The sequence below is a fragment of the Acinetobacter sp. NCu2D-2 genome, assembly GCF_001647675.1.
Classification (GTDB): domain Bacteria; phylum Pseudomonadota; class Gammaproteobacteria; order Pseudomonadales; family Moraxellaceae; genus Acinetobacter.
Window position 1 is genome coordinate 1 of the sequence record NZ_CP015595.1, and the last position, 57671, is coordinate 57671.

At 36.9% G+C, this 57671-nt stretch carries 40 protein-coding genes (1 of these 40 running past the window's edge); 27 read left to right on the top strand and 13 right to left on the bottom strand.

The window, feature by feature from the left end:
* Together tynA and A3K93_RS13205 are read left to right on the top strand one after the other, a co-directional pair.
* On the top strand, positions 1-2301 hold the full coding sequence (tynA, locus tag A3K93_RS13200; protein ID WP_067731758.1) for a primary-amine oxidase: 2301 nt from the start codon (positions 1-3) through the stop codon (positions 2299-2301).
* Between the two features lie 62 nt (positions 2302-2363).
* Positions 2364-3632 (top strand): hypothetical protein, encoded by a 1269-nt coding sequence (locus tag A3K93_RS13205; RefSeq protein WP_081408556.1) that lies wholly within the window; start codon positions 2364-2366, stop codon positions 3630-3632.
* A gap of 78 nt (positions 3633-3710) precedes the next feature.
* Here the strand turns inward: A3K93_RS13205 and A3K93_RS13210 are convergent, their stop codons facing one another.
* The 7 genes from A3K93_RS13210 to fahA form a co-directional block, all read right to left on the bottom strand.
* On the bottom strand, positions 3711-4094 hold the full coding sequence (locus A3K93_RS13210) for a carboxymuconolactone decarboxylase family protein (RefSeq protein WP_067731759.1): 384 nt from the start codon (positions 4092-4094) through the stop codon (positions 3711-3713).
* A 67-nt stretch (positions 4095-4161) separates the two neighbouring features.
* Positions 4162-5340, bottom strand: a complete 1179-nt coding sequence (locus tag A3K93_RS13215) for a thiolase family protein (RefSeq protein WP_067731760.1) — start codon at positions 5338-5340, stop codon at positions 4162-4164.
* A gap of 84 nt (positions 5341-5424) precedes the next feature.
* Positions 5425-6069 (bottom strand): 3-oxoacid CoA-transferase subunit B, encoded by a 645-nt coding sequence (locus tag A3K93_RS13220; RefSeq protein WP_067731761.1) that lies wholly within the window; start codon positions 6067-6069, stop codon positions 5425-5427.
* A 3-nt stretch (positions 6070-6072) separates the two neighbouring features.
* On the bottom strand, positions 6073-6774 hold the full coding sequence (locus A3K93_RS13225) for a CoA transferase subunit A (protein ID WP_067731762.1): 702 nt from the start codon (positions 6772-6774) through the stop codon (positions 6073-6075).
* A gap of 18 nt (positions 6775-6792) precedes the next feature.
* Entirely contained in the window at positions 6793-7368 is a 576-nt protein-coding gene (locus A3K93_RS13230) for a VOC family protein (protein WP_067731763.1), read from the bottom strand.
* Positions 7369-7388: 20 nt separating this feature from the next.
* Complete coding sequence (gene maiA / locus A3K93_RS13235; protein ID WP_067731764.1) at positions 7389-8027, bottom strand: maleylacetoacetate isomerase; 639 nt, start codon at positions 8025-8027, stop codon at positions 7389-7391.
* A gap of 12 nt (positions 8028-8039) precedes the next feature.
* Entirely contained in the window at positions 8040-9323 is a 1284-nt protein-coding gene (gene fahA / locus A3K93_RS13240) for a fumarylacetoacetase (protein ID WP_067731765.1), read from the bottom strand.
* Positions 9324-9675: 352 nt separating this feature from the next.
* On the opposite strand from fahA, the gene A3K93_RS13245 reads away from it, so the two are divergent.
* The 3 genes from A3K93_RS13245 to A3K93_RS13255 all read left to right on the top strand — a co-directional run bounded on the left by A3K93_RS13245 (position 9676) and on the right by A3K93_RS13255 (position 12506).
* Positions 9676-10488, top strand: coding sequence for an IclR family transcriptional regulator (locus A3K93_RS13245; protein WP_067731766.1), 813 nt, complete (start codon positions 9676-9678; stop codon positions 10486-10488).
* A 126-nt stretch (positions 10489-10614) separates the two neighbouring features.
* Positions 10615-12324 carry an FAD-dependent monooxygenase gene (locus A3K93_RS13250; protein WP_067731767.1) on the top strand — a complete coding sequence of 570 codons (1710 nt, stop codon included), beginning with the start codon at positions 10615-10617 and terminating at the stop codon, positions 12322-12324.
* Positions 12321-12506, top strand: a complete 186-nt coding sequence (locus tag A3K93_RS13255; RefSeq protein ID WP_067731768.1) for a hypothetical protein — start codon at positions 12321-12323, stop codon at positions 12504-12506. The genes A3K93_RS13250 and A3K93_RS13255 overlap by 4 nt, the downstream gene beginning before the upstream one ends.
* A gap of 679 nt (positions 12507-13185) precedes the next feature.
* On the opposite strand, the gene A3K93_RS13260 is transcribed toward A3K93_RS13255, so the two are convergent.
* Entirely contained in the window at positions 13186-14121 is a 936-nt protein-coding gene (locus A3K93_RS13260; RefSeq protein WP_067731769.1) for an AEC family transporter, read from the bottom strand.
* 423 nt (positions 14122-14544) lie between these two features.
* On the opposite strand from A3K93_RS13260, the gene A3K93_RS13265 reads away from it, so the two are divergent.
* The 18 genes from A3K93_RS13265 (at position 14545) to A3K93_RS13350 (ending at position 45365) form a co-directional block, all read left to right on the top strand.
* Positions 14545-16149 (top strand): ABC transporter permease, encoded by a 1605-nt coding sequence (locus A3K93_RS13265; RefSeq protein ID WP_067731770.1) that lies wholly within the window; start codon positions 14545-14547, stop codon positions 16147-16149.
* A 70-nt stretch (positions 16150-16219) separates the two neighbouring features.
* Positions 16220-16966: an ABC transporter ATP-binding protein gene (locus A3K93_RS13270; protein WP_067732173.1), complete on the top strand. Its 747-nt coding sequence runs from the start codon at positions 16220-16222 to the stop codon at positions 16964-16966.
* A 315-nt stretch (positions 16967-17281) separates the two neighbouring features.
* Entirely contained in the window at positions 17282-18082 is an 801-nt protein-coding gene (locus tag A3K93_RS13275) for a Crp/Fnr family transcriptional regulator (protein ID WP_067731771.1), read from the top strand.
* 117 nt (positions 18083-18199) lie between these two features.
* Entirely contained in the window at positions 18200-19261 is a 1062-nt protein-coding gene (locus tag A3K93_RS13280; RefSeq protein ID WP_067731772.1) for an ABC transporter substrate-binding protein, read from the top strand.
* Between the two features lie 38 nt (positions 19262-19299).
* On the top strand, positions 19300-21558 hold the full coding sequence (locus A3K93_RS13285) for a TonB-dependent receptor (protein ID WP_067731773.1): 2259 nt from the start codon (positions 19300-19302) through the stop codon (positions 21556-21558).
* A gap of 58 nt (positions 21559-21616) precedes the next feature.
* On the top strand, positions 21617-22969 hold the full coding sequence (locus tag A3K93_RS13290) for an LLM class flavin-dependent oxidoreductase (protein WP_067731774.1): 1353 nt from the start codon (positions 21617-21619) through the stop codon (positions 22967-22969).
* A 20-nt stretch (positions 22970-22989) separates the two neighbouring features.
* On the top strand, positions 22990-23988 hold the full coding sequence (locus A3K93_RS13295; protein ID WP_067731775.1) for an aldo/keto reductase: 999 nt from the start codon (positions 22990-22992) through the stop codon (positions 23986-23988).
* Between the two features lie 364 nt (positions 23989-24352).
* Positions 24353-24829, top strand: coding sequence for a hypothetical protein (locus A3K93_RS13300; RefSeq protein ID WP_157883283.1), 477 nt, complete (start codon positions 24353-24355; stop codon positions 24827-24829).
* On the top strand, positions 24820-26577 hold the full coding sequence (locus tag A3K93_RS13305) for a hypothetical protein (RefSeq protein ID WP_067731777.1): 1758 nt from the start codon (positions 24820-24822) through the stop codon (positions 26575-26577). Before A3K93_RS13300 ends, A3K93_RS13305 begins: the two co-directional genes overlap by 10 nt.
* On the top strand, positions 26574-30029 hold the full coding sequence (locus tag A3K93_RS13310; RefSeq protein WP_067731778.1) for a site-specific integrase: 3456 nt from the start codon (positions 26574-26576) through the stop codon (positions 30027-30029). Before A3K93_RS13305 ends, A3K93_RS13310 begins: the two co-directional genes overlap by 4 nt.
* Before the next feature lie 81 nt (positions 30030-30110).
* Positions 30111-30692 (top strand): class I SAM-dependent methyltransferase, encoded by a 582-nt coding sequence (locus A3K93_RS13315; RefSeq protein WP_067731779.1) that lies wholly within the window; start codon positions 30111-30113, stop codon positions 30690-30692.
* A 22-nt stretch (positions 30693-30714) separates the two neighbouring features.
* Complete coding sequence (locus A3K93_RS13320; RefSeq protein ID WP_067731780.1) at positions 30715-31740, top strand: HNH endonuclease domain-containing protein; 1026 nt, start codon at positions 30715-30717, stop codon at positions 31738-31740.
* Positions 31741-31880: 140 nt separating this feature from the next.
* Positions 31881-35159: a helicase-related protein gene (locus A3K93_RS13325; protein ID WP_067731781.1), complete on the top strand. Its 3279-nt coding sequence runs from the start codon at positions 31881-31883 to the stop codon at positions 35157-35159.
* Positions 35156-35830: a DUF4391 domain-containing protein gene (locus tag A3K93_RS13330; RefSeq protein WP_067731782.1), complete on the top strand. Its 675-nt coding sequence runs from the start codon at positions 35156-35158 to the stop codon at positions 35828-35830. Before A3K93_RS13325 ends, A3K93_RS13330 begins: the two co-directional genes overlap by 4 nt.
* 142 nt (positions 35831-35972) lie before the next feature.
* A complete protein-coding gene (locus A3K93_RS13335) occupies positions 35973-37850 on the top strand; it encodes a site-specific DNA-methyltransferase (protein ID WP_227509906.1) in 1878 nt (625 codons plus the stop codon).
* Between the two features lie 15 nt (positions 37851-37865).
* Entirely contained in the window at positions 37866-41057 is a 3192-nt protein-coding gene (locus A3K93_RS13340) for a type III restriction-modification system endonuclease (RefSeq protein WP_067731783.1), read from the top strand.
* Between the two features lie 99 nt (positions 41058-41156).
* Positions 41157-44069, top strand: a complete 2913-nt coding sequence (locus A3K93_RS13345; RefSeq protein WP_067731784.1) for an McrB family protein — start codon at positions 41157-41159, stop codon at positions 44067-44069.
* 12 nt (positions 44070-44081) lie between these two features.
* On the top strand, positions 44082-45365 hold the full coding sequence (locus A3K93_RS13350; protein WP_067731785.1) for an McrC family protein: 1284 nt from the start codon (positions 44082-44084) through the stop codon (positions 45363-45365).
* Between the two features lie 83 nt (positions 45366-45448).
* Here the strand turns inward: A3K93_RS13350 and A3K93_RS13355 are convergent, their stop codons facing one another.
* On the bottom strand, positions 45449-46321 hold the full coding sequence (locus A3K93_RS13355; protein WP_067731786.1) for a competence protein CoiA family protein: 873 nt from the start codon (positions 46319-46321) through the stop codon (positions 45449-45451).
* Positions 46322-46423: 102 nt separating this feature from the next.
* Here A3K93_RS13355 and A3K93_RS13360 point away from each other — a divergent pair, with 102 nt between their 5' ends.
* Positions 46424-47404 carry a hypothetical protein gene (locus A3K93_RS13360; RefSeq protein ID WP_067731787.1) on the top strand — a complete coding sequence of 327 codons (981 nt, stop codon included), beginning with the start codon at positions 46424-46426 and terminating at the stop codon, positions 47402-47404.
* Positions 47405-47963: 559 nt separating this feature from the next.
* A complete protein-coding gene (locus A3K93_RS13365) occupies positions 47964-48347 on the top strand; it encodes a TauD/TfdA dioxygenase family protein (RefSeq protein ID WP_067731788.1) in 384 nt (127 codons plus the stop codon).
* Between the two features lie 21 nt (positions 48348-48368).
* Here A3K93_RS13365 and istB read toward each other — a convergent pair whose 3' ends face one another.
* The 4 genes from istB to A3K93_RS13385 form a co-directional block, all read right to left on the bottom strand.
* Entirely contained in the window at positions 48369-49118 is a 750-nt protein-coding gene (gene istB, locus A3K93_RS13370) for an IS21-like element helper ATPase IstB (protein WP_067732182.1), read from the bottom strand.
* Entirely contained in the window at positions 49111-50670 is a 1560-nt protein-coding gene (gene istA / locus A3K93_RS13375; protein ID WP_067731789.1) for an IS21 family transposase, read from the bottom strand. The genes istB and istA overlap by 8 nt, the downstream gene beginning before the upstream one ends.
* A 174-nt stretch (positions 50671-50844) precedes the next feature.
* On the bottom strand, positions 50845-51039 hold the full coding sequence (locus A3K93_RS13380; protein ID WP_067731790.1) for a DNA-binding protein: 195 nt from the start codon (positions 51037-51039) through the stop codon (positions 50845-50847).
* Between the two features lie 108 nt (positions 51040-51147).
* The gene (locus A3K93_RS13385; protein WP_067731791.1) at positions 51148-51636 is read right to left on the bottom strand and encodes a hypothetical protein; all 489 of its coding nucleotides are present in this window, start codon (positions 51634-51636) and stop codon (positions 51148-51150) included.
* 90 nt (positions 51637-51726) lie between these two features.
* Between A3K93_RS13385 and A3K93_RS13390 the strand changes: the two genes are divergently transcribed.
* Entirely contained in the window at positions 51727-51933 is a 207-nt protein-coding gene (locus tag A3K93_RS13390; protein WP_067732184.1) for a helix-turn-helix domain-containing protein, read from the top strand.
* 98 nt (positions 51934-52031) lie between these two features.
* Positions 52032-57671, top strand: the 5' portion of a protein-coding gene (locus tag A3K93_RS13395) for a hypothetical protein (protein WP_067731792.1). It continues 600 nt past the right edge of the window; only the first 5640 of its 6240 coding nucleotides appear in the window; its start codon is at positions 52032-52034; its stop codon lies beyond the right edge, outside the window.

Genomic DNA, 57671 nt, shown 5'->3' on the forward strand with positions numbered 1-57671 from the left:
ATGAAACATAATCAAATCACTCAATCTTTAAAAAAATTGGCGGGACTTAACTTCTTTGCTGCAGCTGCAATTATGGGCTTCAGCCAGCAAGTGCTAGCTCATGGTCAAGCTGCAGAAATGGTTCCGTTGTATCAAAATATGAGTGATTTTGGTGCTGAAGTTAAGAAAGACGACTTCACCAACACATATACAATTAGCAAAGGTTCAGTTGTTGTTCGTGCTAAACCAAACTCTGACACAGTGTTAGTAAACGGAAAGCCTTTAAAAGTTAGTGTTCCACTCGTTGAAAAAAATGGAAAAGTCGAAGTTAGCAAAGAATTTGCGGCTGAAATTTTCCAATCAGGTCTAGATCAAACATTTAAAGTAGAGGCGACTGCGCATCCATTAAATGGCTTGAACACTCAAGAAATTACAAAAACCTATGAAGCGATCAGCCAATCTGAGCATGCTTATTCAAATATGCGTTTCTCAGAAATTAAATTGCGTGATCCTGCTAAAGAGAAGGTTTGGGACGCATTTATTAATCACAAAGCTTTAAATGAAGACCGTATTGCTGAATTTACCTTACTTAAAGGTAAATCAGTGATTGAAGGTGCTGTCAATTTAAAAACTGGCAAAGTCATTCAGTGGAATGTCCTTGAAAATACACATGGCATGGTACTTTACGATGACATGATGGCTGTACAAGACATTGTTACTAAAGATAAAAATTATATTAAAGCACTTGCTAAACGTGGTGTGAAAGACCCGTCTAAAATTGTGACTACGCCACTGACTGTTGGATATTTCGGCGGTAAAGATGGCTTGAGTCAAGAATTAAATGTGCTGAAAGTGGTTTCTTATGTGAATGTCGGTGATGGTAACCATTGGGCGCATCCGATTGAAAACCTCGTAGCTGTAGTTGATTTAGATAGCAAAAAAGTCATTAAAATTGAGGAAGGTTCAATCATTCCTGTACCAATGACACCGCGTCCAATTGATACAAAAAGTGCATTCGAGCATAAGCCATTAAATATCGTAGAACCAGAAGGTAAGAATTTCTCGATCACGGGTCAAACGGTGCATTGGGGGCCTTGGTGCTTCCATGTCGGTTTAGACTCACGTGTTGGGGTTAAATTATCTACAGTTACCTATAAAGACAAAGGCGTTAAACGTAAAGTCATGTATGAAGGTAACCTAGGCGGTATGGTTGTCCCTTATGGTGACCCTGATATCGGTTGGTACTTTAAGTCTTACCTAGATTCTGGTGAGTATGGTATGGGTACATTGACTTCCCCAATCGAAAAAGGTATCGATGCACCTGACAATGCAGTTCTGTTGGATGCTGTACTTGCTGATTACACCGGTCAACCACGTATTATTCCAAATGCAATTGCCATTTTTGAACGTTATGCGGGTCCTGAATACAAACATCAAGAAATGGATCAAGCCAATGTAAGTGCTGAACGACGTGAACTTGTTGTGCGTTGGATCAGTACTGTTGGTAACTATGACTACATGTTTGACTGGGTATTTAACAGCAACGGTATTGTAGCAATTAATGCGGGTGCAACTGGTATTGAGGCTGTTAAGGGCGTTAAAGCACGTACGATGCATGATGCTACAGCGAAAGAAGATACGCGTTATGGTACGTTGATTGATCACAACATCGTGGGTACAACGCATCAGCACATCTATAACTTCCGTTTAGATATGGATATTGATGGTGAAGAAAATAGTTTCATCGAAATTGATCCAGTCATTGCGAAGAATACACGTAGTGGTCCGCGTACAAGTACCATGGAAGTAGAAGAGCGTACTGTTAAAACTGAACAAGATGCGGCACAAAAATTTGACCCATCAACAATACGTTTATTAAGCAATACAAATAAAGAAAACCGCATGGGTAATCCGGTTTCTTATCAGATTATTCCTTATGCAGGTGGTACACATCCGATAGCAAAAGGTGCGAATTTCTCGCCTGATGAATGGTTATTCAAACGTCTAAACTTCATGGATAAGCAAATTTGGGTGACAAAGCGTGATGCCAATGAGTTATTCCCTGAAGGCAAATACACAAATCGTTCAAAAGAAGATACGGGTCTTGGTCAATTTGTCGCAAACAATGACAATATTGAAAATAAAGATTTAGTTGTGTGGATGACGACAGGTACAACACACGTAGCGCGTGCTGAAGAGTGGCCAATTATGCCAACAGAGTGGGTTTACACCATGTTGAAACCTTGGAACTACTTCGACAGCACACCGACCTTACAAGCGGATGAGCTAAAACAAGACAAGAAATCAAAGTCTAAAAAATAATTTTTAGCGAAGAGGACTAACATAAGTTAGTCCTCTTTTTTTTATAAAAAAGAAGGAAAGTTATGAAAAAGAATATTTTTTCAATCGCTGTACTCACAGCAATGGGGTCTACAGCAGTTAATGCTCAAGCATTACCAGAACAACTCACTGTTAAACCTGTGATCGATTTAACTGCAGCTACCTTCTATAGCGATAAGAGCTATGATGGGATGACGACTGACAGTAAATCATGGCAGGAAGTCGTTGCTAAATATGGCGTAGAAGCTGAATATAAGCTTGATCAAGGTACACTTTACAGTAGCCTTATCGCAGTCAGTTCTGCAACTTTTGGCGATGGAGATGCTGCCGGTATTACTACAGGTGATGAGCGTAAAACGTCTTTGGAGCAGTGGAATTTAGGTTGGCGCAATGGTTCTGTTGAAGATGCTACAATTGATGCAAGTATAGGTCGTCAGAAAGTCCAAATCGCGGATGGCTTCTTGGTTGCTGGTGATGCACTTAACTTTGGTAAAGGCTATGGTGATGAGCTTGATCGTGGTGGTGCTTATTACTTAGCAGCACGTCAAAGCTTCGATATGACAGCGGTATTACATTATCAAATTAATGATGCATTAAAGACGCATTGGTACTATTTAGAATCAAGCAATAAAGCACAAAATGAAGCGAAACTGTGGTCAGCAGATTTTGAATATCAGTATGCGAACAGTGATTTTGGTTTAACTTATTTACAAATCACAGATGTAGCAGATAAAGAAACCCAACGTGATGATCTAAAAGATATTGCTGTTCGTGCAAAAAAACAAGTCAATGAACAACTTGCTTTGGCTGCTGAATATGTCCATCAAGATCAAAAGCAAGGCAATGAAAACGCTTGGTATGCATCTGCACAATATACATTTGATCAAGTGAAGTATCAGCCGACGTTAGGCTACCGTTTCTCATCATTCTCAGAACAATATGATGGCTTGTTCTATGGCAATACGGATGCAGGCTTCGGAACCTGGTTCCAAGGTGAGGTTGCTGCGAACTATTCAGGTCCTTACAGTACCAATGCACGTATTCATCAACTATCTTTACAGGGATCTGTACAAGAGAATTTACATCTAGGTGTGTTGGGCTACAAGTTTGATACCATTGATAAATCATCTGGGGAGAATCTTGATGGAGCAGAAGTAGATTTATTTGCAGTATGGTCACCGACACAAAATGTTAATGTCATTCCATTGATCGGTTTCTACAAACCGAAAAAAGATGTAAATAATGGTGGGGCTCAAATGGGTGACAAAGACACCAATACTTATGCTCAACTGATTCTTCAATATGTGTACTAAGATGGTATTTTATAGTTTTTAACTATATTTAATGTATAAAAAAGCACTGATTTTTCAGTGCTTTTTTATATTTAATCTTTAATGTTTTTCATACTCTTGAATGACTTCTAAGGCAGCACGAAAAGCTTCTTGAGTCGCTGGTGCACCGCAATATGGCAAGCTATGCAGTAGAACTTCCTGAATCTCTTCGACTGTTGCGCCATTATTTAAAGCGCCACGTACATGGCCTTTAAGCTCAGTCGGACTTTTTTGTGCTGTTAGAAAAGCGATCGTGATGAGGGAGCGATATTTACGTGGCAGTACACCTTCACGTTGCCATGTTGAACCCCAAGCATGCTCATTGATCCAATTTTGTAAAGGTTCAGTAAAAGGGACTGTATTATCCTGCGCGCGTTTTACAAAAGCTTCACCCATGACTTCTTTACGAACCTTTAGTCCATTTTCAAAATCTTGTTGAGACATCTTATTTACCCTCTGAATTTTATAAATATGGTGTCTCAGGTTGAGCCCACCATATTAATTATAAGTTTTATGCTTTTACTTCAATTGCAATTGCTGTCGCTTCACCACCACCGATACAAAGTGCAGCAATCCCTTTACGCTTACCTAAACGTTTTAAAGCGTAGGCGAGTGTCACAATAATGCGTGAACCTGAAGAACCTAAAGGATGACCCAATGCACATGCGCCACCTGAAATATTTACTTTTTCGCTATCTAAATTAAAGGCATCAATTGCAGCCATTGTGACCATGGCAAACGCTTCATTGATTTCCCATAAATCGACTTCTTCAGCAGCCCAACCAGTTTTTTTCAGTACTTTCTCAATCGCACCAACTGGTGCAATCGTAAATTCTGAAGGATGTTGAGAATGGCTTGCATAAGCTTTGATTTCTGCAAGGACAGGGAGACCTTTCGCTGTGGCATATTCTTCTGAAGTGACTGCTATTGCAGATGCACCATCGGAAATTGAGCTTGCATTGGCAGCAGTAATCGTCCCATCTTTGGCAAAAGCAGGACGTAAGGTCGGGATCTTCTCAAGTTTTGCTGTAAAAGGATTTTCATCCTGAATTACGACAGTTTCACCCTTACGACTGGTAACTGTCACTGGTGCAATTTCGTCAGTAAGATAACCATTTTGAATTGCAGATTGGGCACGAGTTAATGAGCGAATCGCAAACTCATCTTGTTGTTCGCGTGTATAGCCTTTTTTATTGGCCATGTCTTGAGCAAGAACACCCATTGAATAGCCAGTTTCAGCATCTTCCAAACCTTCTTGGAACATATGGTCTGTGACTTTTCCATGCCCCATACGGAAACCAGCACGAGCTTTATCCATAAGATAAGGCGCGTTACTCATTGATTCCATACCACCAGCAATGATCAAATCAGCACTTTCTGCTTTGATTGCATCAGCAGCTTGCATGACAGCCTTCATACCCGAACCACAGATTTTATTAATAGTGGTCGCACCGACATGATCAGGAATACCAGCTAAGCGCATTGCTTGACGAGCAGGTCCTTGTTTTAAGCCTGCGGGTAGGACACAACCCATGATAACTTCATCAATACTTGAACTATCGATATTTGCGCGCTTGATCGTTTCTTGAATTGCAGCAGCACCCAGCTGTGGTGCTGTTAAGTTAGATAAGCCACCCTGAAAGCTACCCATTGCTGTGCGGCTAGCTGCACTGATAATAATTTTTTTCATCCGTTGATATTTCTCATATTTAAGTTGTTTAAATACAATCAAAGCAGCCGAAGCTGCTTTGAATTAGTGGATCATGATCATCAATTATGCTGCGATTGCATCAGTGATCAGCTCAACACCTGTTGCAGCTTGGATCTGTTCCAATGACACATCCTTTGCAAGTTCTACTAATACCACACCTTTTTCTGTAATATCCATTACACCAAGGTCCGTAATAACACGATTTACTACACCTTTTCCGGTTAAAGGAAGGGCACAGTTTTTAACGATTTTAGCACTGCCGTCTTTTGCGTTATGTTCCATCAACACAACTACTTTTTGAACGCCAGCAACTAAGTCCATCGCACCGCCCATACCTTTAACCTTTTTACCTGGAATCATCCAGTTAGCAAGGTCACCTTGTTCAGATACCTCCATCGCACCTAAAATGGCAATGTTGACATGTCCGCCACGGATCATTGCGAAAGACTCAGAACTTGAGAAAAATGCCGCGCCTTTACGTGCAGTCACGGTTTGTTTACCCGCATTGATTAAATCCGCATCTACAGTTTCAGCTGTAGGGAATTCATCAATACCGAGTAAACCATTTTCAGATTGAAGCCAAACATTAATATCTTCAGGAATATAATTGGCGACAAGGGTAGGTAAACCAATACCTAAATTGACGTAGAAGCCATCTTCAAGCTCAAGTGCGGCACGTTGTGCCATTTCATTACGTGTCCAAGCCATGATTTAAGCCTCTGCCTTTAAAGTCATTTGTTCGATACGTTTTTCAGGTGTTGCATTTAGAACGATACGATTGACATAAATTCCAGGTAAGTGGATATCATCAGGATCAATTTCACCGATTTCTACAATTTGCTCAACTTCAACAATAGTGAACTTACCAGCAACAGCACATTCTGGATTAAAGTTTCGAGCCGTTTTACGGAATACCAGGTTACCCGCTTTATCGGCCTTATATGCTTTAACAAGCGCAACGTCGGCAGTTAATGTTGGTTCTAAAATGTATTCTTTACCATCAAAAATACGACTTTCTTTACCTTCAGCGATCAGTGTTCCAACACCAGTTTGAGTATAGAACGCAGGAATACCCGCACCACCTGAACGTAACTTTTCAGCCAAGGTCCCTTGAGGCGTTAACTCAACTTCAAGTTCACCACTTAAATATTGACGTTCAAATTCTTTGTTTTCACCCACATAAGATGAAATCATTTTTTTAATTTGTTTGGTCTGAAGAAGCTTTCCTAAACCAAAATCATCGACACCCGCATTATTGGAGATACAGGTTAGATTCTTAACCCCCGTTTCTTTAAGCGCTTCGATTAACGCTTCCGGAATACCGCATAAACCAAATCCGCCGACAGCCAAGGTTTGACCATCTGCAACAATACCATCAAGTGCTTCGCGTGCACTTGCAACCAACTTATTCACGTATTTAATCCTTTTAAATCAGTGATCAACTTTTGCATCAGCTGAGTTATTTTCTAATTCATCTGCATGTAAGAAATGAGTGTGGTGTGGAGCACGTTTGGTTTTTGACCATTCTTCCAGCATTTCGTGTTTCATTTCTTCGGTGATAAGCGCAATTTTTTCAGGTGCTTTCTCATCATCATAAGCAAGTTCTAAACGGTGACCATTTGGATCGAAGAAGTAAATTGAATGGAAAATACCGTGATTGGTAATACCTAAAACATCGACACCATTGGCTTCTAAGTGCTCTTTTGCTTCAATTAAAGCAGCACGATCTTTGACTTTAAGTGCAATATGCTGAACCCATTTTGGTGTGTTTTCATCACGACCCATTTCAGGTTGTGTCGGAAGTTCAAAGAATGCCAAAACGTTGCCATTACCAGCATCAAGAAATAAATGCATGTAAGGGTCAAAAGCTTTAGTTGATGGCACGTGATCTTCAGCGAATGCCAAAATAAAGTCCATGTTGAGATTTTTTTTGTACCATTCCACCGTTTCTTTGGCATCTTTACAACGGTAAGCAACGTGGTGAATTTTTTCGATTTGTATCGCCATATGAATGTCCTTATTTAAAATTATCCAGCGTCTTGCTGTGCTTCAGGAGCTGCATTTTTAAATGCATCTAATTGATTGCAATGTTGATAGATGGCTTGAATTTTTGGATAAGCCGATAAATCGATGTTGAAACGCAATGCGTTATACACTTGAGGAATCAAGCAGCAATCGGCAAGCGTCGGTTGATCACCGAAACAGAATTGACCATTTGATTCAGACAGTTGAGCTTCAAGTGTATTAAATCCAGTCAGTACCCAATGTGTGTACCATTGATTTTTCTGTTCTTCAGAAACTTCTAAAGTGCCAGTTAAATATTGCAGTACTCGTAGGTTATTCAACGGGTGAATATCACAAGCGATGGCAAGACTAAACGCACGTACCAATGCACGTTGTTTAGGGTCATGAGGTAGCAATGCGACTTCAGGGTGTTGATCTTCTAAATATTCTAAAATACTTAGAGATTGGCTTAGTTTTAATTCATCATCGACCAATGTTGGAACCAATTTAGATGGATTGATCGCCTTATATGCTTCACCATGCTGTTCACCGCCATTTTTCACTAAATGGACGGGGATTTGATCAGCATTCAAATTTTTTAAATTCAACGCGATACGTACACGGTATGCGGCTGAACTTCGAAAATAGGTATACAGTTGCATGATTTAATTTCCTTAAGCTTGGAAATTAAATTGAAGTGCTGGCAAAACTTTACCTGTCACTTCACCAAAGCCGATACGTAGACCATCTTTTTCACAGAAACCTTTCATAATGACTGTATCGCCATCCTGAATAAAAGTACGTTGCTCACCATTGGCAAGTGTCAGTGGTTTGGTTGCATTCCATGTGATTTCTAATAATGAACCATATGAGTTTGGTGTAGGACCTGAAATTGTGCCTGAACCCATTAAGTCACCGACTTGAACATTACAACCCGCGATCGTGTGATGTGTCAGTTGCTGTGCCATTGACCAATACATGTATTTGAAGTTGGTTTCACAAATGACATCTGCTTGTGCTGCATTTTCTGCTTGGATTTCAACAGATAAGTTGATGTCATAGCTGTTTGCTGAATGATCTTCGCGAAGGTATGCAAGTGGTTGTGGTTCTTGAACAGGTGAGCTTGTTTTAAATGGCTCTAAGGCTTCAAGTGTCACAATCCATGGTGAAATTGATGATGCAAAAGTTTTGGCATTGAATGGACCAAGTGGTACATATTCCCATTGTTGTAAGTCACGTGCAGACCAGTCATTGAATAGCACCATACCAAAAATATGATCCCACGCATTTTCAATTGAAATTGGTTCACCGAGTTTATTTGGTTTACCAACAATGAAACCTGTCTCTAGTTCGAAATCAAGTTTACGGCATGCTGAGAATTGTGGACGGTCTTCATTCGGAAGTTTGATCTGACCTGATGGACGAACCACATCTGTACCACTCACAATCACAGAGCTTGCACGACCGTTATAACCTACTGGCAGTTCAGACCAGTTCGCAAGAAGTGCGTTCTTAGGATCACGGAACATACAACCTACGTTTGTTGCGTGTTCTTTTGAAGAATAAAAATCTGTATAGCCAGGAACATGGACAGGAAGATGCATGATGACATCAGCTTGTTTATGGAAAACTTTGCCACGTAATTCACTATTGTCACGTAGCTCTGGATTGTCCGCTGAAAGTAGGTTTTGTAATTCAGCACGAATTTTTGACCAATTTTCTTTTCCAGAATCAATAAATTTATTCAGTGTTGCCTGATTGAAAAAGGTTTCGCCTGATTGGATCGATAAATAGCCATTTGCTTCAAGAGCAGCAAGATCTACCACCCACTCACCCAATGCCACACCTACACGACGTTCACCTTCTTGTGAATTACTAAATACGCCATAAGGTAAGTTTTGAATGGGAAAATCTGAATTTTGAGCAACGTCAATAAACGATTTTAATTGGCTAGTCATTTCCATGTTCCTTATGTAAACCAAGGGTTTTTAGATAAAACCCATCTTAAAATTGCATCAAATTGATCTTAAAACGCCTATTGATATTTAAATAAAAATAATTAAATCAATAATTTAAATATTTTTTACTAAATTCATCAGCCTTGAGTCTAAGACCTATTGATTTTTGGGATTAATCTCATCATACTGATTTTCATAAATTACGCAATACATAAATTAATTACGTAATACGTAAATTAGACGTATGCGAAGTTTAGTTTTAAGTTTCTCGATGCCCTCATTCTGTTTGATTCTTGGTAATCAACCCGCTTCGAGTAGAATACGAGTTAATAGAAATGAGAGTTGTCGGTTAATGACTGAAGATAAAGTACAGGGTGGGGTTCAGTCCCTTGAAGTGGGTCTAGGTGTATTGGATGCGTTGATTACACATAGAACACCGATGATGTTAAAAGAGTTGGCGGAAGCGTTGTCTATGCATCCTGCAAAAGTCCATCGTTATGTTGTGAGTTTGGTTCGCATGAATTATGCAAAACAACTTGAAGATGGACGTTATGCATTGGGTGACCAAGCTTGGCGATTAGGTTTGCAATGCATCCAACGTACGGATGTCATTCAAGCAGCTCAACCGCATATTCAAGCATTACATCGTGAAATACATTGCGGTCTGCAAATTAGTCGTTGGACGTCCCAAGGACCGTTGATCGTACAGTTTATTGAACCTGACCAGCCTGTTTCAGTCATTACACGTGTTGGCTCAATTATGCCGTTGTTAAATTCAGCGACCGGGCGTGCGTTTGCAAGTTTTCTTCCAGAAAATGTGGTGAAACCTTTACTTGAGCGTGAGTGGATTGAGAAGCAAAAACAAGATTTGTCGGTCTATCCGGCAAATTGGGAAGAATTTTTAGAACTGAAACAGGATATTGTCGCTAAAGGCGCAGCAACTGTTTCAGGGGATATGCTTGTAGGTGTGAATTCATTTTGTGTCCCTGTATTTAATGTACATGGTGATATTGAATTTTGCATCGCAGCTTTAGGTAGTGAAGCTTACTTACCGATGGACTTTGAAAATGAGAAAGTTCGAGTATTAAAAGCCACCGCCAAAGCACTAACTGAATTTGTGACAAAAGGACAGTCGTCACCTGTTTTGCAAGTCCCAAATAATTAGTACAGGCATTTAAAAGTGTAAGTTTTAAAAGAACAGGTATCTCATTTGGCGTCATTCTAATGGGGTACTGAGTTTGCAATTAGAACGTTTAATACCGTTTAGCATAATGAGGACAAGGAGTTCGAAATGCATTTTCCAGCAACGCAGCCACGACAATCTCTTTATTATGACTATCAAGTGTTTCCACACTTCCATAGTCAAGAAGCGATTCATACAGATGAAAAAACTGTAACAGTTGTGGGTGCTGGTCCAATTGGTATGACCACTGCACTTTTACTCGCTAAGCAAGGTGTAAAAGTAATTCTATTGTCGTCTGAGCTTCAGTTATCTGAGGGAAGTCGTGCTTTGGTATATACAAAGCGCTCGATGGAAATTTTACAAGCTGCTGGTGCCGCTGAAAAAATTATGTCAAAAGCATTGCCATGGACACATGGTAATTCGATCTACAAAGGAAAAGTTGCATTTCGTATGGAGTCTCCAACCAACGAAAATGATCAATTTGAACCTTTGAATAACCTTCAACAAAATTGGTTAGAGCATTTCTTATTAGAAACTATTAAAGAAAATGACAATATCGAAGTACGTTGGGGCAATAAAGTCGTCGATCACGTTCAACAAAATGACGAAGTGACTTTAACTATTCAGACGCCAGAAGGTGAGTACACGCATACATCTAAGTGGGTCGTTGCTGCTGATGGTGGTCGTTCTCCAATTCGTGAACGTATGAAACTTTGGATGGAAGGTGCAAGCTACGAAGGTCGCTTTGTCATTGCAGATATCCGCATTAAATTGGATTATCCAACAGAGCGTCTTGCTTACTTTTCACCAGATTGGAACCCAGGCAATACCATCTTAATGCACCGTGAACCAGATAGTATTTGGCGTTTCGATTACCAGCTTGACACGTCGGTTACCCCTGAAGAAGCATTAAAACCTGAGAATCTTCATAAAGCTGTACAAGATCAATTAAAAATGATTGGTCAAGATCATCTTGAATGGGAAATGGACTGGAGTACGGTTTACTCTGCACGTGCTTTGACATTAGATAACTACGTCCATAACCGTATTATCTTTGTGGGCGATGCTGCACACTTATTACCAATTTTTGGTGTGCGTGGTGCAAATACTGGTTTCCAAGATGCACAAGATTTAGCTTGGAAACTAGCAGGTGTGGTCAATGGTTGGGCACCAGAGAAATTACTTGAAAGCTATACTTACGATCGCGTAGGTGCAGCTCGTGAAATTATTGCTGAAGCTGGTAAGTCAACTCGCTTCATGGCGCCGCCTACAGATGGCTTTAAGCTACTTCGTGATGCGGTACTGTCGCTGTCTTTAGAACATGAATTTGTGCGCCCACTCTATCATTGGCGTACTTCACGTCCACACGCTTACACACATTCTCCATTAAATAGTCAATTTGACGATAATTCAAAAATGGCAGAGCAAACTGAAAATGGAGCATTGATTCCGAATGTGAAGTTTGCTGATGGTTCGTACTTGTATGATTCAATCTCAGGGAAGTTCACTGTACTTGCTTTGACTGAAAATGGACAAATTTCAGCTCAATTGGTTGCTGAAGTTGCCCAGTTAAAAGCAGACAAAGTACCTGTACAGCTTGTTGCATTAGCCATCGATGGACAACAGGTATCTGGAGCTGATCTGACATTAACAATCAGTCCTGATTTAGCTGAAAATCGCTTCTTTGCAAGTGCTGGTACAGTGTATTTGGTTCGTCCTGGTCATCATATTAATGGTCGTTGGTTGAGCTACAGTGAAAATGCATTAACCAAAACTTTCCAACAATTTGCTAATGTAGAAAACGGAGTTGCAGCATGAGCTTAATTTCAATTGATGATCTTGAAAAAGTATATGATCATTTAGCAGAAAGCCTAGATTCGATCCCTGCTGAGAAACGCGAATTATTTTTGGTAAAACTTGCGTTATTAAGTGCGAATCAAATCCAAGATGGTTCTGTTTTCTTGCAGTTAGTCAATCAAGCGAAAGTATTTGAAGATTAATTCAATTATATTTCAAAAAAACCCAAACCTCGTGTTTGGGTTTTTTTATAACTATAAAAATTGATTATAATTATTGCGACACGTTCATTTTTTAATGTAGACTTTAAAATCGCAGAATTTTTATTTTAAATTGAATTTATAATATTTAAAAATAATAAATAACACTTCATATGTTGTGCTATTTAAAGGTCTCAGGCAGATAGGAGTGTAAGTAAGATTCTCAGCTTACTTTGATCGACTAATAACAAAAAAGTGTCTTACTAACAAAAAATATTTTGATGAAAACTATATAAATAACATTTACTTATTAAATAATATGAATTTATTAAAAACTCTAAATTAGTCAATCTATGTTCTTATTTGCACTTTGGTAAGAAGTGAAAGCATGTGGTAGGGATTTCAAAATTCACCTCTGGTATAGTCTCGTTGGTATGAGAAGAGGCTTTAAGCTTTAACTTTTGAAGTAATTTGAATAATATATTTCAGCGAGTCTGTAATAAATTAATGAATAATTAAGAAATGCCATATAATCAGTTTATTGTTTATATGTGATGATGACAGATATTATCTTTTAACAGAATTTTTATACTATGCAAGATTAAACCTATTTGGGGGAGATGATTAAGATAAAACTAATTTAATAAAAGATTAATTCCTTTTTAAGTAATAAATTTAAACTTTACAGATGTAAAAAATGGATAACGGTCGAAATACTGAAAATAGAGAGAAGTGTGCTGAATAAAAGAATAGTGGGTACTTTTTTCATATCATACTGCTGACCAAAAATGGCAAATAAGCCAACCATAGAAACGCTCGACAATAATGTTCCTGCAAATATCATTTCGGCATTGGTGTTAGGAAGACATTGGAAAATTCCGAAAACCAACAGCGGTAAAGTAACTAATTTTAAGCTCACAGTAATCGATAGATCTCTTCCTAGCTTTTTCTGTGAAGCTAGGGTAATTCCATATAAACTGCCGCCAATAACGAGTAAACCCACAGGCATTGTCGTTTGCCCAATGGGCTGTAGTACTTTAATTAATTGCTCAGGTAATTGAAGTGAAAAGAAACTGAGAGCGGAACCTATAATCAAAGCAATGATAATTGGATTTTTAATGATATTGCTTAAACCTGTTTTCAAAATGTCTTTTAGACTTTGCTGACTTTTACCGAGTTCTAAACAAATCAGAAACATGAGGAAAATAACAAAATTTTCAACAAGAAAAGTCATTCCAAAATAAATCGCTGCTCGTTCTCCAAGGAACATATACAGTAAGCCACTACCAATAAAGCCGGTATTCGACATGGAGCTACCCATTGCCATAACACTTGATTCTGTTATAGGTGTTTTAATGACGTAGCGGTATATGCCAAACGCACTTAGAAATACAATGAATGAAGCAAGGCTATAAGCAATAAGATAGGGGACTTGGATTAGAGAATGAAAATCATGCGAAGAGATACTAACAAGTAATAAACACGGGATCGCAACTTTAATTGCGAACAGCCCCATGACTTTGAAATGCTCTTTCTCTAAAACCTTAAAATGAGCAATGAGATAGCCAATAAATATTGTAATAAATACAGGCAGAATTAGATGAACGATCTCTAGCATAATAATTTCTATTTATTTGAAAAATAGGTATTTTTTAGATCGTTTATTATCCTAAATAAATATTGAAAAGTATAGTATATAATCAAAATAATGATAGAAAAATAAGAGACTCTCTACCTAAAAATTATTTCTCGAAATTTATTAAAAGACAAAAATGTGAGTGCCATTTGCTTACTTATCTTATCGCGTCAAACTGAGTGAGATGCAGGATTAACATCATTTCATGCTTGAGTAAAAACAGTTAAATATTTAATTTTCATTTGGCATGAATACCTGCATTTTTATATCTAATTCGCATAACAAAATCTTATTAAATTAAATGAAATGTAATTTTCACTGCATTTTTCATTGTTTTATCTCTGCAGAATTCTATCCAAATTCGACTCCTTAATTGAAAGGGGTAGTTCAATATTTGGAAAGATGATGTCAGCGTTATTGAAAACACTAAATAATGTAGAGGGGGCTAAAAAGTTTAATACTCAACTGCCGTTTGAGTGTATTAAATCAGTGTTGCTCTATAGTTTTGTACCGATCGCCACATTTTTATTCTGGTGGATTGCATCTCATCAGCTGTGGATGCCTGCACAAATTTTACCTACGCCACAACAAACATGGTTGACTTTTCTTGAACTCCTTCAAGCTCAAGATCTAATGAATCATATCAGTATCAGTATCAATCGCTTAGCTATAGGTGGCTTGTTTGGCATTATCGGTGGGCTGATCTTTGGTGGGTTATTAGGTTTAAGTCAAAAATTTGAGCGCTATAGTTCGGCGAGTTTTTTTGCCATAGCAATTATCCCAACATTGGCATGGTTACCTTTACTGATGATGTGGTTAGGAATAGAAGAAGGCTTAAAATATTTCCTGATATTTAAAGCTGTCTTTATTCCAATTGCCTTGCATGTGCAAACAGGATTAAAAGAAATACAACCCAAACTCAAAGAAGTGAGTTATGTGCTTGGATTCACCCGGCATCAACAATGTTTAAAGCTCATATTCCCATCTGTATTAGCATACTTCTTTATAGGATTAAGAATTGCTTTGGCCGCAGGTTGGACAACTTTAGTTGCCGTTGAGCTCATTGCTTCCTCTGAGGGAATTGGATATTTAATGGTAACTGGGCGACAATTATTTCAGCTCGACATCGTTTTTGTCATGATTTTTGTGATTGCATTCATTGGCATCGGGATCGATGTGTTGGTGTCTTGGATTGAACGCAAAATTGTATTTTGGCCACATGCGGCTATAAGTGCCCAGCCCACGTCCAAGAAGACTAAACAGCTTTGGCAGCCTGGGATATTTCCTATCTTTCTTGTGATTCTGTGGTGGATAGTAACATTTAAAACTTGGATCGCAGTTGAATTATTACCCTCGCCGCAAAATGTTTTCTATACCCTTATTTCTGAATTACAAAGTAATGGGTTAATTACAGCAACTGTAGAAAGCTTAAGCCGTGCATTACAAGGCTTATTTCATGGGGCTTTTTGGGGTATTGGACTCGGTATTTTAGTCGGGAACTCTTCATTCCTTAATCGATTAGTAACACCGAGTTTAAATACTTTACGCCTGATCGCTATTTTTGCATGGATCCCATTGCTTACTGCATGGTTTGGGTTAGGTGATTTATCAAAAATCATATTCATTGCTTTAGCAACTTTCTTCCCAATGTTTGTCGCAACAAGCCAATCGGTCAAGGGATTATCTCAGCAGCTGATTGACGTCAGTACAGTGCTTGGTTTGAGCTTTCGCCAACGTATATGCAAATTGATTTTACCGAGTATTACTCCTGCAATATTTTCGGGACTTCGATTGGCATTACTTTATGCATGGATGGCGTCATTTGGGGCGGAATACTTAATGGGCTCTGGGATTGGTATAGGGACTTACATGATGACCGCACAGCAAAGTTTTGACATGGATCGTGTCATTGCAGCAACGATATTGGTTTCTGTTTTGGGTGTTTTACTCGCTTATATCGGACAATTTTTTGAAAATAAAGCCACAGCTTGGCGTAGAAATCATGGTTAATAATATGAATAGCAAAGTAAATATTGAACAAAATTTAGAGGCGTCATGCATTAAGCCGAAAGAGAATCACATGGTTGAGTTTAAGCATCTGAATAAATCATTTTTAGTAAATGATAAGCCTGTAGAAATTATTCATGACTTTAATCTGAGTATTCGTGAAGGTGAGTTCCTTGCTATAGTTGGAACAAGTGGTTGTGGTAAATCCACATTATTAAGATTATTAAGTGGTTTAGACTCTGATTACAGCGGTGAAATCTTAGTTGAAGGGATACCAGTACAAGGTGTGGCCGATGATCGTGCTGTGGTTTTTCAAGAACCACGTTTATTCCCATGGCTAACGGTTTCGCAGAATATTGAATTAGGTTTAATGAATGCTTCTCTATCAGCTGATGAGAAACAATTAAAGATACAACAAGCAATTGAGCTTATTCACTTAAATGGATTTGAACATGCGTATCCACATCAACTTTCTGGTGGTATGGCACAAAGGGTAGCGATTGCACGAAGTTTGGTACGCCAACCTAAACTGTTCTTACTGGATGAGCCTTTTGGTGCATTAGATGCTTTGACTCGACATAGTATGCAGAACGAACTTTTAAGAATTCATGCTGAACATCAGATCACGACGATATTTATTACCCATGATGTTGAAGAAGCGGTAACACTTGCCGACCGCGTGGTGGTTTTAAAACCCAAGCCTGGTCGAATTGATGCGATCATTGATGTTAATTTGCCACGTCCACGGAATCGTTCATGTTTTGAATTACATCAATTAAAAGAGGAATTATTTAATAGATTGACTGACCATAAAGTCTAAATTTATTGAGCAAATTCTTTTAGCGTGATTCACTTAAAGTAAATCATATAGAGCTTTCGATGCAGTTTGAACTTAGATGCTCAAGTCGTGCGTTTACGATATTGAACTCTGTCAGCATATGGTGAATCAAATAAAAGAGATAAGCTTTGTGTATAAAATAAGTCTAATTTTTTAGGCTTATTTTATTTAAATAAAATTTGCTAAGTATTTTCACTTTATTGAAAAATAAAAATAAGATTTAAATATCATAAAAACGTATCAAGTCGATATAAAAAATTCATTATATTTATATTCAAATGATTTGAAGATTTTAAAATGCAATTCCACGATTTTAGAGATATTACACACTCTGAAGATTATAGTAAGTTTAAAGAAATATTGGAGCCGAGAGTTCATCATCTCGGGCTGCATCCATTGCACGATACGCTTGATTATCGAAAGCTTGCGGAAGAGCAGTTATTGCAATGTAAATTTATGGAAAATATTTCCGATTTAGAACGTCAAGAGTTGTTTTCTAAAATTAAAATTAAACATTATTTTAGTGGGCAGACGATTTATCAGCGTAATGAAGAATGTAATGAACTGATTTTTATATTAAGAGGTACGGTTCAACTTGGCTGGCATACAGAGCTGGGTCGTTACATTATTCATAAATTCATACCATCAGGTATTCTTTTAAATATCATATATTTAATTTCAAACTCCCTGTTTGAGCATGAATTTATTGCGCATGAAGCAACTGTTGTAGCAGTCATTCCAAAAGAGGTGTTTTTACCTATATTGAACAATAACTCTAAAATGCTTTATGACATATTTAGATTGGTGTGTCAGCGCAACCGGTTATTGGATAATGATATCTATAATCAAAGTACGCAATCACTTCGGGTACAAATCGCTCGGCAGTTATTATACCTTTATGAGTATTTTTCAAGCCAACAGAATGGGATAATTAAACTCAGTATCAAATTGTCTCAAGAAAATTTGGCAGATTTACTTAAAACTTCACGACAAAGTATTCGTAAAGAAATGCAGAAATTTATAGATGAAGGCATTATTGAATCTAAATATAACCAAATAAATATTTTAGATATTGATGGATTGCGAAATATATTATGAATTGAATATTTAATATAACCAATTCTTTTTTTGATTAAATAATTGTATTTTTCAAGCAAGATTGTATTGAGTGCCATTTCTATAATCACCTTAATTTAAAAATAAGGTGATGCTCAAGTGTCAAAATCTTTATTCAAAGTTCTGAGCGTGTCAGGACTTTTGTTACTGACTGGCAATCTATATGCACAATCATTAAAAACAATACGTATTGCTTCACCTGATCTCACAGCAGGTACTCAACATGCGGGCGGAGGGGTCGTTGATGTTTTATATTCAAAGAAATGGGTTGAGCAAGCTTTTGCTAAACAAAATATAAAAGTTCAATGGTATTTCTTTAAAGGTGCTGGCCCAGCCATTAATGAGGCACTGGCGAATGATCAGTTAGATTTTGCTTTTTTAGGTGATTTACCGCCAATTCTAGGTAAGGCACAAGGCTTAAAGACACAACTGCTAGTCCCAACCTCACGGGGTGGGACAAACTATTTAGCCGTTCGTTCTGATCTTAATGTTAAGCAGTTAAAACAGCTTAAAGGACTTAAAGTCGGCATTTTACGCGGAACGGCAGATGAATTGTCATTCGTTGCAGCACTGAAAAGTCAGGGGTTGACCACTCAAGATGTGAAATTGGTTAATCTTGATTTCAACGCAGTGAATGCAGCGCTTGCCGCGAAAAGAATCGATGCATCATGGGGACCTGCGCGATTTTTTGCACTTCGTGATAAAGGCTTAGTCAAGCTGCCAGTAAGTACGCGTCAGTTAAATGGTGTTGGTGCATCACAAGGTGTGTTTTTAGGTCGCCAACAATTTATTCAAAGCTATCCGAAAGAAACACAGTTAGTCGTTGATCAAGTGGTCAAAGGGCTTCATTGGCTTTCACTAGAACAAAATCATGTTCCTCAAATTGCCCTTTTTGCCACCCAAGCCTCTTATCCGGCATTGGTTTATGCGCGTGAATTGCATGGAGTCAATCTTAAGTTTTTATATTCACCACGTTTTGATGGTTATTACTTAAATAACCTACAGCAAAAAATTGATCTCACTCAAGCCCAGGGTTTAATCAAACAAAAAATCGACATTAAACCCTGGGTGAATACCACCTTTGTGAATCAAGCCATCCGCAATTTAAAACTTAACGAGTTTTGGAAAGACACAAACCAATATGAATATTTAAAGAAGTAAAACGCTTTATTTATACAAATGATCTTTAGGGGAAATATATGCGTCATCAATCAAAAGTCACAACAGATTTAAGCTGTAAGGCAATCCGTTTAAGTATTTTGACAGCCAGCGTGTTGTTGAGTTTACAAACAGCGCAAGCTGAACAAGCGTCAACCACAAAAGATGTGGAAGTGAGAGAGTTGGATGCAGTGGTTGTAACCGCCACACGCCGTGAGCAATCTTTACAGAAAGTACCGCTTGCTGTGTCTGTTGTATCTGGTAAAGAGCTTGATAAAAAGCAAAAAAGCACTTTAGAAACTATTGTTTCAGAGGTGCCAACCGTAAATTTCCGTGCTAACTCTTCAAATAAAGATTCATCTCTATTTGTTCGTGGTGTGGGTACTGTGACAACTTCACCAGGCGTAGAACCCTCTGTATCGACTGTGATTGATGGTGTGGTTTTAAGTCGTCCAGGACAAGCAACACTCGATTTACTCGATGTAGAACGCGTAGAAGTTCTTCGTGGTCCGCAAGGTACATTGTTTGGTAAAAATGCATCAGCCGGTGTGATTAATATTGTCACTAAAAACCCAACGAAATACCTATCAGGCTTTGTTGATGTCTACGCAACCAGTGATCATGAGCAACGTATTAAAGTCGGTGCTTCAGGTGAACTAATCCCAGACAAATTAAAAGCTAATATCACTGCACTCGTGGGTAAATTTGAGGGGAATGTTAAAAACCTCAATAATGACAAAGACGTCAATGGTTATGATAATGAAGGTTTCAGAACCAAGTTTGAATATACGGCATCCGATGATCTCGTATTTGGCCTAGCAGTCGATTATCTGCATAAACAAGCCAATAGTCCCAATGGCGTTGTGGTTAAAAATACCAGTGCAAGCTACGCAGAAGCATTGGGTCCAATTCGTGTTGGTTTAGAAAATCGTGAGACAGTGGAAGGAACACAAAGCCGTATTGATGACATCAACCAAGGGATTGCATTAACAGCAGATTGGACTTTGGATAATCATCAGTTGTCCTCTATCACAGCTTATCGTCAGTGGAAAAATACCCAGATTCAGGATGGTGATCAATTAAAGGAAGTAACTCAAAATTTTGCAGATATTGCTGATCGTGGAGATGTGAACAGTAAACAATATTCACAAGAACTTCGTATTAAACCTTTGGATGTTGGTCATTTTAACTACGTCGTAGGTCTGTACTTATCTAAGAATAAAACGGATGAAATCTATCAACGTCGTTCAATTTGGTATGATGCAGGAAACTCAGACTATGTAACGGACCGTGGTCGTGCTGATTACAGTACGGATAACACGAACTATGCATTGTTTGGTGAGGGAACCTATAGTTTTACGGATCGTTTACGTGTTCTTGCTGGTCTTCGTGTGACTCGTGATGAGTTAAGTTATGAACATGCACGTGTATCTACCGTCGATTCTGGCGTTAGAAATGCCATTCGTTCACCTTATGCAAGTTCAGGTTCGACCTCTGAGACAGGAATCTCTGGACGAATTGGCCCTCAATTCGATATCGCACCAAATATTAATAGTTACTTGACCTATTCGCGCGGTTATAAAGGACCTGCATATAATGTTTACTTCAATATGCAAAGTATTGATACCCCTGTTATTGATCCAGAGACTGCAAATTCTGTAGAACTTGGTCTTAAAACACAGTGGCTTGATAACCGTCTACGCGTCAACTTAGCAGCTTTCCATACAAGTTATGAAAATTATCAAGCGAATTTCCGTACTCTAGATCCAAGCGGTTTCCCAATTACACGTTTGGTGAATGCAGGAGATGTGTATACACGTGGTTTTGAGATTGATTCTAACTTTAAATATAGCCCAGATCTCAATTTTAGCTTTGCGCTTGCCAATACGATTGCACGTATTGATGATTTTAAATGCCCGGCAAATGATCCTTCTTGCCCGAATGTAAATGGTAAACCGCTACCGTTTTCACCGGACTGGAAAGCCAATGCTCAAGTCGACAAATTTATCTCTTTAAACAATAACCGTCGTTTAGAACTGTCTACACAATACTCTTGGCAAAGTGAAGTGCAATACAGTCTAGATCAAAATCCTAAAACAATTCAGCCTTCTTATGGTATTTGGAATGGAAGTGTTGCTTTAAATGATGTGTCATCAGACTGGCGTGTAGCCCTCCAAGTTCGCAATATTTTAGATAAATCTTATGCATCAATGCTCAATACCAATGGCGACCGTGTCAATCGTATTGTCCCACGTGATGATGAACGTTACTTCGGTATCTCGGTTCGTAAAGATTTCTAAGGATTAATGCATACAAGTGATATATCTCATTGATGGTGGTATATCACTGGAGCTGAACATGAATCAAAAAGTGAATATTGCCGATCAAAGTATTGCATTCCATCCTGATAGAGAATTGCATCTTAACTTATTTTTAGATGGTTTTGGGCATCATTTAGCCAGTTGGCGCCATCCTAAGAGTGATCTCAACCAATCAGCTTATCAGCGTTTTCTAAATAGTGCTCTTATTGCAGAGCAAGGCAAATTTGATGCGGTGTTTTTAGCAGATAGTTTGGCAATGGATCCAAGTGTGGTATCGAATGGTAAAGCACGTGGTCATGAAGTTGAACCTTTAACAGTTTTATCTGCCATTGCAGCTCAAACCACACATATCGGTTTAATTGGCACAGCAACAACGACCTATAACGAGCCTTATCATATTGCACGTAAGTTTGCATCATTGGATGTGATTTCTAATGGGCGTACTGGTTGGAATTTGGTTACCACTGATCTTGCAGCAGAGGCGCAAAATTTTAATATCGATGAGCATGTAAAACACGCGGATCGTTATGACCGTGCTGAAGAATTTTATGATGTCGTGACAGGACTCTGGCAAACCTGGAATGATGACGTCATTTTAAAAGATAAAGCACAAGGTCAATATTTTGATCCTGCGAAGATTAATGTGTTGAATCATACAGGGCGTCATTTTTCAGTCAAAGGCCCTTTGAATGTAGGTCCGAGCCTTCAGAAACATCCCATTATTGTGCAAGCAGGGAGTTCGGATCGGGGCAAGGAACTCGCAGCACGAACAGCAAATGTCATTTTTACAGCGCAAAGTTCACTCGAATCTGCACAGCAATTTTATGCTGATGTTAAGTCACGTTTATCAAAGTATGGCCGTCACGCGAATGACCTGAATGTATTGCCTGGTTTATACGTGGTCGTGGCAAAAACCAAAGAAGAAGCCTTGGCAAAACAAAAAACATTGGATGACTTAATTGATGAAAGTGTGGGGCTTGGACTGTTAGGCCGTATGCTGGGGAATTTTGACCTCAGTGGCATTGATGTAAATGGTTTATTACCTGAGCTTGATCAAACACAGACAGGGCAACAGAGTCGTCAGGAATTATTTACCAAACTCAGTCATGAACAAGGCTATACGGTGAAGCAATTGTATGGTCGTGTTGCCTCAGGACGTGGGCATTTTAGTGTGGTCGGTACAGCTGAAGAAGTCGCTGATCATATTGAGACTTGGTTCAAACAAGGTGCAGCAGATGGTTTTAATATCATGCCAGGGCTACTACCGGATGGAGCTCAAGATTTTGTAGAACTCGTAGTGCCATTACTACAAAGACGTGGACTGTTTAGAACGGAATATCAGGAAAATACCCTACGTGCACGTTATCAACCGACAACAAGTTTTGCATAAGTTATTTTAGAGAGAATTGAATTATGTATATCGCTGCAGAAAATCGCTATGCCCATTTAACTTATCGCAAAGCGGGAAAGACCGGTTTAGTTTTACCGCCATTATCACTTGGCTGTTGGCATAACTTTGGTGATGATACGCCAATCACACAACAGCGAAAAATTTTGCATACTGCTTTTGATGCGGGTATCAACCATTTTGATCTCGCAAATAACTATGGAACGCCGTTTGGTAGCGCAGAGCAAAACTTAGGATATTTTCTGAAGAATGATTTTAAAGCGTATCGAGATGAACTGATTATTTCGAGTAAAGCAGGTTGGGACATGTGGCCTGGACCTTATGGTCAAGGAGGCAGTTCCCGTAAGTATCTGATGGCAAGTTTAGATCAGAGTCTTTTGCGTTTAGGTCTAGATTATGTCGATATCTTTTATTCGCATCGTTATGATCCAGAAACGCCACTTGAAGAAACCGCTGAAACCTTAGCGGATATCGTTAAAAGCGGGAAAGCTTTATACATTGGTATTTCTTCGGGTTACACGCCAGAATTGACACAACAACTCGCTGATTTACTGGCACAGCAGCATGTCCCAATCCGCTTGCATCAACCACTCTATAATTTGTTTAATCGCGATATTGAAAATAACTTATTAGATAAAACAGATGAACTTGGAATAGGGGTCATTGTATTTTCTCCTCTGGCGCAAGGTTTACTTACTGACCGCTATCTAACGAATATTCCTAATGACTCGCGTATTGGACGTGGGAGTAAATACTTGCATGAAGACCAAGTAAATGAATCACTACGTCATAAGCTACACCAGTTAAATGTGATCGCCCAACAGCGTGGACAAACATTGGCACAGTTGGCATTGTCGTGGGTATTGAGAGATTCAAAAGTCACCTCTGCAATTATCGGGGCAAGTCGTCCGGAACAAGTCTTAGAGAATTTAAAAAGTTTAGATCGTTTGGACTTTGATGACGAAGAATTGAGTTTGATTGACCGAGTTTTAAAGGCTTAAGTTCAAATTTTTAATTGCTTAGATCTTTAGTATGAATCTGGATGAAATACTTATCCAGATTTTTTCTATTCATTTTAGTGGACAAGTAATAATGTGATTTGGTGCGTGATAAACGCACCATTCAATCGTGTCAGTAAAATTGACAAGCTGCCAAGAAAATTTCATTTTTTAAAAATCTAAGATTATTACGTTTAATCGGATAAGATTAATAGGTAGCATTTTTCACAATCATTTCAGAATTATTCTTAATTTTTTTATATCGACAGCTCATGTAAGCTCAAAGATATTTCTTACTAAGATTTACTTGCAGTATTCAAAAAGAGTATAAAAAAGAGCTGAAATCAATTTGCTTACTGGTGTATACGTGACCGAAGACGATCTAGAAAAAGAAGAACAACCAAGATATTTCAGTAAAATTGATCAGATGTACCAACATTTTAATGAGCAGTTCGAGCAAAACGATTTTAGCGCAGCTTTAACACATATTCTCACTGAATCTGAACAAGGTTCATTTAACACCGCATTAGCCGCCTGCATTCAGCAAGAAGCATTTATTAGAACCTCAAAAGTCATTGATAGTCATAAGCTTAAATATGGTTTAGCGTATTTTGCACATATTGCTCAGGATTATCGTAGCGTATTTGAGATTAATGTCATCATTACCTATATTGCATTACGAATTGATCAGAAAACGTCAACAAGCACACATAAAGAACGAATCCATTACCATTGCTACCTCCTGCTAAAAAGGATCACACGAGCAGAATTTAGAGAAAAAAAGAAAATGCTCCTGAATTATTTAGTTGGCTACTGGACTGTTTTAAAACCTATTTGGTTCTAGAGACTGAAACAAAAGTACAAGATTATCTTAATCAAAAGAAAAATGAGTTTTATCAGCTCTACTGGACGATATCACTAGAAACTAATCCCAAAAATCGCAACCATATTTGGCGCTATATTGAATTTTTTATCAACAGTATTGATCAGATTAAATCTAAAAAAGGAATTAAAACTAAGGAAGAGAAATCAAAAGGCATAAAACGTTTACGTAGAATTGGTTCTTTACCGAATGAACCCGTGCAAGTCAAACTCCTTGAAGTAGAGCGACGTGACGAAGATGATGAAAATGATGAACAAGCAGTTTCTATACATATCAATCTAGATGCTGACACTGTTACGAGTAGAACCAGAGGAATTGGTCAAAGCGCTGAGCAAATTGCGCAAATTATATATCGTCGCCATTATCCTACAGTTTTTAATCCCGTATACCTTGAACCAGAGCTTCTGGAGATCGTTTACAATGTGTTAATTGATAAATTTACGTATCAGCCTGGATCGGACGAGAGCCAAGTCGCTGCTGTTTTTCTACTTTCATTATTTACTGGATCACCAGTATCAGCTTTTTTAAATATCAAAGATCTTTTTGAAACGGAAGTATTGTCTCGAGCTATTGATATTCATGGTTATTTATTTAGATATAGCACGTCACTTGAAACAACAAAACTAGAGGGCAATATTGGCGAGTATCAAAAAATATTAGGGACATCCCATCATTGGAATATTCTGCTGCCAGCATCATGGGTGGATTCTGCATCTGCGCTAAAAGGGATGGTATCAAGTGAATTAAATAGTTATCTAAAATTGTGGTTTTCGGAATATTGTATTGGGCGATTGAGCGTAGAAACGCTGGCACAGCAAATCCATTTTCAGATCGCACGTCTTGATCCTAAGTCATTGATCAAAGAATTTATAAAAAATCAAAAGATATACCATGAACCTACATTGGCATATGCTGTATTCAATACGACCAGCATCAATCGCTGCTATGCTAACTTCCTGAAACTGATGAAGCATCATTCAACTTCAACTGAATATATAGAAGGTCATACTTCCGAAATTGATCACCCTTTGATTTGGCCTAATAATGCTAAAAAAGTTGGGAGTCAAAAAGTTTGGTCAAAACATCAAGCAAAACTTTTTATTGCAGCATTAAAGCAAGATTTAGAGGAAAAACTTTCCTCTCCTAAAATAGACGTAAAGGTGCAAGTCAATACCTATGCAACTTGGATTTGGACAATCAGTATGCTGACCCTCGGGATACGCCCTAATACAGGTGCACCAGGTTTGATGATGCATTATGATGAGCAGCTGCAATTGATTTATGTACATGATAAGAAAAGTGGCAGTCGTCCTTATGGACGCTATATACCGGTCACGAAATTCTTAAAACAGGAAATACAACAATATCGGGAATTCTTAAAGAAAGTTAATCCTAAGGCTTATCGTCGAGCTCAGAAAAAGCATGATCTGATTTGTTATATAGACAAAGGTAAGCAATTGACAGGGGTGACAGCTGAATTTATTGATGCTCAGTTAAAAGCGAAAGGGTTCAACCTTTATAAAAATTGGGCAAGACATTTCTTAATTGCAGAGGCCAATTTACCAATCGATATTCAAAAAAGTTTATATGCTCACGACAGTACTGATCTAGGTTTTGCCGAATATTCTTCTATAAGTTTTGCTGTATACAAAAAGAAAATTATAGCTGCAGTGGAAAAATTGCTTCAGGCCTTGGAGCTTATAACATGACACGGACTCATTTATCTGCTCAACATAAAAATCAAATTAAGCAATCTGCACAAGATTTACAACAACGTATTGCTGCGTATCTAGAAAATTTTCCTCGAGAGCGTTTAGCAGAAGAACAGAAGCTCAAAGAAATTCATCTATATCTGACAAAATTAAAAGCTTCTGAGGAATTGAAAATTGATGAAGTATTGTCTTCATTCAAGAAAAATGAAATTAAGAATGCCTATTACCAATATTGGGCTAAAACTTGGGCAGCAGAAAGGAAAAAACTGCGTATTGCCTATCCGCAACTAAGTCAAAAAATAGATTTTAATGTGGCGTCATATCAGGTTACGGGTGCAGCTAAAAAGATTCTGAATACAACGCCGACTAAATTAATAGATGGACGGGTGCTACACGACTTTAAATTACAACTGCAGCGTTTTTGGTATCAACAAGAACCATTGAAGAAGGGCACATCTGTATTCGAAAGCATGTTAAGCAGTGACTCTAGCACTGGTTTAAAAGAATATTACGTTATGTGTAAAGCAGTACTCGAGCAATTCGTGCTGAGCTTAATCTTTGATTGTCATTGCCACCTTGAACATCACTTGCGCAGTATTATCAAAATGATTTTAGGTGAATTTACTGATTACGGTATAGGTAAGCTCAGTGTTTTTGAAAGTGTCGATTACATTTATAACCGGGCTAAAGAGAATAGCTTAAACGGCTATGGATTTGTGCTGAATTACACAGTTGAAAACTCAAAATATGCCAATCTTATAGAAAATCAACAGACTTTCCAGACCTGCCAAATTCCGCTTACACCCATCACCTTGGTATTGCTAAATCGACTGATTGTTGAATTTAGAAAATATGATCAAAAAGCCGGAAAATACCCTTTCACATGTGAACGTTTTGGTGAACTAATAAATAATGCAGAGGATTTTAGATTATTTGTGCTGGAAGCCTTAACACGTGTGAATCCAGAACATGTAGTGACTAAAAACTTTGATAAGAAAGGCTTTAAAATATTTAAGCATATAGACTATTTATTATGGGCTGGCGAATACAGTCAAACAGATAGTTTTTTAGCGAGTTTGCAGCAGCATCGCTACAATACGGCTACATTATCAGTGGCATTTATCAATCAGCTAGAAAGAGCATTGTATATCCCTTTTCAGCAACTCAAGCAACGTTACAATGAGGATTTCGAGAATCGTAAAGAACAACGGAATAAAGTGTCTTATGTGCCACGGCAGCATATCGGCGAGCATTCTGAGATTTCAATCCCTGCACAAGTTTCAGATGTCTTAAGAATCGAAGTTAAAAAGAAGAATAAAGAAAAATTTAAAAAAATCATTGAACAGAATCTGGCAAAATTAAAACAGGATTATGAATATGAGTTTACGTCTATAGGGCAAAGTCCTGATTTAGCGTCTCTTAGCATCCAGATTTGCTTGCTGACTTGGTATCTCAAGCATATTCGTAATAACCTTCAACTCTCATCATTAAATACTTATAAATCAGCCATTGTTTCTGACCTATATTCATATGCAGTTGAACATAGTATTGATTTACTTCATGCCGATCAAAGTGATTATGAAGACATGTATGAAGCTATTCTCGCCAGTAAACGTGAAAATGATGAAGCAGCATTGCGTAAAGCGGAAGAAGGAGCTCGTTCGACCAAAAATATTGATACTTATAGTACGGCCATCATCCGTTTGAAGGAATTTCATCAATGTATTGCAGAAGTTTATGAGTTACCGACATTAATATCTTGGTTTAGCCAATATAAAACGAACAGTATTCAGATTTGTCGTAGTGGATATCTGCCACCACGTTGTTTTGGCTATATACTTCATCAGATTTTGCCCCAGTCTAAAACAGCTATTGGCACTAAACTTGATGATGACGACCTTATACTGCTACAAGTTATTTACATCTTGGCTTACCGTTGTGGTCTCAGGATAAGTGAAATTCTCGGATTAAAGCTCAGTGATTTAATTAGCCCGGATTTACGCCGTATTCAAAAGACCAGTAAAAAAACTTTATATAAGATTAAGAATAATAAACTGAGCTTTTTAAAGGTTCAGATTAGAAATAATTACGATCGTCAATTAAAAACATGGAGTTCGCAACGTTCTTTGTCATTACATGAATTGCTCAATCATGAGGAATTCAATTTGATCGAGAAATTATTAAAAAGAAATTTACTAGTGCAGGATCATGAATTTATTCTGCTCGGTGAAAATAGATTTCTTTTCGAAAAAGTGGGCAAGGGTGTCATACAAGCCAATACTGTTCGGCAGATATTAAAAAGCTGTTTTGATTTTTTATTTGGTTTTGATCAACACAATTTAAGTTTTCATACACTCAGACATAGTGCAGCGAATCATATGGCTATTTTGCTTAAAGGTAGTGATGAGCTATGTCACACTTGGTTAGATTATTCAGTAGATCAGATACGTAGCATTCGTAACTATGTACTATCACAGCCTTATACCAGTGCTGATCGCGCTGATATATGGAAGCATTTGGCTTATTTTTTAGGTCATGCCTCTGTAGAGATGACAGCGAATCATTATTTACATTTTGGGAGCATCTTGTACGCTGACGCCAAACGTAAAGAGTGCTATAGAATTTCGAATAAAGTATTGCAGCAATTTCGACATAAACAGAATAGAGCAGGCTTAGGGCGTATTAAAACTCTAGAAATTGACATAGGTGTATATAACATTAAAAAACTCTTACACGCAGATTTCTTGTCAAAAATTGAATTGGTTCATCAAAAACAATCATCGATAACTCGTCACTCAATCGGTAGTAGTGATAAGCGTTTCTTATTCATGGATGAGGGGAATATAGCGTCACACAAAGATTCATTTATCAGTGACTTAGAGTTAACAGTTAATTTTAGGGCGTGTTTATCTGATCCTGCTAAAAAACAGCGTTTCTTTACTTACATCCAGAATGCTTATTCGAGACAGAAATTTAGTCTTCAGCAGCGCAATTATAAGGAGCAACACTCACCTGAAGAGTTATTGGAGAATCTTCTCAGATATGCAGAATTAAATCATTATAAAGCCTTTCACCTCATTAAAGTGGCGTATGAGAAAGCTAAGCGAAAAGCAGTTTTTGAGAAAAACATCATTGAGCTGATTAAGCTATTTAATCAGTATTGTCGTATTGAATACGCAAAGATTCACTTTTACGTTCAAGATGAAAAAAGCCATAAAGCTTATTTACGATTTTTATTGCTTTTAAAAAATATCGTGGGCGATGAGTTTTTTGCTCAGATGAATGTCAATAATGAGACATGGAAGGATATTTCTAAACGTATAGCCAGTTATAAAAGCAAACGTATTGACGAGCTAGTAATTAAGAATAGTCAACCGAGAGCATGTCATACGCAAATTGTGATTGCGGCTATTTTTCATCTGATTTGCTATGAAATTATAAGCTCTTAGGCTCGATAGCTTAGATCAACACTATTCAATTTACTCGTAAACTTTCATAATGACCAAAATGATATTCAGTATTAAAGATTAATGAATACAATAAACTACTATAACGTCCGAGCCGATCAATTTGTGCAATCTACCTTCTTTGTAGATATGGAAGAATTGTATCAACCATTCTTGAGATTACTTCCTGAGCGTGCTGCAATTCTAGATTTAGGTTGCGGCTCAGGACGGGATTCTTTAGCTTTTAAAAATAAAGGGTATCACGTTACTGCGATAGATTATTCAGAAGTGTTAGTAGCGAAAGCCAATGAACTGACAGGAATTCAAGTTCGAAAAGAAAGTTTCTATGAACTTAAATATCAAGAACAATTTGATGGTATTTGGGCATGTGCATCCTTACTACATTGCGAGCGAGATAAATTGCTAGATGTATTGCGTAGAATTCATCGTGCATTGCGCTGTACTGGCGTGTGTTATATGTCTTTTAAGTATGGCACAACAGACAGAGTCAAAGATGGTCGAGCTTTTACTGATTTAGATGAAGAGCAAGCTCAGGAATTATTAGATCAATTGGATGGGGTAGTGGTATTAAAACAATGGATCACCGTAGATAAGCGTCCTGATCGTGATGAACAGTGGCTGAATGTACTTTGGAAAAAGAAATAAAATAATAAGGAAATCTTCGTCTATGTCCGAATTCTACGAAATAGAGCCATCATTAGAAAATTATTGGCGTGCGGTCATTCTGTTTGGACGTAATGTTGCCTCCTATAAATTTGCCTTAGCAAAATCACTTTATGACCTAAAAGCTGAAGGCGATACTGTTATTACCCTTGATCAATTGGCAGCCCCATTTAGCCAGCATATTTGTGAGCATTTAAAGCTTGTAGATAAACAGGCAACATCAAGCTCAAGTAAATTCTTAGATTTTTGCCGATCATATAATGCTGGTGAAATAGATCAGCAAACCTTAATTTCAAAAACCATGCAGTATGGTTTCGTAAATGTGATTGATGCCTTTCATAACGTACATGGGCAAGAGTTACCGAAAAGATTCTTTATGGATGCGCGTAAAACCCATGGAGGCATCATTCTGACAGATGAAGTATTTCAACTCTTTGAAGCGCAAAATGCGAGTGACCTTGTCGATGAAACAGAAGCAAGATGGCGCTTGGTTGAAACGGCTTGGGATATGAATTTGCCGAAGCACTTGGTTCAGATCGAGCATGATGATCAAGGGATTCTTGTTGCGAATAACAAAATAAGACGCGTCAATGTCACCTCAGCAAAATCAGCTCTAAATGGCTATCAAAAGAGCCGTTGTTTCTACTGTTTTGCACCGATCACCATCGAACAGTTATTTGAGCATTCGGCAGATGTAGATCATTTCTTCCCGCATAGATTACGTGAATGTGATATTCAAAAGCCAATCAACGGCGTAGCGAATCTGGTATTGGCATGTCCTACATGTAATCGAGGACAGCAGGGTAAGTTTGATCGATTACCTTCGGTGAATTTATTAGAACGATTGCATAAGCGTAATGAGTATTTAATTACGAGTCATCATCCATTGCGAGAAACACTGATTGCTCAAACAGGGTTTACAGAATCAGCGCGTCGTGGTTTTTTACAAGATGCATATAACTGTGCCACATTAACGATGGGTGGTGGGAAAAAGTGGGAACCAAAAATGAATGGATTAAGCCTATTTTAAATATTCTTTTATGTTCATGTTTGTATGTCCTTTGATAAAAATAATACTAATAATATTAAAACTTTATTAGCCTTTTTGTTTTTAAATGAATACTTAATATATACAATAACTATAAAAGAAACAAAGCATAGACTTGTGGTATGAAAATCATTGATAACATCAATTTGAATTTGGGTGATGACCTTAAGGGTAATTTAGGGACTAAGGCGAAAATTGGTGTCGCAGCATCTTACTTTTCCATATATGCCTACGAGGCTTTAAAAAAAGAACTCGAAAAAGTAGATGAATTATCTTTTATTTTTACCTCGCCAACCTTTGTTGCTGAGCATGTAACAGATCGCCTCAAGAAAGAACGTCGCGAATTTATTATTCCTAAAGCAAACACTGAAAATAGTTTATATGGAACTGAGTTCGAAATTCATCTCAAGAATAAACTTTCGCAAAAAGCCATTGCTAAAGAATGTGCTGACTGGGTGAAGCGTAAAGCAAAGTTCAAGTCTAATACCAGTAATGCACCTATGCAGGAAATGATTACGGTTGCTCATCCTGAGAAATCTTATTCCTATTTCCCGATACAAGGTTTTTCACCTGTGGGCTTGGGATATGAGAAGAGCAATGCAATTTCAAATATTGTCACTTGCTTTGACGAACCACCAATGGTTCAAACCTATATGCAACTCTTCAATCAGATTTGGCAAGATTCAAGCAAAGTTCAGGATGTCACAGAAGAGATTATTCGACATATTGAATCGGTGTATCAAGAGAATGCACCTGAGCGTATTTACTTTCTTATGCTCTATAACATCTTCAAGGACTTCTTAGATGACTTAAATGAAGATGTGATGCCGAATGACCTCACTGGCTATCAAGATACCTTGGTTTGGCAGAAGTTATTTAATTTCCAAAAAGATGCTGCCGTAGGAATTATCAATAAGCTAGAGACCTATAACGGCTGTATTCTTGCTGATAGCGTAGGTTTGGGTAAGACCTTTACGGCGCTAGCTGTTATCAAATATTACGAGTTACGTAACAAGAGTGTATTGGTTCTTTGTCCGAAGAAGCTTGGTGCAAACTGGACCAATTACAATACCAACCTTGTGACCAACATCTTTGCCAAAGATCGTTTTAACTATGATGTGCTATATCACACAGATTTATCGCGTCGTAGTGGGGAAACACTTGGGATTGATCTCGCTAAGGTTAATTGGGGTAATTACGATTTAATCGTGATTGATGAATCACATAACTTTAGAAATCGTGATACCTATAAAGACAAAGAAACACGCTATGACAAACTGATGAATAAAGTATTACGTCAGGGAGTGAAATCAAAAGTTCTCATGCTTTCTGCGACACCTGTGAACAACCGTTTCCGTGATCTTAAAAATCAGTTGGCGTTGGCGTATGAAGGGAATTCAAATCTACTTGAGGATAAGCTAGATACTGAGCGTGACATCGAAACCATATTTAGTCGTGCTCAAGCGAGCTTTAATACTTGGTCGAAACTGCCACCAGAAAGCCGTACAACTGCATCTATTCTAAATCTATTAGACTTTGATTTTTTCAAGTTGCTGGATAGCGTCACCATTGCACGTTCACGTAAGCATATTCAGACCTTTTACGATACCAAAGACATTGGTCAGTTCCCACGGCGTTTAAAGCCGATCTCATTTCACTGTGGTTTAACCCATGACAAACCAAGTGTGAGTTTTGATGAAATCTATAATGATCTCAGCCTAATTAAAATGTCTGTTTATGCGCCTGTGAGTTATGTATTTCCAAGTGCACTCAGTAAATATGAAGCAAGTTTTGATACTGATGTAGGCGGTGGGGTTAAATTTAAGCAGATTGACCGTGAGCGTAGTTTACAAGCCCTAATGACTGTTAACCTGCTTAAACGTCTTGAGAGCTCAGTACATGCGTTTAGATTGACGCTAACCGTCCTAAAAGACCGCATTGAAGATGTCTTATCACGCATTGCTGACTTTGAAGCACGTCAGACCGATGGTAGTGTCAATGTCATTTCTGATTTAGGTTTTGATGAGGATGAAAGCGGTGAACTCCTGCATAGCGATGACTTGATTGGCAATAAGCTGAAAATTCATCTAGGTGATATGGACTTGTTGCGCTGGCAGGAAGATTTATCTGCAGATCATCAAATTATCTTAGGACTTTTAAAAAGCATTCAACCCATTACGCCACAAAAAGATGAAAAGCTTCAGCACTTAAAACAGCATATCATCGAAAAAATTCAGCAACCGATTAATCCTCAAAACCGTAAAGTGATCATCTTTACCGCATTTGCAGATACAGCGCATTATCTGTATGAACACATTGCGCCGTATTTGCTTGAACAGTACGGTTTACATAGTGCCAAGATCACAGGTTCTGAAAATGCTTCAACCGTTAAAACCATGGTGGGTAGTCGTAAAGCTTATGATATGCAGGGCTTACTGACATTATTCTCACCACGATCGAAACAGAAACAAGATGTATATCCTGAGGAAGGTCGGGAGATTGATGTACTGATTGCAACGGACTGTATTTCAGAAGGTCAAAACTTACAAGATTGTGATTACTTAATTAACTTTGATATTCATTGGAACCCTGTACGTATCATTCAGCGTTTTGGACGTGTCGATCGTATTGGTTCACCGAATAGCGTGATTCAGCTTGTGAACTATTGGCCAAACATTAGCTTGGATGAATACATTAATCTGCGTGAACGTGTTGAGAATCGTATGGTGATTGTCGATATGACCAGTACAGGTGATGACAATGTCCTCAGCGCCCAAGCCAACGATATTGCGTATCGTCGTGAGCAATTGCATCGTTTGCAAAATGAAGTATTAGACCTTGAAGATGCCAATACAGGGGTATCGATTACCGACTTGGGTCTAAATGATTTCCGAATGGATCTCCTGAGTTATTTGGAAGAGCATCCTGAACTTGAACGATTGCCAAATGGTTTGCATACCGTTGTTCCTGCACAGCCTGAATTTGGATTAGAACCTGGTGTAATTTTTACCCTACGATCACGTCAAGCTGAGTCGCAGAGTATTCAGACCAATCGTCTCTATCCATATTATATTGTTTATATTAATCAACAGGGTGAGGTGATCTATGATTACACCCAAGCCAAGCATTTACTTGATGTCGCACGTAAAGCATGTCGTGGTAAGAGTGAGCCCATTCCATCTGTGTATGAACCATTTAACCTGAAAACAGAAGATGGTCGGAATATGAAGCAATATTCTGAGCTTTTGGATAAAGTCGTATATACGATTAAGTCGGTCAAAGCTGAAAAGGATATTGATAGTTTATTCTCAGGCTTACAGACCACGGCGCTTGTTGATGAAATATCAAGTTTAAATGACTTTGAGCTGATTAGTTTTATTGTGATTGAGGACACTCTATGACGCTATACCTTTACCCTGAACAAGCCAAAGTGGATCGCTTGATTCCTAAAAATAAGTTCTATGCGCAGGGAAAGGCAAGCAGTCAAATTGAACAATTGTTTGTGGAGCAGGTGGAGAGTATTCGTTGGGCATATAAGCTTGATGCCTCTACCATTCACATGCAAGACCAAGATGATTTAAAAGAAATCCAAATCTTTCATATCCAAAGCCGTGTTGAAAATTTTGACACGGCAATCTTGGCATATATCGATAAATTGATTCCCAGTCCGATCATTTATGAAGTTTATTTTAACGATGTAGTGAAAACCATTGCGACTTATAAGCGATTAAATCAAGCAGATAAGACCAAAGTGGTGATCGGTCAGTATTACACTACCGCATGGCAACATGATATAAACCGTATCGCATTGCCAATATTTTTGCATTTAAGTGATTTATATGAGCATTTTATCTACGATTTATTACCACATCAGCTAGAAAATAGTGCAAATAGTGGACAAGATGATATTGAAGCTCAAATTGCACGCAATGAAAAAATTGAGCAACTGAATAAGCAAATTGCCAAGTTAAGCCAGAGTTTAAAAAGGGAAAAGCAGTTTAACCGACAGGTTGAGATCAATCGGAAAATCACTGAACTGCGCCAACAGATCGAACAGATATATAACAACTAAAATCAGCGAATGACTGCATGGGGGTGCAAGCTGATTTTAGACAAGTTTTTAGGGGGTATTTACAGCTTAAGAGGGTTAAGTTGTAAAACCATAATAAGTGCAAAAAAAGCACAAAACATAAAGTGGTATAGGGGTATCGGGTATGACCAGTTTTGAGCAACTGAAAATGCATTCGCCAAATTTAGTGGATGCGAATATCGATAAGATTGCAAGTTTGTTTCCAAACTGTATTACCGAAGCGCAAGATGAAGATGGCAATGTAAAAAAAGCCATTGATTTTGACTTGTTGCGTCAGGAGCTTTCACATGTCTTGGTTGAGGGTGATCAAGAGCGTTATCATTTAGATTGGCCAGGGAAGAAAGAAGCCATTTTGACAGCCAATGCCCCGATTGCGAAAACTTTACGTCCGTGTCGTGAAGAGAGCGTGAATTTCGATACCACGCAAAACCTATTTATTGAGGGTGATAACCTTGATGCGTTAAAACTGCTTCAAGAGAATTACTTGGGTAAGGTCAAAATGATTTACATTGACCCGCCATATAACACAGGTAATGATTTTGTTTACGAGGATGATTTTGCAGAAAGTACGGAAGAATTTTTTGAAAGATCACAACAGATAGATAATGAAGGTAATAAATTAGTTAGTAATCCTGAAAGTAATGGTCGATTTCATTCTGACTGGTTATCGATGATATATAGTCGAATGAAGCTAGCTTACAATTTATTATCTGAAGATGGGACACTATTTATCAGTATAGATGATAATGAACATGCAAATTTGAAGCGTATCTGTGATGAAGTTTTTGGAGATAAAAATTTTATCGCAAATATTGTTTGGCAAAAAAAATATGGCCCGGCAAATGATGCTCAAGGTATATCTGATACCCATGAACATATAATAATATTCTCCAAAAATTCAAAAGTGTGGAAACCAATATTACTTAAACGAGATGAAAAGCAGTTATCAGCATATAAAAATCCTGATAATGATCCACGAGGCGTGTGGAGAGCTAGTGATTTATCCGTGAGAACATTTTCAGAAAGTTGCTTTTACTCGATAACTGGTCCGGATGGACAAGTACATTGGCCACCGGAATCGACTTCTTGGAGGGTGTCACAAGCAAAATTCAAAGAATTATTAGCAGATAATAGAATTACATTCGGTGTATCTGGTACAGGACGACCAATGCAAAAAAAATTTTTGACAGAGGTCAAAGATGGCATTACTCCGCAAACGTGGTGGTCGAGAGATTTTGCTGCTGATACTAAGATCGCTAGATATGAGATGAAAGATCTTATACCGGAAAATGTTTTTGATACTCCAAAACCGTCTCAACTTATTAAAAGATGCATAGAGATTTCCTGCAAAGATGGCATTATTTTAGATTTTTTTGCAGGTTCAGCCACTACGGCCCATGCTGTTATGAAAAGTAATGCCGAAGATGGAGGAAATAGAAAATTCATTATGGTGCAGATCCCTGCTATTAATGGAGAGAATACACATGCTTTTAAAAGTGGTTATAAAAATATTTGTGAGATAGGTAAAGAAAGAATCCGTCGAGCAGGTCAAAAAATTTTAGCAGACAATGCTGGCAAAGAAGGCATCGAAAAGCTAGATATCGGCTTTAGAGTGCTCAAAGTCGATTCAAGCAATATGAAAGATGTCTACTACACACCAGACAGCTTAAAGAAAGCCAATTTAGATATGTTCGAATCCAATATTAAAGACGGACGAACAGATGAAGATTTACTGTTCCAAGTCATGTTGGATTGGGGCTTAGAACTTAGCTTACCAATTGAACCAAAACAAATAGCGGATAAAACCGTGTACTTTGTTGCAGGGAATTCATTGGTGGCATGTTTCCAACCGCTGAGTATGGAACTGATTGATCAAATTGCACAACAACGCCCTTTACGCTTTGTATCGGCTGAACGTGCCATTGTAAATGACCAAGACAAAACCAATATCCGTGAACGCTTTAAACAGCTTTCTCCTGAAACAGATGTGAAATTTCTGTAATTAAGGAGACAGCACATGCGTATACATTTTAAAGCATTAAGCTATCAGCTTGATGCAGTACAAGCAGTCGTGGACTGTTTTAAAGGTCAGCCATTACAACAAGGGATTCAATATAAAATTGACCCAGGTCGTGCTAATGCCAAATTTAAAGCAGAGCCAACCAAACCACAAACAGATATGTTTGAGCAAGCAATGGGTTTGCAAGGTGGCAAAGTCAGTAAAAAGCTCGAGCATGTCGGTTTTGAAAATGCCCCAATTTTTGATTTAAACGCCGTCCTCAAAAACATTCAGAATGTACAGTCACGTCAAAACATAGAAAAGTCGTATCAGCTGGAAACAGCCGACTATAAAAAAGGTAAGACTGAAAAGAACCTAACAGGTAGTGAGCTGAATATTGATATTGAAATGGAAACGGGAACAGGGAAAACCTACTGTTATATCCGTACCATGTTTGAACTCAATAAAAAATATGGTTGGTCAAAGTTTATTGTGGTGGTGCCAAGTATTGCCATTCGTGAGGGCGTGTATAAAAGCCTGAATATGATGGCGGATCACTTCCAAGAACAATACGGCAAAAAAGCACGTTTCTTTATCTATGACTCCAAAGCATTGCACCATTTAGAAAGCTTTAGTTCGAATGGTGGCATTAATGTCATGATCATTAACGTACAAGCCTTTAATGCCACAGGTAAAGACAATCTCCGTATTTATAATGAGCTTGACGAATTCCAATCCCGTAAACCGATTGAAGTCATTAACCGTAACCGTCCAATTCTGATTTTGGATGAACCACAGAAGATGCAAGCGGAGAAAACACTCAGCTCACTTGCTAACTTTAAGCCATTGTTTATTCTGCGTTATTCAGCAACGCATAAGAAAAACTATAACTTGGTTTATCGATTGGATGCTTTGGATGCCTATAACCAAAAATTGGTGAAGAAAATCACGGTGCATGGCATTCAAGTGCAAGGACTATCAGGCACCAATGGCTATATGTATCTACAAGATATTATCTTGTCAAAATCTGCACCTGTGGCACGGCTTGAAATTGAGGTCAAACAAAACTCAGGCTTTAAGCGTGTGATTCGTAAAATTCAAAAGGGGACAAACCTTTACGATATATCCAATGGCTCGGAGCAATATAAAGATCGCTTTGTCGTAACTGAAATTGATGACCGTGATAAATCGGTAAGTTTTGTTAATGGTACAAAAATTTATGTCGGGCAGTGTTATAACGATGCTTCTGAAAAAACCATGCGTACCTTACAGATCCGTGAAACCATCATTGCGCACTTGCAAAAAGAGAAGCAACTGTTTAGCCAAGGCATTAAAGTCCTCAGCTTATTCTTTATTGATGAAGTTGCAAAATATCGTCAATACGATAGTGAAGGTAACGCCGTAGATGGTGAATACGTTCAAATCTTTAAAGAACAATATAAAGATGTACTCAATGAATATATTGACCTCAATTTAGACAATGACCCGTATGTGGAATACTTAAAAGGCATTCAGGTGGATGCAACACACAATGGTTATTTCTCGATTGATAAGAAGTCTAAGCGTTTAACCGACCCAAGTATTGATAAAAAGGCGGAAGAAACGCAAATCTCGAATGACTCAGATGCTTACGATCTGATTCTAAAAGACAAAGAGCGCTTACTTTCATTTGAAGAACCGACACGGTTTATCTTCTCACATTCTGCATTACGTGAAGGTTGGGACAACCCGAATGTCTTTGTGATTTGTACTCTAAAGCATTCTGATAACGTGATTTCACGTCGTCAGGAAGTGGGGCGTGGCCTTCGTTTGGCGGTAAACAAACAAGGCGAACGGATGGATGCAAACTACTTCAACGGCGCGATGGCTGAGATTCATAAAATTAATGAACTGACTGTTGTCACCAATGAAAGTTATAAAGACTTTGTGAAGAATTTACAGTCTGAAATGCTAGATGCAGTTGGTTCACGTCCAACCCAAGCAACGCCAGAATACTTTGTAGGTAAACGGGTCAAACTTGAAGATGGAACGACGTTTGAAGTAGATATGACCACGGCGAAACAGATCCATAAATATCTGACCAAGAATGACTATATTGATGACAATGACCATATTGCCGATGCTTACCGTGAAGCCAAAGCCAATCAAACTTTAGCGCCTTTGCCTGAAAGTTTGCAGGCGATTGCTGAACCTGTCTTTACCCTTGTGGATAGTATTTTTGATCCTAAAGCCTATGAAAATATGGTCAGTGATGGCAAAAAGGATCTTAAAAACCATATCAATCCTAAAAACTTAGAACGTAAAGAGTTTAGAGAGTTATGGAATAAGATTAACCGTAAAGCGGTCTATCAAATCCAAATTGATTCAGAACAACTGATTCATGCAAGTATTCGCGCCGTGGATGAGGTATCTGTACAGCGCAACAATAACTTTGTTGAAAAGCTGAGTTATACCCTTGTCCATGCATCGATGCATGATCAAATTTCCTATGATCAATTGGAAAATCAGGATTCATTTGGTAAGGCTGAGTCTAAAACTGAATTTGCACCTGTTTCAGTTCATTCTCAGGTGAAATATGACTTGATCGGTGAAATTGCAGAAGGGACCAACCTCACACGTCGTACCGTGGTTCGTATTCTACAAGGGATCAATGACGCTGTGTTTGCGCAGTACAAATTGAACCCTGAAGCCTTTATCCGTGAGATGTGTCGCATCATTAATGAACAGCAAGCACAGATGGTCATTCAAGGTCTGAAATACAATCCATTGAATGTGGGCTATCCAGACAACGAAATCTTTGTGAGCAATATTCCAATTCCTAAGGATGCCTATAAAGCGGATCACCATGTTTGGGAATATGTGGTGACGGACTCACAGGTAGAGCGTAATTTTGTAGAAGAGTTGGACGGTGCTGAAGAGGTGATTGTCTATGCCAAATTACCTGATCGCTTCCAAATTCCGACACCATTCGGTAACTATAATCCTGACTGGGCAATTACCTTTGATAAGAATAAAGAGAAGAATATTTTCTTTATTGCTGAAACCAAAGGTTCAACCAGTGAGTTACAGCTTAAAGGTCGTGAAAATGGGGTCATTGACAGTGCTAAATTGTTTTTTGAAGCCTTGAATGCACAAAATGCTGAACAGGGTGAAGCAGTACGGTATAGCGTGATTTCAAACCTATCTGAATTGAAGCAGTTGTTGCAGTAGTTCTAAAGGATTACTGCTATAGACATATTAAGTTTAAACGTGCTCATGATTGGGCACGTTTTTATCGTATATACGAAAATTGAAATGAATGAGGTTTAAGTGAACCCGGCAATTATTAAGCAATGGTTTGATGAATATGTTGAATCTGGTGATGGAAAAGGTTGGCGTAAAGATTATGAAAATACGTTCAATAAAGTACAGCAGGTAAAACAAAAGCTGAATAATGGTTATAAGTTAAGTGCCCAAAATGATCTTGAGTTCTTAAGCGAGCTTTTGAAAAATGATGCAAATGGGGTGGCATCTAAGGGGCAATCAAATCTCGCAAATGATGTATTTGATAAGATCATTCAGGATGCGGAATTTCTTAATGTTGTAGAAAGAATGATTCAACAACCTAATGAAGAGACCTATAAAGCGCTGCATAGTTATGGTAGTGAATTACTCGCCCAGTTAGGCAGTACTAAGCGACCTTTACTATTCAATCGAGCATGTGCTTCATGTACTTTAGATGTTTCAACGATTGTCGATCGGAATAAATTTCATCAATTCGTTGAGTATGTAACAACTCAACACATCATAGATTTCCCTCAAGAAATCAGAGAGAAGAATTGGTATGTACAAAATGTATATTTAGTTCAGCAAATTAGAGAGATATTAAAGGCGGAACTTGAATCAGGCCAAACGGATATATTTTGGTTAAATATGTTTCTGTGGGACATATATGCTGAGAAAGTCGCGACAAATTTTAATGCAAAAAATGCGATTGATTATCTAGACGATAGATATCCACATACATACACAAGTACGAAACATATAGCAGCGTTTAAGACATCTCAAGGTCGAGAATTAGCATTAGATCCAAAAGCAAAAACGCCTGTTATTTTCTGTGATGCAGAGCCACCAGTAGAACTTAAGTTAGCCATTAAAAAAGCCTATTCAGAAGATGATACACGGAACCATCATTTGTCTACACATGCAAAATCAATGATGTTGGGCAAAAAAGCATATTCTATTATTGTGAGTACGCAGGATGATTTAGAAAAGCTTTGTGATTGGTATGAGCAAGATGATAATCAGACCACAGCACTTGAAGAAAAGGTACAGCAATTTTTAAAACTTTGGTCACTTGACCGTCTAAAAAATTTAACTATTGAAGACTATCATCAAGCTAAAAATAAAGATTGTTTTATCGCTCAAATTGATAGTTTTGATCCGACTCAAGGTGAGCCAACCTTTGCTAATTATTTTGATATTTGGGAGCCTATAAATTTAGGTAAGGATGAGAAATATCATAATGAGAAGCCATATTCATGGCATAAACGACTAGGGGATAATCTAGGGTTAGCATTTGAAACACTTAAACAAGAAGTACTTGATATTGTAGATGCTGTTCAGCGTCGCGATTTAAATGCAATCGATCAAATTCAATTCCCAAAAGGTTTGAAATGGACGATTGCATTCTTATATCAAGATTTTAATGATCCTTGCATTATTCCAATTGTAAGTAAGGTGAATACCAAGCGAATTGGTTATGACCACTTATATCCAAAATTACCACTTCCTGAGTTTTTACCACTTCTGTTGGCTGACAAAGGCGAGCAAGCATTTTTTCCATATGTGGAAAAACTTTTCGCCATGATTAGAAAAGGCTATTTGGATAACAAACAGAAAAAACAGCAAACTCAAGAATTACTGGATGATGTCATGACTCAACAACCTTTAAACCGTATTTTATTTGGTGCTGCAGGTACAGGTAAAACTTTCCATACCATTAACCATGCTTTATCTATTATTGAAAACAAACCGCTTGAAGTTTTAGAGCAGGAAGAACGTACGGCACTAAAACTACGTTTTGATCAATATAAGGAACAAGGTCAAATTAAATTTGTCACTTTCCACCAAAGCTTTAGCTATGAGGATTTTGTTGAAGGGATACGTGCTGAAACGGATGATAATGGACAGTTAAATTATGATGTGAAAGATGGCGTATTTAAAGAAATATGTAGCCTTGCTAAAGGTCAATATCTTCAAAATGACAGGTTTTTATATGTTCCAATTGAGTTTGGTCGTGGATATAAGCTTTTACAAGTGACTGCAGATATGTTGGAGTTAGAAAAACCTAATGGCAACATTTTTCATCTTTCAAAAAAACTTGCTGATTTCTTGCTTGATGCCTATCGTAATAAGCAGATTACGCTCAAGAATTTAAGTGATAAAGAAGTTATTGATGTCTTGGGGAATCATTCAATTTTGGAGCCATATTTGGTAAATGGATATAATACGGTTTGGGCTAATTTAATACCTTTACTTGATGAAAATCCAAAACAATCACAGTACAAAGATAGCGGTGATTTACCATATGTTTTAATTATCGATGAAATCAACCGAGGCAATATCTCCCGTATCTTTGGTGAACTCATTACCTTAATTGAGGATTCCAAACGCCAAGGTGCTGAGGAAGAGTTATCTGTAACGCTGCCATACTCAAAAGAAGAATTCTCTGTTCCAAGTAATGTCTACCTCATTGGTACGATGAACTCATCAGATCGTTCTCTAACAGGATTAGATATTGCTTTGCGCCGTCGCTTCACCTTTGTTGAAATGCCACCGAAGCCAGAGTTACTGAATGATATTAAGGTGGAAGGGCTCAACATTGGTGAGATGCTCAAAGTCATTAACCAACGTATTGAAGTGCTATTAGACCGTGACCATTGTATCGGTCATGCCAACTTTATGAGCTTGCAGAAACAACCAACACTTGAGCATTTAGCGGCAATCTTCAAACAAAAAATCATTCCTCAACTACAAGAATACTTTTTTGATGATTGGGCAAAAATCAATATGGTGTTAAATGCCAATGGGATGCTGAAAGCTAAACTGGTTGAACGCTCTGTATTATTTCCAAATGTAGAGAGTGATTCAGATGGGTTCTTTGAAGAACAAAAAACGTGGCAACTTAACGAAACTGCATTTGATTCAATCGCTAGCTTTAGCAAAATCATCAAGCATTAATCGGGGATTTATATGCCTGATTTTACCGTCCGAGAATATGCCTTCATTAGCGTTGCTTATGAAGGTTGTCCTACGTCTAGTCTAGACCATGCTTATATTCCCGAAAAAGCATTTGAACATCTGTGTGATCTCTCAGCTTCTTTCTCCAAGCATGGTGCAAAAGTATTTGAACTGGCTGGACGTAGAAAGCTAAAGCTGGATCAATATGTGGGTGTCATTGAAACGCCGTGTGGTACACGTATAGAAATTCTGCCAAAGCATGTAGAGTTGAGCGGAGCAAACGATCAAGCGGTTATTTTAGCAGAGCGTAAACTCCTGCAAAAAATGCTGAGTGTCTCTTTGCACTTACCATATAGAGAAGCAGGGAATGCCAGTCTAAATCGTTTTAAACAACCCTTACATGAATGGATTATCACTCAATTCCTTGCATCATTTGAGCGTTTGGTGCAACGAGGACTACGTTTTGACTACAACCGTGTGCAAGAAGAACAAAAGTTTCTACGTGGGCAATTACAGCATGTGAAATACATGCGTCAGCCACCTGCTAAGAAGCATATATTTCCGATTGAACATGACGTTTATGAAGTCAATCGTCCTGAGAACCGTCTGATTCGTACAGCATTGGAAGTCGTGTGTAAAAAGACCAAAGATGCCAACAATTGGAAACTTGCCCAAGAACTACGGTTGATGACCACTGAAATACCGCCAAGTCAAAAGATTCAGCAGGATTTTAGACAATGGCAGTCAGGGCGTTTACTTGCGTTATATGCTGAGATTAAGCCTTGGACGGAATTAATCTTAGGCGAATACATGCCTGTATCTACACAAGGTGAATGGCAAGGTATGAGCTTACTTTTTCCAATGGAAAAGCTGTTTGAACACTTTGTGGCATATCATTTGCGCCGTGGGATGCCTGAATATCAGGTCAAAACACAGCATGCAACGGAACATATTTGTGAGCATCAACAGAGTAAGATCTTTAAGTTGAAGCCCGATATTTTTATTGATCGTTCTCAAACGAATGCAAAAAATATTGTGATGGATACCAAGTGGAAACTGATAGATCAGAATGACCGTGGTGGACGGTATGGCTTAAAAGACAGTGATATTCAGCAGATGTTTGCTTACAGTCATTATTACCTGAAACATGAGAGTGAAGTGATTCTGGTATATCCGTATCGAGCAGGGAAGTTTGATCAGCCTTTGGATGATTTTGGTTTTAGGCATACACATGGTTCAAAGTTAAAAGTAGTGCCTTTTAACTTAGATGAACCACAAAATTTTAAGATTATTTAACATCTTATATGACTGAATAATCACTTTCTGTACTTTACACCACAGCCTAGCCAAATTGGTGATGAGAGGGGGAAGATTCCCCCTTACTCATTTAGTTCTTTGAGTCGATCTAAAACAACCTCAGAAAATGGTAGCCAATAGTTCCATGATTTGTATTTAGGATTGAATGAACCACGACCTTCACGTTTCCATTCTTTGAGCATTGAAATAATCTCAGGATTATAAGTGCTATTGACTGAAATCATACCACTATCAAATTTTCGAACATTGACAAATATACCTTTGATTGTGAATTTGTAGTCCTGCCATTTTGGAGGTGCCTCTACGATTTCAGATTTTTCTAGACTTACGTTTGACTTGTCTGTTGGTACGTTATCTGGAATATCTTTAATATTTTGAGTTAATGGGAATGGATAAACCCATTTTCTATTGTTTAAGTTTTCGAGAATCCCTTTTTTTGCTTCAGGGCTAGGAATTGAAATATTACTTTTAAGAAGTGATGAAAGATCAATTTCAATACATTTTGATTTAAAAAACTCGATGCGTTTTAATTTTTCAGCGTCAATAAAATGAGTAACCGCAATTTCAATTAAAATAGGTTCTCCATCAAAATATCCAACTAAATCAGGGCGTATTAAACCGAGAGAAAACTCGGGTAATACTTTTTCAAATGTCCACCATGCTGCTTCAATATCAGAATTAGGTAAAGCAGGAAGCATGAGGCCCATAGATTCAAGAATGACTTCTTTGGCATATTTATGTAGAACAGATTCTGGATTAATCGTACAGCTTTCTTTATTGCTTGCATGTGCAAAGTGATGTTCTTTAATTTCACCTTTACGTGCAATAACAGTTTCACCACATTCAAAGCAGGTACATTGGCAAGCAAGTCCACGCTCAACATCTTTGATATCGACCAGTTTTTTATTTTCATCCAAAGCAATATACATAGTCATGATTAAAATCCTTTAGGAAGTTGATTTACTCACTCACTATGCTTGTGATCTAATTGCTCTAACACCGTATAAAGGGGAAATACGGGTAAAGTGGGGGTTTAAGTGTTTGAATTAAAATTAAAAGTTTTTAATGCGTTATTTGAGATTTTAAAAGAGGATTTAGCAGTTAACAGGGCATATGATTGTCTTAAACTTATCTGTAGTGCATCAATTGATGCTTTAAACGTTAAAAATGAAGAGCTGATAACTTATTCAAGATATCAGCTAAAACTTATCCTTGAAGGTCAGCAATCAGTTACATCGATGGATTCTAAAGATCTAGGGAAATGGATGAATGACAAAAAGTTAAGTGCGTACCTTGATCGTGTCATCACAAAACATACTAAAAAATTTGAAGAGATTGGTTATATCCCAGTAGTAAAAACGAACGAAACGATTGGTGGGAAAGGGAATGAACGTATTTATTGGCTAGATATTACTGAATATACTCAGGTTCAAAATGAAGAGATTCAACAGCCAGATGATGAGTTTATTTCTTATGAACGTGTTGATCCTTCGAAAGTTAAATTATCTTGGTTTTATCGATTAATATTTAAAAATGGTGAGATCAAAAATAGAAGTCTAAGAGGATTAATACTTTTTATTATCATTTTTGGAAGCATTATTTTCTGGGCTTTATATGTTTTTACATTTGCACTTTTTTTAGTCCGTGAGGGGCAAAGTTTTACATCCTTAGATTTGCTATTCATGCTTTGTTTATTCGGATTTTCTTATCTGAGTTATAAATATTGGGCAAAGCCCATTTGGGATTTACCAGAGCACCGTGTCATTAAGGCACCAATGACATTTATTTCACTTCGTGAGGAGCATGCTGATATTGAGATGTATCGTGATAGGGACCGTAATCAATTAACACGTGTAACGCGGTTTAGAGGGATATGTCCTATATGTTCAGCAGAGGTTGTACTTAGAACAGGACGACCTGATCATAATCTGCCATTAGTTGGGCGTTGTGTAGAAAGTCCTTTTGCACATGTCTATAGTTTTGATCGTGTCATGATGAATGGTTATAGGCTTAAATAAGATAAATATACCTTTTAGTAAATTATTTAAAATATCCTTACGCTCTAAATTAATATGTCAGAACAGATTTAAACTATTTCGTCCATAATAAATGATGTTAATTTACTCAAAGTATTTATTTTTTAACTGATTAAGAACTCTTAATCGCTAAAGGGATTTAATTTAGACCTTTATAAAGGCTTCCATGAATCTGTAAAGAATCTAAGTCAAGAGTGCTTTAATAGGCAGCACTACATGTAATATTGTAATGACAAAAGAAGTGCAAAACAATTACAATAACAGTATTTTTTAACTTATTGTGTCTCAATGGAATAGTGACGACATGTAAATTTCTAAAAAAAAAGAAATTGGGATTTTTGACTCCAGTTATTTGATAAGATTAGTTCTGAAAATATCACAATGATTTTGATTGTAAGATACCAAAAATACCTCATCCATATATTATCTAGATTTCGAATAAATTAATAACAACAACAGCATACCTTTGTATTTCTGGATACAGATATTCTGAATTTGACAGTACAGAATTCTACTCATAATTTAATACGAGTAGATAAAAATGACGTCATTTATCCAAAAACCAGATACTGAAATTCAGCTGAAAGCACTGACGAAAAGAATTGGAGCTGAAATTAGCAATATTCATCTTTCTGCTGATCTTGATGACGAAGTAATTGAGTTTATTCATCAAGCTTTGCTTAAACATAAAGTGTTATTTTTTAGAAATCAGCAACACCTCGACAACGTTGCACATGAAAAATTTGCTGAACGATTTGGACAACCGATCAAGCATCCAACAGTGCCTGCTGCAGAAGGGTCTAATTATATTTTTGAATTAGATTCGAGTCGGGGTGGACGTGCGAATTCATGGCATACCTGCAAATTACTTGATAAATCAGCCACCGATTCTTGTTCGTGGTCTACCACTTATTCTTCTTCCTAGTAGACCACATTAATACAAAACTCAGCCTTTCTCTTTTAGTGCATAAATTTTTTCTCTATATGATCGCCCAGAAATTTCTAACTCATAGGATCTATGGAGAATTCTGTCCATTACCGCATCTGCAATAGTTTGATCTTGAAATTGCTCAAACCACAATTGTTTTGGAACTTGGCTAGTAATCAATAGCCCACCACTTTGAGATTGTTTATCAATAATTTCAAGAAAAGATGGAGCTAATGCTTGATTAAATCCCCCTAAACCGAAATCATCAATAATTAGTAGTTTAGTAGAACATAACTTTTTCTTTAGGTTTTTAATTTCCCCTAAAGATATAGCGCTTGCCAATTCATCGAAGAGGCTTACAGCATTAAAATACATTACGCTATTTCCTCTATTACATGCTTCAGCACCAAAGGCACAAGCGAGCCATGATTTACCAACACCTGTTGCTCCTGAAATAATCAATCCACGACACTCATCAATCCATTCACAATTTGCATAGCGGTTAATATCAGACTTTTTGATCTGTCGTTCGGCACTATAGTCCATGTCCTCTAATCGAGCAGAGGGATAGCGGAATTTTGCAATATTAAAAAGTCGTTCAATTCTTCGATTCGTTCGATCATTCAGCTCTGCTTCTAGGCAAAAATCTAGAAGTTCTTCAAAGCTAGTTCCATTTGCTATCATTTGATCTAGATTGGTTTCAGCTGAACGTAGAAAACCTTTGAGTTTGAGCAACTCTAGTTTATTTTTTACAGATTTTTTAAGCACAAGAATCACCAAACTGTTCTAAATAATAATTAGCACCACGAATGTTCTTATGTAAAGTCACTGAGTTAGACAATGTCTCTATAGGAAGTTGTAACTCATAAGAATTATTTGCAATGATACGTTGCAATCTGTCTAAAGAATAAATACCCCTTTCCATTGCAAACTGACAAGCATTTTCAAGACAATGTGACTTCTGATTTTTAACTACCCATTTTCTAAACTTGTTAAGTGATTTTATGCTTCGAGCAAGATCACGTTTTTGATTTAAGATATGCCTAATATAGTTCGAAGTATTCACACCAATACGATTCGCCCAGAAGATGATTTCATCTTTTGATAAACCTTTTTGAGCAAGATGAGTTGGTGACATATGTTCATCAAGACAGATATCTTGGTGAATACCATTATTTAAATTGTGTTCGGCAATTTTTTCCCGCTCATAAAAAATATAGATTGATGTCGATGTAATTTTTATATCTACATACAAGTGTATATGAGTGTAAGGAACAGAATATTGGTTAGTGAGGTATTCCACTCGATAGAATTCACTTACTCGCACATTTCGTTTCCATATACATAGTTCATAAGGGTACAGTGGTAATGGATTTAAATCTTTGCTATCTAGCTCTAAAAATTGTTCATACCGGCTGATTGTAAAACGTCGGGTTGTTTTTCTATTAATTAAATCCATTTTCTGTTGAATAGCTACATTTAACTCATCAATAGAAAAAAACTTTTGATTTCGTAAGGCCGCTAATATAGAACGTTGAACAATTTGCACACTTACCTCAGCTAACCCTTTATCTTTTGGATGACGTGGTCGAGTCGGCATGATGGCAAAATCATAATGTGCAGCAAAATCTTCAAAGTCTTTTTGAAATGCTAGGCCATATTTATTATTTTGTATAACCGCAGCTTTAAGATTATCAGTAATGATGATGTCAGGAACACCACCAATGTGTTCGAATGTTTTAATAAAACACTCGAGCCAATGTTCCACTTTTTGACTCATCACGGCATAAGCAAAGGTATAAGTTGAGGCGCCTAGAACTCCAACAAATACTTGAGCATAGCTTTTTGAGCCATCAACTGGTGATGTAATTTCCATTGTACGACCACAAAAGTCAACGAGCAAAGCTTCACCACTTTTGAAGCTTTGGCGCATTGAAGCATGCCGCTTCATTTGAAAATCTTTGAATACCTTACAGAAACGAGAATAAGAAAGACCATTTTTATGCTGAAAAATATACTCTTGCCAAAGTAATTCAAGTGTAATATCCCGCTTTTTTAATTCTTGGCCAATATATTCAAAATCAGGATATACTTTCCTAGTTGGAAAACTAGTTGTACGAGAAATTTCGAAATACTCAAGTAGTTCTGCATTTGTAAATAAATTAAGTTCACTATTTTCAATGGGAAATAGTTGTAACTTATCGTAAATAAATTTTAAAGTTGCTCTAGAAACACCTACCTGTTGAGCTGTTTCTCGTTGGCTATACTTTAAATTCAATAGTCTAATAACTTGTCGAATTTTATCAGTTTCAATTCGCATACATATGCCTCCTCTAAAAATGAGGCAGAAAACATCCTAAGACATTGATTAGATTATCAATGTCTTTTAGAATGAATTTGTCTTGGACTCGCTAGTTAAAGACAAACTTATAAAGACTCATGTTCCCGCATGAGTCTTTATACTTTCTGCATTAAAAACAATAATTAATGATAATTAATCTAGAATTTCTGGTTCCTTAATACCTAATTGAACAGCAATTTTATGACTTTCCCCACGCACAGGGACTCTATTCATCTTTAACACTCGATAAACCAATTCAACTGAAAAGTTATTCTTACGAGCCCAATCAGAGAAACTAATTCCCTGGGCTCTAAACTCGCTTTTAACTTGATGCGTTGTCTTGGGCATTTCGGATGAACCTGTAAGAAATTGGATGAAAATTATCTGAAAAATATGCTTGAATCAAGCATAAATTTAGAGTGATTATTGTGATTAGTTTTTGTTTTTATTAATTTTTTATTTTTCTAATAATAATGTAATAGCATTAATTTTATTTTCTAATTTTTGCTTTTCAAAATTTAATTCTTTATTAATTATTATTAATTGATTTTTTAAATGCAGGTGTTTGGAAAACATCTCTGATATAAAGGATATTTGAGTTTTATAAATGTCTAACTCATTAATTAAATTGTGTTTTTCTAAATTTAGGACATGTTTTACATCGCTAAAAGAGCCTCTATTAAATAATTTTTTTAATTTTTCAGTCGATGTATAAAGGAAAACGCGATGGCTATGAGAGGATGGCTTAGCAATTAAGTACTCAAGAATAGTTAGTGTTTTAATAGCTGAGTACACGTAGGACTTTTGGCGATCAGGTCTCCCAAATTTATTAAGTACTGTTTGATCAATTTTTTGCCAAAAATCTTTCGCTTGCCATTCATATACATCATTCTCTAGAAAGATTCTTTCAAATTCTTCTGCCATTGGTAGGTAAAAATCAAACATATTGTGCACCTTTTAGAAAAAGAGGATTATAGTCCGTGGATGTATAGTCCTCAATTGGAGATATTTCTATTTTTAATCTATTGGATTGAAATGTCAGAAATATCTAAACAAATTGGTCAGTTGATACGTAAACACCGTGTAGAAAAGAAGATTACTCAAGAAAATTTAGCTCTTCTATGTTGCATTGATAGAAGTTATTTAGGGCGTATCGAGCGTGGTGAGGTCAATCTTACAGTAGAGAAACTATATGAGATTTCTAATGCTCTAGAGGTAGAGGCTAAAAGCCTATTACCCTAATTATGAATAAAGTATTAAACTTATAATTCTATAAACATTAAACTACTGATAAAATTAAAAATATTCAAAAAATAGCATCTTTATTTGCAGGAACATCTATGGGATATTCAGATACAGTTAGAGCTAGTCGAGATGGAGATCAGTTTCATTATTTATGGGCTGCAAGAAAAGCCCTATTACTTTTAAATCCTTTATCTCATTTACATACTCTAACTATCGAAGGTCCTAGTAAATCTGAATTTATTGAGGAGGTAGAAGATGGGGAAGAAATTGTGGATGTTGGGGAATACTACACTAGTAATCATTTTTCAGATGCTTCTAAAATCATATACACTCAACTTAAACACTCAACATTACATGCAGAAACTCCATTTGACCCTAGTAAGTTGCATAATACAATTGAAGGATTTTCAAAGAGATATCAGAGTTTAATTCAAAAAGAATCTAAAGCTGAGGTTCTAAGGAAAGTAGAATTTCACTTCGTTTCAAATAGAGCAATCAATGCTGAGTTCTATAAGTCCATTAATGAGCTTAAAGAAACAGGTAAGGTCACTAAACTGGCAGATCTGAAAAAATTAGAAAAATTTACTACTTTACAGGGCAAAGATTTAGAAGAATTTATTAAGCTCGTAAAATTCCCATCACAAGAGCCTAACTATATAGCTCAACGTGAGATTCTCGCTCAAGACGTTGCTTACTATCTACCAGGAGATGATGTTAATGCTCCAAATGAATTAAAGGAATTAATAACTCGTAAAGCACTTAGTGAAAATACAGAAACACCAGAAATTACACGATACGATGTACTCCGTGCACTTAAAACCAACCCAGATGATCTATTTCCAGTAAAGAACTTAATAAAAGAGTTAGAAAATATCGTAGATAGACCTATCGTAAGAACACTAATAGATACTATTAATGAATCACATAGTCAAAAATTTATTATTCAGGCTGAAGGTGGTGTAGGTAAATCAATATTAAGTACACAAATACACAACTTTATCCCTTTCGGATCATTGTCGATTGTCTATGACTGCTTTGGTAATGGTGACTACAGACAATCTTCATCAGCGAGACATACACATAAAATCGCGTTAGTTCAAATTGCAAATGAATTAGCTGGATTAGGCTTATGTCATCCACTAATACCAACAACCAGTGCTGGTCCTAGTGAGTATATAAAGGCATTTTTATTTAGATTAAAGCAGGTTTCTGAAAGGTTCTCTAATGAAAATAAGCAGCTATTCATTGTTATTGATGCTGCAGATAACTCACAAATGGCAGCAGATGAATTTAATTATGGCCGATCTTTTATAACTGATTTATTGCAAGAAACCCTACCGCAAAATATTAAAATAATTGCTTTAGCGAGACCTTATAGAGTTGGGCTTTTAATGCCTAAACAAGATATCGAAATTCTTGATTTAGAAGGCTTTAGTGAAAATGAAACAAAACAACATCTTTTAAACTATTATCCTAATGTTTCAACACAAGACGTGATTGAATTTCATCGACTTACCAGTGGCAATCCACGAGTCCAAAGTATTGCTTTAGAACAAAATTTGACTTTGCATGAGATTCTTTCATTTTTCGGTGGAACGCCTAAAAGTGTAGAAGACACAATTAAGAACTTGTTAAATAAGGCAATTTCTACTTTTAAAGAACAAAATTATTTCGAATCAGCAGAAATTGATTTACTCCTTACTTCAATTGCTATTTTACGTCCATTAATTCCCCTGCAGATTTTATCTGATTTAACTAATATCAGGGCTGATCAAATAAGAAGTATTATTTCTGATATAGGTGGCCATCCAATTCGTCTTAGTGACAATAATATTCAATTTGTTGATGAGCCAACTGAATCTTGGTTCCGTGAAGTTTATAAGCCAAAAGATATTAGCTTGCTGAATGCGTTCATTCAGAAGCTTAAGCCTCTCGCTATAAATTCTGTATATGCTGCATCTGTACTTCCTCAAATCTTAATGGATGCAGGTAATTATGAGGAATTAGTTGAACTATCTTTGAATTCTGAGATGTTACCAACTAATTCGACCTTAGAAAAAAGAAAGGTAGAATTACAACGGCTACAATTTGCAATTAAAGCTGGCCTAAAACTTGGTAAATACACAGAGGTTGCCAAGCTATCATTAAAAGCTGCTGGAGAAGTTGCCGCAGAGGCTAGGCAACATCAATTACTTGAAGAAAATATAGACTTAGTTGGTACAACTTTTAGTGACAATCAAATTCAAGAATTAGTCTCTGAAAAAGTATTCAAAGGTGGTTCATGGCAGGGATCTAAATATATTACTGAGTCGAAATTACTATCATATCGTAAGGAGTTTCATGGTGATTCTCGTAGTAAGCTACGTATTGCTAATGAGTGGTTAAGAAGTTGGTTTAAGCTTCCCAAAAATAATAGACGCCATGAAAAAATTGAATTCAGTGAAATTAGTGATATTTTTATAACTCTTTTAAATATTGAAAGTACTGATTATGCTTTGAATTGGCTTAGAAAATATTGGAAAAAATTTGTAAGTTATGAAGTCGCTAAGCTAGCTGTTCAAGAATTGATTAAAATTAATAAAACGGATGTTATACAAGAAATTCTAGATAAATCAGGTAATAACATTTTCTTAACTTTAGGTTCTGTACAGATACTTAAATTAAATCACTGTGTTATCTATTCTGAGAATTTTTCACGAATTTTAAAACTACTAAGTTATGACAAAGTAAAACTTGATATTGGTCTAACCCCTATTCTTTGTTTTTTAGAAGTAGCTTTTAAGCAACAACTTTGTTCATCTACTGAGGCATATCAAATTTTATTAAAATATCTGCCTACTCAAATACCATATGAGATTACAGATCGTTTTGGAAACTCAGATAGAATCAATTACATGAAAGCTTATGCTTTACATAAAGCATGGGATAATAAGTCATTAGAACTAGTCGATTTAGTATCTGAGAGATTAAAAGAGGAATTTTTAAAAGATACATCCTATAGCTCATCAGAAGAAATCACCACGCTAAAACGAGATGTTGCAGCAGTTTTGCCATGGTATAAATTATATGCTCGATCAATCACAGAAACGATTTGCTCTGATGAGTTAGAACTGCTGATTGAACAAGCTAAATCAGATTTCAAAAAAGCTCAAGGATATTCTTATCGGGAACGTGGTAATCATCTAGAAAATGAAATTGCAAAAGTTTGGTTTGATATTTTAATTTTAAATGATCATCTTAACCAAAAAACATATCCGGAGATAGAAAGTCATTTTCAGGAAAAAATTTATCCCAATACACGTAATCATTTCACGCTTATTTTGGCTTTGCAACAACGATGTGACTTAGAAGAGTTCTGTTATCAAAATATAGGAAAAAACTTAAAAATTCTTGAAAAGAGTGATGATCATGCAGAAACATTGGTGAGTGACTATATGTCTATTGCTCAATCAATTTTCCCTCTAGATCAAGCAGAAGCTACTGCAATATTAAATAAAGCAATTGAGGTAAGTAGTAAACTAGGTGAAGAAAATCTACAACGATGGAATGCATTACTTTGCTATGGCGTAAGAGCTGGACAGGAGAAAAATAATAGAAAACCACAGCTATGCTATCGTTTTAGTCAATGTGCTGAATTGACATATAAATATGTGCATAGAGATAAACATTTTCCATGGGATTATACAGTTGATGCAATTTATGATTTAGATCCTAATTCAGCATTTGCTATTGCTAGCCGTTGGCGTGATCGTAGTTTTGGAGATGAAGATAGAATATTGGGCAATTTGGTGGATAAGTTACTTAAAGAACAACTTTTATCACCATTGATACTCTTGGCTTTTAAAGCGATGGGAGCTGCATATGACTTAGATAATCTATTAAGCTCTATTAAATCATTAGCTTTAACTGATGAACTAAAAAGAAAGGTTTTACAAAGCTTCTATCTTTATATTGTTGTACCTAATCCATCAGAAAAGCATATTAGTCGCCTTAGAGATTTGGTCGAGGTATTTCATATAACAGATCAAACAGTCCAAGATTTTTTCTTATCCCTCAATAATTCAGAGGTTTATGTTCCAGTAGAAGAAGCACCTCACTCTTCGACTTACGACCAAGAAAAGTTTGATTGGGATGTGTTTTTTGAAAATTATACTGATTCAAATCGAAGTGTAGACTTTGATTCAGCTTATAATGATTTTCAGAAATTGGAAAATAGGCATTGGATTAAAAAAGCTTTTTATGAACAGCTTTTTCAAAAAATAAGTCCGTCACAAGCAACATCATTGATCAATTGGTGGTTCGATAATCCTAGAAATGGAATGTATGACTTAGATGATCTTTTAAAAGCTATACCATCTAGTTTTAAAAGTAGAATGTCATTTTTAGAAGTTTTAGATCCGAGAGTAAAACAATTTCTGAAAACACATTATGCTGATTTCTATATAGATACTTACGGAAGTAATCTGAAATTACATGTTTTAAGTGAGTTAACAGGAAAACCTAAAACTGATTATATTCAATCTCTCTTAGATGGAGTAAGTGAAAGCTCTATTACCTTAGAAAGTGAGAACTTATTCAGAATAGCTCATTTACTTACGCCAATGATTGAACCACATCAATCTAAAGAGGTTTTAGAGTATGGCTTGGACTTGTTAGAAAGTGATTTAGGATCAGATATAGCTGATGGGCAATGGCGTGAAGAATTAGCACCACCAGAGAATTTAATAGAATCTATATCAGGTTACATTTGGTCTAGCCTAGCATCTCCTTTCAATATTGTTAAATGGCAAGCCACTCATGCCGTTAAGTTACTTTGTGATTTTGAGCAAAAAGAATTGTTATCTAATTTAATTAACTTTATCAGTGTTAAAAGTTATCTAAGTTTTTATGATCACAAATTTGAATTTTATCAATACTCGGCTACTCAATGGTTGCTTAATGCTTTACTAAAAGTGTCATATAGCCCTAATAATTTTTTGGCTGAATATGTTGAAACATTTAAACAGTTAGTAGATTCAAATCGACCGCATTTGATGATTCGATTACTCGCTTCAAAAATCCTTCTAAATCTATTTAATTCAAAGCTTTTAACACTAAATGAAGAAGAAATTAAAGCCTATCAGGGAATCGGAAAATCTAATTTTAGTAAAGTAGAACGAGAAGCTATTGATCTTTTAAAATATACAAATATGAATCAAGATGAAATTGATTCATTCGGTATTGATTTTGGTCCTTATTGGCTTGATCCATTAGGTTCAATGTTTGGGTTACACCCTACACATATATACTTTGAAACTACCCAAACATTAAAAAATGAAATTGGATTTACAGATAAGCGTAAAGCCAATGATGCACGTCATAAAATGGAAATTTATGATTGGAAGCAAACGAGTCATGATCATGGTTCAAGTCCTAAAGTTGAAGATTTAGATTTCTATTTGTCTTACCATGCAATGATGATCACGGCAGATAAACTACTTCAAACGCGTCCATTACTTGAAAGTGAATATTCATGGAGAGAATTTGATGATTGGATTAAACGACATGATTTATCCTCTCTCGAACCGTATTGGTTAAGTGATTATAGAGATCCATCTCCTCGAATAACGACAGAATGGCCCAAAGAAGATAGAAAACAATCTTTGAACTGGTCTTATAGTTGTTCTTCCGTTGATTATAATGATGCTATTTATCACAGCGATTTAGAACTTTGTTTATGGGGTGTATGGTCTGAA

Coding starts and splice junctions, on each gene's coding strand:
- tynA (WP_067731758.1), top strand. CDS start 1: ATGAAACATAATCAAATCACTCAATCTTTAAAAAAATTGGCGGGACTT.
- A3K93_RS13205 (WP_081408556.1), top strand. CDS start 2,364: ATGAAAAAGAATATTTTTTCAATCGCTGTACTCACAGCAATGGGGTCT.
- A3K93_RS13210 (WP_067731759.1), bottom strand. CDS start 4,094: ATGTCTCAACAAGATTTTGAAAATGGACTAAAGGTTCGTAAAGAAGTC.
- A3K93_RS13215 (WP_067731760.1), bottom strand. CDS start 5,340: ATGAAAAAAATTATTATCAGTGCAGCTAGCCGCACAGCAATGGGTAGC.
- A3K93_RS13220 (WP_067731761.1), bottom strand. CDS start 6,069: ATGGCTTGGACACGTAATGAAATGGCACAACGTGCCGCACTTGAGCTT.
- A3K93_RS13230 (WP_067731763.1), bottom strand. CDS start 7,368: ATGGCGATACAAATCGAAAAAATTCACCACGTTGCTTACCGTTGTAAA.
- maiA (WP_067731764.1), bottom strand. CDS start 8,027: ATGCAACTGTATACCTATTTTCGAAGTTCAGCCGCATACCGTGTACGT.
- fahA (WP_067731765.1), bottom strand. CDS start 9,323: ATGACTAGCCAATTAAAATCGTTTATTGACGTTGCTCAAAATTCAGAT.
- A3K93_RS13245 (WP_067731766.1), top strand. CDS start 9,676: ATGACTGAAGATAAAGTACAGGGTGGGGTTCAGTCCCTTGAAGTGGGT.
- A3K93_RS13250 (WP_067731767.1), top strand. CDS start 10,615: ATGCATTTTCCAGCAACGCAGCCACGACAATCTCTTTATTATGACTAT.
- A3K93_RS13255 (WP_067731768.1), top strand. CDS start 12,321: ATGAGCTTAATTTCAATTGATGATCTTGAAAAAGTATATGATCATTTA.
- A3K93_RS13260 (WP_067731769.1), bottom strand. CDS start 14,121: ATGCTAGAGATCGTTCATCTAATTCTGCCTGTATTTATTACAATATTT.
- A3K93_RS13265 (WP_067731770.1), top strand. CDS start 14,545: ATGTCAGCGTTATTGAAAACACTAAATAATGTAGAGGGGGCTAAAAAG.
- A3K93_RS13270 (WP_067732173.1), top strand. CDS start 16,220: ATGGTTGAGTTTAAGCATCTGAATAAATCATTTTTAGTAAATGATAAG.
- A3K93_RS13275 (WP_067731771.1), top strand. CDS start 17,282: ATGCAATTCCACGATTTTAGAGATATTACACACTCTGAAGATTATAGT.
- A3K93_RS13285 (WP_067731773.1), top strand. CDS start 19,300: ATGCGTCATCAATCAAAAGTCACAACAGATTTAAGCTGTAAGGCAATC.
- A3K93_RS13290 (WP_067731774.1), top strand. CDS start 21,617: ATGAATCAAAAAGTGAATATTGCCGATCAAAGTATTGCATTCCATCCT.
- A3K93_RS13310 (WP_067731778.1), top strand. CDS start 26,574: ATGACACGGACTCATTTATCTGCTCAACATAAAAATCAAATTAAGCAA.
- A3K93_RS13315 (WP_067731779.1), top strand. CDS start 30,111: ATGAATACAATAAACTACTATAACGTCCGAGCCGATCAATTTGTGCAA.
- A3K93_RS13320 (WP_067731780.1), top strand. CDS start 30,715: ATGTCCGAATTCTACGAAATAGAGCCATCATTAGAAAATTATTGGCGT.
- A3K93_RS13325 (WP_067731781.1), top strand. CDS start 31,881: ATGAAAATCATTGATAACATCAATTTGAATTTGGGTGATGACCTTAAG.
- A3K93_RS13330 (WP_067731782.1), top strand. CDS start 35,156: ATGACGCTATACCTTTACCCTGAACAAGCCAAAGTGGATCGCTTGATT.
- A3K93_RS13335 (WP_227509906.1), top strand. CDS start 35,973: ATGACCAGTTTTGAGCAACTGAAAATGCATTCGCCAAATTTAGTGGAT.
- A3K93_RS13340 (WP_067731783.1), top strand. CDS start 37,866: ATGCGTATACATTTTAAAGCATTAAGCTATCAGCTTGATGCAGTACAA.
- A3K93_RS13350 (WP_067731785.1), top strand. CDS start 44,082: ATGCCTGATTTTACCGTCCGAGAATATGCCTTCATTAGCGTTGCTTAT.
- A3K93_RS13355 (WP_067731786.1), bottom strand. CDS start 46,321: ATGACTATGTATATTGCTTTGGATGAAAATAAAAAACTGGTCGATATC.
- A3K93_RS13365 (WP_067731788.1), top strand. CDS start 47,964: ATGACGTCATTTATCCAAAAACCAGATACTGAAATTCAGCTGAAAGCA.
- istA (WP_067731789.1), bottom strand. CDS start 50,670: ATGCGAATTGAAACTGATAAAATTCGACAAGTTATTAGACTATTGAAT.
- A3K93_RS13380 (WP_067731790.1), bottom strand. CDS start 51,039: ATGCCCAAGACAACGCATCAAGTTAAAAGCGAGTTTAGAGCCCAGGGA.
- A3K93_RS13385 (WP_067731791.1), bottom strand. CDS start 51,636: ATGTTTGATTTTTACCTACCAATGGCAGAAGAATTTGAAAGAATCTTT.
- A3K93_RS13390 (WP_067732184.1), top strand. CDS start 51,727: ATGTCAGAAATATCTAAACAAATTGGTCAGTTGATACGTAAACACCGT.